This is a genomic window from Arminella tubonensis (assembly GCF_003240585.1).
GTDB classification, from domain to species: Bacteria; Pseudomonadota; Alphaproteobacteria; order Rhizobiales; family Rhizobiaceae; genus Rhizobium; species Rhizobium tubonense.
Genome location: NZ_PCDP01000080.1, coordinates 1 through 56689, shown reverse-complemented (window position 1 = coordinate 56689; position 56689 = coordinate 1). Strand labels below are relative to the sequence as shown.

The window sequence follows — 56689 nt, the reverse complement described above, 5'->3', positions numbered from 1 at the left end:
TACCGCTTGAAGAGAGCAAAAATAAATTGGCGTCCATCAAGCCGTTGGTGGATTTGACCAAGGCGGACATGGAACGCGCCAACCAGTTGATCCTTTCCAAGGCCGGCTCCGACGTGCAGATGATTCCCGAAGTCGCGGAGCATCTGATCTCTTCCGGCGGCAAGCGCCTGCGGCCGATGCTGACGATCGCCTCCTCGCTGCTGTTCGGTTACAAGGGCGACAATCATATCAAGCTGGCGACCAGTGTCGAATTTCTCCACACCGCTACGCTGCTGCACGACGACGTGGTCGACGAAAGCGATCTGCGCCGCGGTCGTTCGACGGCCCGGATGATCTGGGGCAACCAGGCAAGCGTGCTGGTCGGCGACTTCCTGCTCGGCCAGGCATTCCGCATGATGGTGGAAGTCGGCTCGCTGGAAGCGCTCGACGTGCTGTCGTCGGCCGCCTGCGTCATCGCCGAGGGCGAAGTGCTGCAGCTGTCCGTCTCGAAGAACATGGAAACGACCGAGGACGATTACCTCTCCGTCATCCGCGCCAAGACGGCAGCGCTGTTTGCAGCCGCCGCGGAAGTCGGGCCGATCGTCGCCAATGCAAGCAAGTCGGATCGCAACGCGCTCAAATCCTACGGCACCAATCTCGGCCTCGCCTTCCAGCTGGTCGACGACGCGCTCGACTATGGCGGCAAGGCGGCCGATCTCGGCAAGAATGTCGGCGACGATTTCCGCGAGGGCAAGATCACGCTTCCGGTCATCCTGTCCTATCGACGCGGCACCGAGGACGAGCGTGCTTTCTGGCGCGACGCCATCGAAGGCGGCAACAGCAGCGACGCCAATCTGGAAAAAGCTCTCGGCCTGATCACCAAATACGGCGCGCTCAGCGACACCATAAGTCGCGCTGTGCACTACGGTACCATCGCCCGCGATGCGCTGGCGCCGCTGCCCGATACGCCGTGGAAATCGGCACTGCTGGAAGTGATCGATTTCTGTATCGAACGCGTTAACTAATTCACGGCAGGCTGATTTTCTTGCGAGGATGCTTCAAAAAAGCCATCCTGTTATGAATCAGTGGTCACAATTGCATTGTGCGTCCGGACTGCTCCTCGGCGGTCCTTGAAGAAAGGTTTCCCATGCGGCAAAGACTTGCCATCCGTTTTCTCTCGGGCGCAGCGTTGGCAGCGGTCCTTTCCCTGTCCGCCATCAACGCCGCACGGGCTGAGGATGCAGCAAAGCCGGCGACCGCAGCGACTGGCGATACGGTCACCTTCGATCCTGACAGTGTCGACAATTTTGCGGGCGCCTTCCTTGCGGCCCGCACCGCCGATGTCGATCACGACTACGATACGGCCATCGCGCTCTATAAGAAATCGCTGCTGATCGAACCCGGAAATCCGGAGATCCGCCAACGGCTGATGATCTCGCTTCTCCTCAACGGCAATATCGAGGAAGGCGTGAAATACGCCAACGATTTGAAGGGCGACCCCACCGTCGAGCGCGTCACCACGATCGTGCGTGGCATGGATGCGATCCGCCGGCATGACTACAAGACGGCCCAGAACGTGCTGAAATATGACGGCCCGAACGATCTGGACCGGATGATGAACAACCTCCTTCTCGCCTGGGCGCAGGTCGGCGCCGGCCACGGCAAGGAGGCGCTTGCCATGGTCGACAAGATGCGCGGGCCGGACTGGTTCAACATCTTCAAGAACTACCAGGCGGGCGCGATCGCCATCGTCATCGGTGACGGCAAGTCGGCCCGGTCGCACCTGAACGACGCCGTACTCGACAAGGAAGGCGGCGCCACCGCGCCCGACACCTACATGCGCGCAGTCATGGCGTTGGCAGTGCTCGAAGCAAAGGACGGCAACCAGCAGAAGGCGCTGGACGCCATTTCCGTCGGCGACAACCTGATCAACAACTACGCGCCGCTGAACGCGCTTCGCGAAGACATCAAGAACGGCAAGCCGCCCGAACAGGCGGTGACCAATGCCTCGCAAGGCGTCGCCTCCGTACTGTTTTCAGTCGGTGCCGCGCTGAACCGGGATGGCGCCGAGGATGTGGTTTCGCTGTACCTCGAGATCGCCAATACTCTTGACCCGAAGAGCGCCGACACGCTGATCATGCTCGGCGGCATCGCCGAGAAGCAGAGCCAGACCGACCGGGCAATCGCCTTCTACAAGCAGGTGTCGGATGATTCGCCGATGTCGCGAATTTCCGAGCTGCAACTCGGCCTCGCGCTTGCCCAGGGAGGCAAGACGGACGATGCCAAGAAGCATCTGAAGGCGCTGATCGATGCCGACCCGAAAGACGTTCACAACTATATCGCCTATGGCGGTGTGCTGTCGCAGGCCAAAGACTACCAGACGATGGCCGACAACTACGACAAGGCCGTGCAGATTCTCGGCTCCGTGCCGAACCGCGGCGACTGGGTCGTCTACTTCCAGCGGGCGATCGCCTATGAGCGGCTGAAAAAGTGGGATCTGGCGGAACCGAACTTCAAGAAGGCGCTGGAGCTCAATCCGGATCAGCCGCAGGTCTTGAACTATCTCGGCTATTCCTGGGTCGACATGAACAAGAACCTCGATGACGGGCTGGCGATGATCAAGAAGGCCGTCGATCTGAAGCCTGACGACGGCTACATCGTCGATTCGCTCGGCTGGGCGTATTTCCGGCTCAACCGGTTTGACGACGCAGTCAACGCGCTCGAGCGCGCTGTTCAGCTCGAGGCCGGCGATGCGACTGTCAACGACCATCTGGGCGACGCCTACTGGCGTGTCGGGCGCAAGCTCGAATCCGTCTACCAATGGAATCGCGCACTGGTCTACAAGCCGGATGAAGCTGACATCCCCCGGATCAAGGACAAGGTAGCCAACGGCTTGCCTGCCATCGACGACCCGAAGGCCGCTGAAAAGGCCAAGCAGGATACGACGCCCACCGAGCCGACCGTGGCACCGGCGGACAAGAAGTCCTAAGGCGTCATGTTGCCAAATTTTGACGCGGGCGCGTTCGACCTTGCGGAAGATGCGCCCGCGAAAATAAACCTGGCCCTGCACGTGACGGGCCAGCGGGCCGATGGCTATCATCTGCTCGACATGCTCGTCACTTTTGCAGGGCATGGTGATCGTCTTGGTTTCCGCAAGGCCGATGGCGACAGCTTCTCGCTTTCCGGCCCTTTTGCGCCAGGTCTGGCGGCTGAGGCGAGTGGTGGAAGCAATCTCGTTCTGAAAGCCCGCGATCTATTGCGCGATGCCGCCTCAGTGCAGGGATTTGAAACCTTCCCCATTCACATCCACCTTGAAAAGAACCTGCCGATCGCTTCCGGTATCGGCGGTGGATCGGCGGATGCGGCAGCCACGCTGCGCGGCCTGCAGCGCATCTGGGGCATCGCGTTGCCTCTGGAGACGATCGCGGCGATCGCGCTGCGGATCGGCGCCGACGTGCCTATGTGTCTGGCAAGCCGTCCGCTGATTGCGCGGGGGATCGGCGAGGACATCGAGCCCCTTCCCCGCTTTCCCTCCTTCGCCATGGTGCTCGGCAATCCGCTGGTCGGCGTTTCGACACCTGATGTCTTCCGTCACCTTCCGAGTCGCGACAATCCGCCTTTCGCATTTGCGGCGCAGGAGCGCCGCGACCACGCTGGATGGATCTCGCTGATCGAGGGGCTTCGCAACGATCTCGAACCGCCCGCGCGAGGGCTTTGCGGCGAGATTGGCGAGCTATCAAGGCTCATGAAGGCGCAGGGTGCGCTGCTTGTGCGGATGTCGGGCTCCGGGGCCACCTGCTTCGGGCTGTTCAATACGCTGGGTCAAGCCGAGGCAGCCGCAGCATCGCTTCACAGCGCCACGCCGGGCTGGTATTTTCAGGCGACCGAAACGATCGCAGGAGGCGAATGATGGCGGACTCAGGCAGTTCACGACCTTTCATTCCGCTCGGGATCGCGGTTCTGACCGTCTCGGATACGCGCACGCTTGCGGATGACAAATCCGGTGACACGCTGGCCGCAAGGATCACTGACGCGGGCCATCGGCTTGCGGCCCGCGCGATCGCCCCCGACGACAAGGAACGCATCCGCGCAGAGGTCGAGGCGTGGACGCGCGACGCGGAGATCGACGTGGTCATCACGACAGGAGGCACCGGCTTTACCGGCCGCGATGTCACGCCGGAAGCGCTGGAGCCGCTGTTCGAGAAGCGCATGGATGGCTTTTCAGCGGTCTTCCACCGCATTTCCTATGAGAAGATCGGCACGGCGACGATCCAGTCGCGGGCGACGGGCGGCGTTGCCAATGCCACGTTCATCTTCGTGCTGCCCGGCTCTCCGGGCGCCTGCAAGGATGCATGGGACGGCATTCTCAAGGCGCAACTCGACTATCGCCACATGCCGTGCAATTTCGTGGAAATCATGCCCAGGCTCGACGAGCATCTGAAGCGCGGCTCAACGCGCGGCGCGGGCGACCCATGACGGAATGAGTTCGCTCGAAAGCCTGCGGATCTTGTGGCCCTTGGTGAACTCGGATAGTCGCATGCCCGTTTTCGCGGACGCGATCGCCTGACGCTTCGAGACCAGAAAGCCCAGTTCGAGAGGCGGCTTCGTCCGGCCGAAGCGCTTCAGGAACGGACGGCGATATCCCCTTGAAGCGGTGAAGCGGGCCGGAACCTTGTTCAGCGACATATATTCAGCGATCTCGTCGATCCAGCCAGCCTGCGGCCGCGCGCCCGGCTCCACGAGAAGCAGCCATTCGCCGCGGGCAGAGCGCAATATGTCATTGATATCCCACTGAGAATAAAAGCGGCAGCCGGCAGCGTCCGCTACCTGAGAGGTACCGTCACGCGAGCCGTGGTCGAGTACCACGACATCGCACACCAAACCTTCCACCGCGCCCGAAACCAAGGCTGCCAATGTCTGCGCCAGCTCGGGTTCCTGATCCTGGCATTCTATTATGACTGTCAACATTGCTCATTTATAGAGCGCTGCACAAATGAATGCCAGTGACAGTTTGTGCATTTTGTTCTTGCATTGTTCTCATTGCTACGATAGGAATTTAATCACTGATGACGCGGGGCAGCATTGTTGTCCCTGCCGCTGGAGTTACCGATGAGACAGCAATCCCTTGCAGGTCAGGCCGCATTTGCGCCTGCCAATACGGCAGATATTGCCGATGCGATGATTACGGCCTCGGGTCTCAGGATCGAGATCGATCGGAGGCGCGGACGCGGCGCCGGCCTCAACCCCGGCGGTCGCTTCGAGCCTTCGCGGCATGAAAGCTTTGATGACGGATGGCAGACGCTGGAAGACCTGCCACCGTTCAAGACGGAAGTGCAGATCGAAAAGCCGCGCACCGCGATCACCCGCAATACCTCACCGGATATTCCCTTCGATCGTTCGATCAACCCTTATCGGGGCTGCGAGCATGGCTGCATCTACTGCTTCGCGCGACCAACTCACGCCTATATGGGCCTTTCGGCCGGGCTCGATTTCGAGTCCAAGCTGTTTGCCAAGCCGGATGTCGCCAAGCTTTTACAGCGCGAGCTGGCAAAGCCCGGCTATGCACCGAAAGTCATCGCCATCGGCACCAATACCGACCCCTACCAGCCGATCGAAAAGGAATGGCGGATCATGCGCCAGATTCTCGAGGTGCTGAACAAGGCCAATCATCCGGTATCGATCGTGACAAAATCGGCGCTGGTTTTGCGGGACATCGATATCCTTAGCGAACTGGCAGCGAAGAACCTCGTGCGCGTATCGTTGTCGGTGACGACGCTCGACCGCAAGCTTGCGCGGACGATGGAGCCGCGTGCCTCGACCCCGACGCGGCGGCTGGAGGCGGTTCGCGCCCTTTCCGATGCCGGGATACCGACCTCGGTATTGGTTGCGCCGATCATCCCTGCCCTCAACGACCACGAGCTGGAGCGGATACTCGAGGGGGCGAAGGCCGCCGGCGCGCGGGAGGCCGGCTACGTGATGCTGCGGCTGCCGCTTGAGGTGAGCCCGTTGTTTCGCGATTGGCTGCTGCAGAACTATCCGGATCGCTATCGGCATGTGATGTCGCTGGTGCGCGAGATGCGCGGCGGCAAGGACTACGACGCCGAATTCGGCAAGCGGATGAAGGGTGCCGGGCCTTACGCCTGGCAGGTCAGCAGGCGCTTCGAGATGGCGACCAAGCGGCTCGGCCTCGTCCGCCGCAGCATCCAGCTTCGCGACGACCTGTTCGTGCCGCCCGACGGCAGCGGCGTGCAGCTGTCGTTGCTTTAAATATCTCAGTTCCCGCGGGTGGCTCGCCCCAGCCATCTGCAGGACTGCCCCCGGACCGCCGCCCTGTTCCCGGGGGCTTGCAGGAAATCGGTGTGGCGTGCAAGGGTCAGCCGCATGGCCCGTCGCACGTCACCCGATTCTCCTCTGCTTTTCGACGAAGATCCGATCGTACCGGATTTCGCGCTTGAGCTTTCTGCGCGCAAGGCCGGGCATTGGCCTGTAGCAGGCGCCGACGAAGCGGGGCGTGGGCCTTTGGCCGGGCCGGTCGTTGCGGCCGCCGTCATTCTCGATCCCGATCGCATTCCTGACGGACTGAACGATTCGAAGCTGCTGTCGGCTGCGAGGCGAGAGCAGTTGTTCGAGATCATCATTGCAACGGCGACTGTCGCCATTGCCTCGTCAAGCGCTACCCGGATCGACGAGACCGATATTCGCAAGGCAAGCCTCGACGCCATGCGTCGTGCCGTGCTCGGGCTTGCCATTCCAGCAAGCTACGTGCTGACGGATGGGCTTGACGTTCCTCCCGGGCTCGCCTGCCCAGGCAAGGCGGTGGTCAAGGGGGACGCGCGCTCGTTCTCGATCGCCGCAGCCTCGATCGTCGCCAAGGTAACGCGGGATCGGATGATGACACGGGCGCACCTGGTCTTTCCCGCCTACGGTTTTCAGATGCATGCGGGATACGGCACCGCCGTCCACCGCAGCAGCATCGAGCGCGTCGGCCCCTGCCGCCTCCACCGCATGAGCTTCCGACCGCTGCGCAAGGAAGAGGCATAAAGAGCCTGGCCTTCACCTCCCCCTTGATGAGGGAGGTCGCGCGAATGCGCGGGTGGGGGTGACCTTTGGGTGTCACAACGGATCACCCCACCCCGGACCTGCGGTCCGACCCTCCCCCTCAAGGGGAGGGTGTAAACGATGCCGCCCACCGCAGTAGTATAGAGCGAGTCGGCCCTTGTCGCCTCTACCGCATGAGCTTCAGGCTGTGGTGTGACGAAGAGATTGCGGCATCTCCCCTTCTCCCCGGCGGGGAGAACGGGAAACCAGCTCTCAGCCCCCCAGAATAACGAAAAAGGCCGGGACTATGCCCGGCCTCTCGAATGTCGTGGGGATTTCTTGCCTAGTTGAGGCGGGACTTCACGTCGCCGACGGCGGTCTTGAAGAGGTCCGACTGGACCTTGGCTGTTGCCTTCTTGGCGAGCACTGTCTCGGCAGCGGCGATTGCCAGGTCGACGGCGGCGGAGCGGACAGCCTTGATCGCGTCGGTTTCCGCCAGCTTGATCTTCTGCTCGGAGACAGCTGTGCGATTGGCGACGAATTCTTCCGTCTTTGCCTTGGCTTCCGCGGTCAGCATTTCGGCTTCGCGTCCTGCCGTGGCAACGATGTGCGCCGCCTCGGCTTCTGCTTCCTTGCGCTTGCGCTGGTATTCAGCAAGCAGGTGCTGGGCTTCCTCGCGCAGGCGCTTGGCTTCCGCCAACTCGTTGCGGATCTGGTCGGCGCGGTCGTCAAGCGACTTTGCCATCATGCCCGGAACCTTGAGATAGACGACCAGCGCCAGAAACAGCAGCAGGCCGACAAAGGCGAAGAATGTCTGGTCCAATGCGAATTCCATGGATCAACCCTCCCGCTTCACGTTTACGGCCGCAACCGCTGCGGCGATGTCGGTCTTGGTGACCGTTCCGCCTATCAGCTGTTCGACAACCGCTGACGCCGTCTCCTCGGCGATCGCACCGACGTCGGCGAATGCCTTGGTCTTGACATCGGCGATGCGAGCCTCGGCCGCCTTGATTGTTTCCGCAAGACTTGCCTCGATGGCACGTCGATCGGCCTCGGCCTTCGCCTTGGCGGCGTCGCGGGCAGTATTGCCGATGGCATTTGCCTTGGCGCGTGCAGCTGCGAGTTCGGCCTCATAGGTCTCGACGGCATTGTCTGCCTCGGCCTTCAACCGTGCAGCCTCGTCGATATCCTGTGCCAGGCGGGCATGCCGCGTCTCCAGGATGCCGCCGATGCGGGGCACCAGGACCTTCTGCATGAGCACGTAGAAAATGCCGAATGTGATTGCCAGCCAAAGAAGCTGGGAGGCAAAAGTCGTATGGTCGAATGGCGGGAATACGCGACCGTGGTGACCTTCCGAAGGCACACCCGTTTCGGTATTCGTTCCGCCGGTCGCGGGCGCGGCCGCCTGACCTGTCTCGGTCGTCGCCGCGGCGTCTTCCGCATAAGCCGGGGTCACAAACATGCTCACCTCCAGGTGTCCTGCAAATACGAAAGATCACGGCCTGCGCCTTGCAGACCGTGATCCATCAAGTCGCCGTTATCAGACGGCGAAGAGCAGAAGGAGAGCGATGAGCAGCGAGAAGATGCCCAAGGCTTCCGTAACGGCGAAGCCGAATACCAGACGGCCGAACTGGCTGTCAGCGGCAGACGGATTGCGCAGTGCGCCGGAGAGGTAGCTGCCGAAGATGTTGCCGAGGCCGAGAGCCGTGCCGGCCATACCAAAGCAAGCTAGGCCTGCACCGATGTACTTTGCTGCTTCCGCGTCCATGTTGAACTCCTTTGAAATGGTTGTTGCGGCGAATGACTGACGCCCTGGAGACGTCAATGTCTGTATCCTTAGTGGCCACCCGGATGGATCGCGTCGTTGAGGTACATGCAAGTCAGCACCGCAAAGACGTAAGCCTGGAGGAAGGCAACGAGGAACTCGAGACCAGTCAGGGCGACGGTCATGATGAGAGGAAGGATGGCACCACCGATGCCGAGCGCGCCAAGGGCTCCGAGCGAGGCGACGAAGCCTGCGAACACCTTGAGCGTGATATGGCCAGCCAGCATGTTGGCGAAGAGACGAACGGAGAGAGAAATCGGCCGGGACAGGAAGGAGATGATCTCGATGATCACCACCAGCGGCAACAGGGCCACCGGAACGCCGTGCGGCACGAACAGCTTGAAGAAGCCGAAACCATGCTTGAAGAAGCCATAGATAATGACGGTGAGGATAACGAACAGCGCCAGCGCGAAAGTGACGATGATCTGGCTGGTCACGGTATAGAAATAGGGGACCATGCCGAGCAGGTTCGCGGTCAGGACGAACATGAACAGCGAGAACACCATCGGGAAGAACTTCATTCCCTGCTTGCCCGCGCCTTCCTTCAGCATATTGGCGATGAACTCATAGGACATCTCGGCCAAGGACTGCGAACGGCTCGGGATCAGGCCGCGATTGGTGGTGGAGAAATAAAGGAAGCCGGCGGCGATGGCGACCGAAGCGACCATGAAAAGCGATGCATTGGTGAACGAGAAATCAATTCCGCCGACCTCGATCGGCACAATCTTATGGATCAGGAACTGATGGGTCGGATCGTTAGCCACCGCTTGTCTCTCTTCTTTACCCGTCCGGAGACGGAGATCATTTCTCTGGTTACAACGTCCGGGCGGACGATGCTTCCCCTGTCAGTCTTTGCCCGCGTTGGGCCCTTTGTCGGAGCCTGCGGAAGGCGGTTCGGAAACCATCCCCGCCGAACGCAAGACATTCAGCACGCCGGCGCAGAATCCGAGAAGTAGCAAAACGATCATGCCCCACGGCGCTGTACCGACAAAACGGTCGAAGAGATAGCCCAAAACAGCGCCGGCAATGATGGCAGCGATAAACTCGCTCGAAAGCTTCATCGCCTCGGCATAGCCTCTGCGGCTAGTTTCGGCGCGAACCTCCCGGGGTCCATCCTCTCCCACCTCCGTGCGCAGGGTTTCCAATTCGGCCCCCAGCTGCGCCCGTCGCTTTTCCAGACTTTCGTCCCGGTCATCCGTCATGGTAATCCCCCTCGCCTTTTTATTGCCCGCAATCCCGTACCCCGGCGAACGCGCAACAAACGGCAGGTTTTTCACCTTTCGGCCCGTTTTGAAGTCGCGCGCAACATAGTTTTCGAGAAAAGCATAGTCAAGGCGTAGAAGTCAGATGTCCAGCCATTAATTATCCAAGGCAAATCATAGACTTATCTCAAATAGGCCGGGTTGCCCAAAAACGGGCCGAAATAATCCGCTTTGGCTGATGCATTCCCGCAGCGCTTTAGCCGAAATAACATGCTGACGTAAAGGACTTTGCCCGGTTGGGCATGCCCGCGGGGATCAGCTCCAGCCGCCGCCGTAGGTTCTATAGAAGATGTGCATGCCGATGCGGCCGACCTTGACCATTTCCGCGGCCCATCGGGGGCGGACATAGACGGCGTGATAATGCGTGGCGGAGCCGACTTCGGGCAGCCAGATCTTGCCGGCGGTAACCGCCATCGCCACCTGGCGGGCGACCTGCCAGTGGTAAGGCGAATTCACCTTGTCCTTTATCTTGTCGCAGGCGAAGGAAAACTGGCAGGCGTTTGTCCAGTCCTCGTTCTGGTAGACGACGCCGCAGATGGTCTTCGGGTAGGCGGGATTCCTGACGCGATTGAGGATGACCTGCGCGACGGCGGCCTGTCCCTTCACCGATTCGCCGCGCGATTCGAAATAGATGCCGGTGGCAAGGCACTGCTGCTCGTCCGGCGAGAAGACTTCGGCCGGCAGGACACTGGCCGCCCAGGCGTGATCCTTTGGCCCGATCTTCGGCACGAAGCGACCGCCATCATCGGGCTCCTTGGTGAGAATCGAGTCGAAGGGGGATGTGGTGGCGTAGTCCGGAGCCGGCGACGCATAGGCGGCAGCCAGTGAATCGGCGCCGTCATTGGTAACAAGGCTTGCAAGGATCGGCGGAACGCCGCCATCCGGCGCCCTCGGCTTCTCCTTGGAGAAGGCGGATGCCATCTGAATCCGATTGTCCCCTGCCTCAGCCGGGTCCTTCACAAATGCGGTCTTGTTCTTCAGGTCGGATTGCGGAACGGCAAACTCGGGCCGGAAGATCAGGGTGGTGCGCTGCAGGATCGACCCGGCGGTGAAATCCTTCGGCGGCTGCATCTGCTCGACGCTGACGATCCGGCCCTTCTTGTCGCGGCGGTTGACCCTGTCCTCGTCGGTCCTCGGGTCGCTGCCCTTCTCCTTCGACTGAAACGCCACGCGGTGACCATTGGGCAATACCATGCCGCCGCTATAGGTGTTCCCTTCGCTGCTGCCGGCATTGCCGAAGGCAAGCTCCGCTTCATGGATGGACCCGGCCGGCGAATTTGTCAGCACCATGCGCCAGCTTCCGGCGCCTTCGTCCAGACCGGCGAGCATTCCGGCAAGATCGGCATGGGCTGCAACCGTCGGGAGGACCAGCCAGGCGCAAAGGCCGAAGACCGCGGGCGAGACCCAGTTTTCAGGCAGCAAGGGGAACTTGCGGGAGGGACGTTTCATGCGACGCAACACCGGACTCCACGGCACGGGAACATGGGAGTCGATAATGTCCCATTAACCTTGATGGATGGTTAATTCCGGCCGTCGCAAGGTGATGAGAAGAGTACCGGCAATCATTGAAAAGGCCCGGCGCCATGCGCCAGGCCTCCGAATATTGTGCGAAGCAGCAGGATGCCTCAAATAATGACGTGCGACCCGAGTTCGACGACGCGGTTGGCGGGCAAGCGGAAATAATCCGACGGGTCGGTCGCGGCGTTGGCAAGCGCGATGAAAAGGCGGTCCTGCCAATGCGGCATGCCGGACTTGGCGTCAGGTACCAGCTTGCGGCGCCCGAGATAGAAGGACGTCGACATGATGTCGAACTTCAGGCCGGTCTTGCGCAATGCCGCCAGCGCCTGCGAGACGTTCTGCGATTCCATGAAGCCGAAACGGAGCTCGACCTTGGAAAAACGTTCGGAGATTTTCTCGACCGTATAGCGATCATCATGGGCGACGCGCGGCTTGTTGATGGTGCGGATCGTCAAGATGACGTTCTTGTCGTGCAGGACGTGATTGTGCTTCAGATTGTGCAGCAGCGCGGCGGGAGCCGATTCCGGATCGCTGGTGAGGAAGATCGCGGTGCCGGGGACGGCGGCCGGCGAATGCTCGCTCTTGCGCTCGATCGAGCTCACAAAGGACGGCAGCGGAATATCCGTGTGGCGGGTCTTTTCCATCAGGATCGCGGTGCCTCGGCGCCATGTCCACATGACGATCATGAAGGCGGAGGCGATCATGACCGGAATATAGCCACCGTCGTGGATCTTCAGCAGATTGGCTCCGAGGAAGATCAGTTCGAGCAGGACCAGCGGCAGCAGAACGGTGATTGCCACCGGCAGCGACCAGTTCCAGCGGACACGGACGAATTCGAAGGCCATGATCGAGGTCACCACCATCGCGCCGGTGACCGAGATGCCATAGGCGGTTGCCAGCGAATCCGATGAGCGGAAGCTGAGCACCAGGAAGATGACGCCGAAGAACAGCAGCGTGTTGACCGACGGCAGGAATATCTGCCCCGTGTTCGTCTCCGAAGTGAACAGGATTTCCATGCGCGGCAGGAAGCCGAGGTGGATGGCCTGTCGCGTCAGCGAGAAAGCGCCTGTGATGACCGCCTGGCTGGCAATGATCGTCGCAGCCGTGGCCAGGATGACCACCGGCAGCAGCGCCCAGTGCGGGTACATCAGGAAAAACGGATCGGACATCGCCAGCGGCTCGCGCAGTACAAGCGCGCCCTGGCCGAGATAATTGAGCGTCAGCGAAGGGAATACGATGGCAAACCAGGCCCACTGGATCGGCCGGCGTCCGAAATGGCCGAGATCGGCATAGAGTGCCTCCGCGCCCGTGACGGTCAGGAAGACGGCGCCGAGGACGACGATGCCGAAGAAGCCTTCGTGCAGCAGGAAATTGACGGCGTACCAGGGATTGAAGGCGACGAGGATGCCGTAGTCGTCAGGAATATGCATCAGGCCGGCAAAACCGATGACGAGAAACCAGAGCGCAGTGATCGGGCCGAAGAACTTGGCGACGGCGCCCGTCCCGCGTGACTGGATGGCGAAGAGAAACGCCAGGATCGCCACGGAAATCGGCACGATATAAGGTGACAGTTGCGGCGTGACCAGCTTCAGGCCCTCGACGGCGGACAGGACGGACAGAGCGGGCGTGATCATGGCGTCGCCGAGGAACAGCGCCGCTCCGGTCAATCCCATCACCATCAGCATGGCGGTGTGGCCATTGGCCGTCTTCATCAAAAGCGCCAGCAGCGACAGTGTGCCGCCTTCGCCGTCATTGTCGGCGCGCAGCAGAAAAAGGACATATTTCAACGTGACGATAATCGTCAGCGCCCAGAGCATCAGCGATACTAGGCTGATGACCTCGCCGCGCGTCAGGCCGTCTGCGGCCACCGGCTTCAGCGCCTCGCGAAAGGCATAGAGCGGGCTCGTTCCGATATCGCCGTATACGACGCCAACGGACCCGAGGGCCAGGTAGAAGAGCTTGCGCGTGCTCATTTTCCCATGGGGAGAATGATGGGTTAGGTGGGCCATTCAGGATCACTAGGCTCTCAGAGCCAGCCTTTCCATCGGAAAAAGAAAAAGGGAACGACGGCGGAAATCACCATGACGAGCAGCGATAGCGGATAGCCGAACGGGGAATGCAACTCAGGCATGAACTGGAAGTTCATGCCATAGACCGAGGCGACGAGCGTCGGCGGCAGGAAGACAACAGATGCGATCGAGAATATCTTGATGATCGAGTTCTGCTCGATGTTGATCAGGCCGAGCGAAGCATCGAGCAGGAAGGTGATGTTGCCCGATATGAAGGACGCATGTTCGGACAGTGACTGGATGTCGCGCGAAACATTTCGGCAGAGATCCTTGGTATCGTGGTCCTGCTGGACGGCCGGAACCGTGTGCAGAAAGGTCAGAAGCCGTGACAGGGACATGAGGCTGTCGCGCACCTTGCTGATCAGGCGGTGATAGCCGGCGACGTCCCGAAGCTTTTCCTCGAGAAAGTTCGATGGACGGCGCACCTTCTTCGCCCTCTCGCCAAAGACGTGCGTGGAAAGAATATCGATGCGCACGACGGCCTGCTCCAGCACCTCCGCGGTCCGGTCGATGATCGTTTCCAGCAGCTTGGCGAGTAGCGCTGCGCCGCTTCGCATATCGGCCGGGATCCGGTGCAATGCAGCCACGAACAGCGCAAATGATGTCGGATTGGCGTAACGGATAGTCACCAGACGATTGCCGACAAGAATGAGGCCGACGTCGGTGAGCGTCGGAATGTCGGTAGCAACTTTCCAGACGAGCGATGCCGTCATGTAGACGGCATCCTTTTCAACGTAGAAGCGGCTGGAGGGCTCGATGTCCTTCAGGTCGTCGCGGGTCGGAACGTCTATACCGAGGAGCTTCTCGATATGATCCTCCTCCTCGCGCGTCGGCTCGACCATGTCGATCCAGATGACGTCGGAGGGCAAGTCGCTCGCAGCAGTAACAGCTGACAATTCGAGCGACGTGCAGTTGGAACGATAGGCGGTGATCACTTGATCACTCTCCAAATTGTTTCGATCGTGCCTGGCAGGTGGCTTAGCGCATAGCGATAGTTGTGGCGCGTCATGCGCATTGCTTGCGATCCCGATTTCAGCGACTGAGAAAAGCTCATAAAACTCCGGCGCGCTTCCCGCTGATGCCTAGGGTTTGCGTGTCCATGCTGTGCTGCACTGCAATATCAATCCGCCAGCCGATAAGACGCCTCACGTGCTGGAGCAACCTAAGGTTATCATCAGACGGCGGTCATCATCAAGCATGTCCGACTAAAAACAACGCCGGCGGGGCATATGCAGCAAAGCCCGCAAAGAATCAAGCCATACCCTCTCAATGCGCGCTTTGATCGCAGCCCTGCAATGCAGCAAAGTCATAGCACACGCTGCGGCCAAGGCAATCCAGGCGGCATCGCAGGTAACGTCATGGCAGTTCAGTCAAACACGATTGCCGGCGCCGCGCGTTGTGGCGAACCCTGGACCTGCTCCCAGACCCTGGTGGCGATGTCCTTGTAGATCGCGGCCATGGCCCCGTCAGGATCCGAGACGACAACGGGCGTTCCGGCGTCGGAGGTCTCGCGGATATTGATTGTCAGCGGCACTTCGCCGAGGAACGGCACGCCGATGCGCTCGGCCTCGGTGCGGGCGCCGCCATGGCCGAAGATATCGTAGCGGGCACCGGTGTCCGGGGCGATGAAATAGCTCATGTTCTCGACGATGCCGAGGACAGGCACTTCGACCTTGCGGAACATGTTGAGCCCCTTGCGGGCGTCGATCAGCGCCAGGTCCTGCGGCGTCGAGACGATGACGGCGCCAGCGAGCGGCACCTGCTGGGCCATGGTCAGCTGCGCGTCGCCGGTGCCCGGAGGCATATCGACCACCAGCACGTCGAGCTCGCCCCAGGCAACCTCGCGCAGCATCTGCAGCAGCGCAGACTGCACCATCGGACCACGCCAGATCATTGCGGTCTCCTCATCGACGAGGAAGCCCATCGACATGACCTTCAGGCCGTAATTTTCCATCGGCACGATGATCCGGCCTTCGATCTGCTTCGGCTTGCCGGAGATCTTCAAGAGGCGCGGCATGGATGGGCCGTAGATGTCGGCATCGAGGATTCCGACCCTGAGGCCGTTGGCGAGCATGCCGAGCGCAAGATTGACAGCAGTCGTCGACTTGCCGACGCCGCCCTTGCCGGAGGCGACGGCGATGATGGCGCCGATACCGGGCACGCCGATCTTCGCGGCACGAGGAGGCTGCGCCGGCGCATGCGGGTGGGGATGAGGATGCGAATGAGAATGCGACGGCTGTGCTGCCGGGCTCGGGACAGGCTGGGCGCCCGCACTCGCCTTCTTGTCGGCAGTGAGCGTCACCAATGCACCTTTGACACCAGGCATTTCCTTGACGACGCGTTCGGCGGCCTGACGCAAAGGCTCGAGCTGCTTGGCTCGCTCGGCGGGCACCGTGATCGAAAAATAGACCTTGGCATCCGATATGAAAACATCCGAGACCATGCCGAGTTCGACGATATTATGTTCCAGGTCGGGACCCCGAACGGTCTTCAGAGTGTCCAGAACCTGTTCCTTGGTGACGTCGGTCATCGCGCGAAATCTCCCTTACTGACTTCCTGCAGTCATAGACCTTCATTCGCGCCTGCCAAGGCCCGCCGCCAATTTTTGGATAGGTTTTTGATCGGCTGCTTGCGAACAAGGGAGATGATGGGGATCGCCGAGGCCATGTTTCATAGCGAAATCGCGACGATGCCGAAGACACAATCGCCGCCGCCGATGATCCTGCCGGGAGAAGACAGAGACACAAGTCGGCGACGGCGTTGCGTTTTCGCGTCATTTAAGTTGACGCTGTTTTAAGTTCCCTCTGGACCTCTGCAAATTAAAATGCAGAAAACGTGCCAGCTTGACGCGGTTTTGAAATGTTGAATGTTTACAATTGCTTAATTTAGAGGCCGGCGCGAGCGCGATAAAGACCTGTTGCACAGCTTGTGACCAGCGCACAAATTCCAGGCACTCGACTGGCGACGTTTTAGGCGCCGCCTACTTGATCAACCCGACGCGCAGGGCCTTCGCAACCGCTTGCGTACGGTTGACCGTATCGAGCTTTTTAGTCGCCTTGTTCAGGTAGTGATTGACGGTGTGCTCGGACAATCCGAGAATCTCGGCAATTTCCGAACTGGTCTTGCCGGCCGCCGTCCAGGTCAGGCAATCGATCTCTCGGTCATTGAGCGTTTCGGCAATACGAGCGTCCAAATTGCGGATTTCAGCCAGCCGATCGAACACGTGGATCGAGATGTAGGAAAGATCCCTCATCTCTTCAGATGTAAATGGCTGGCGGTCCCCGGAAAATAGCACCACGCCACGATTTCCGGATGCATCATGGGTCGGGAAGAACGCTGACCGGAACATATGGAAACGCTGGAACAGTGTGGTGAGCACCTGGCTCTTACCGTCGTCCCGTCGCACATCCAGCTGCATCTCGTCGCGGAAAAACGGCACCGTCGAACTGCGAATGCGCCGGATGACGGCGTCGTTCGGCAGCAGGCCCTCCTGATCGTAAGCCGAGAGCAGTTCGGTCGGCCAGTTGTTTATGATGGAATTGCTCTGCAAATCGAGAGAGGTGCGAGGGGGCAGGTTCATCACCATGAACGCGCGGCAGCCATAGGCTTCCGTCAACCGTTTCATGACGCGGAAGACGTCGAACTGCGTCTTGAAGGTGGCAATTTCCGCGATCCAACTCTCGGCAGGGGGCGCCTTTGCAGTCTGATCCAACAAAACCATCGTTCGTCTTCTTCACTCTCAGGAGTCGCTTCTATTCGCCTTGCTGCCCGGACATTGAAGCGCCACGTTGCATGCCGCGAAATACGGCCTTCCGGTTGTATCTTAACCTTACGGCAAACGTTAGGAAAGAATGTCAATTCTGCCGAGATTCTCAAGTCCAGAAAGACGCTTAAAATACGACCGCGCAAAGCGACAGTCGTCATCTCAAGTGAAATCCTGATGACGGTCGGCCGAACTTAACCTCGTGGTCCCAAACGGGCGCGCAAATCGACGGTGATGGCTGCGGCTGCCGCGCGCACCAGCGGCGCGCATTCCTCAAGCCTTTCGGCCGTCAGCCTGTAGGCGGGACCTGTGACCGAGACTCCCGCAAGCACGTCATGGTCGGCCGAGCGGATCGGCGCGGCGACGCAGCATATTCCGCGCTCATGCTCCTCGTGATCGAAGGTGTGGCCGCGCAGCCTCGTGGCAGCGATATCGGCCAGCAGAGAGGCGGCGGACAGGTGCGTGTGTTCGGTGAAGGGATGGAAATCCAGGGTGTCGACGAGACGTTGCAGGCTCAGGTCGTCCAAGGTCGACAGCGCCGCCTTGCCGACGCCGGTGCAATAGGCTGGTGAGGCATTGCCGATCTGCGAATACATCCGCACGGACTGGCGTCCCTCGACCTTGTCGAGATAGATGACTTCCGCTCCGCGCAGCACGCCAAGATGCACTGTTTCGCCGGTCTGCTCCTGCAGCCTGCGCAGATGCGGCTCGGCGAGGTTTCGAAACTGATTGCGCGCCCAGCTATGCGAAGCCAGGTGCAGGAGACGGATACCCGTGAGATAGCGGCCCTCGCGGTCGGTCTCGAGCAGGCCTTCCTCGACCAGATGCGTCAGTTGCCGGTGCAGGGTTCCCCGCGGCTGATCCGAACGTGCCAATATGTCGGTAAATCGCATCGCGTCATCCGACAAGGCTACCATATCCAGCAGCGTCATCAGCTTGCCGAGCGTTCCGGTGTCCCGGGTCCGGCCCGCGCCTGCCATGATCTTGCCTTGCCCTTCGTTCAACTGAATGCTCCACTGTGGGCTTGCCGGATGCCGGCCTGCGCTTGACAGACATTCAGCCTAACCCGATAATTCCACATAGTCAAATTCAGTTCCAGATAATGGAACTTTGAGATCGAATCCTCGGTCGCGAAAAGGGAGATCGACGTGGCCCAGCCCTCAGCACAGTTTTCAGACTTGAAAGATCGTGCCGTCCTCGTAACGGGTGGTAGCTCAGGCATCGGCGCGGCGCTGGTCGAAGGGTTCGCGCAACAGGGTGCGAAGGTTGCCTTCTGCGATATCGCCGAGACGGAAGGTCGTGCGCTTGCCAAGCGGCTTTCGGAAACATCGGCGCATCCGGTATCCTTCTACCACACCGATCTTCGCGATGTCGCCTCGGTTCGCAGCACCGTCGCAGCGATCGAATCGGATTTCGACGCGATCCGCGTGCTGGTCAACAATGCCGGTTGGGACGACAGGCACGATTTCGACACCATCACCGAGAGCTACTGGGACAACAGCCAGGCGATCAATCTCAAGCAGATGTTCTTCGTATCGCAAGGGATCGCGCCGCTGATGCGTGCTGCCGGCGGTGGCTCGATCATCAACATGTCTTCGGTCATCTTCATGATGAACAAGCCTGATGTCACGGTTTACGCAACCGCCAAGGCCGGCATCATCGGGCTTACCAAGAGCATGGCCGGACGGCTGGGACCGGAGAATATCCGCGTCAACACCGTCCTTCCCGGCATGATCGTCACGGATCGGCAAAAAGAGCTCTGGCTGACGGATGAAAGCATCGCGAAGACCGTCGAGAGACAATGCCTCAAGCGCGTCCTGAAAGCCGAGGACCTTGTCGGCCCGGTATTATTTCTGGCGTCCGACAGTTCAGCCAGCATCACAGCACAATCAATTATCGTGGACGGAGGCATTTTCTGATGGGAATACCCGCATATGCAGCGGTGGACTGGGGCACGAGCAGCTTCAGGCTGTGGCTGATCGGCGAGGATGGCAGCGTTCTCGACGAACGGCGAAGCGGCGAAGGCATGACGACGGCGGCGAGCACCGGCTTTCCCGAGGTACTGCAGTCGCATCTGGCCGCCCTCTCCGCTCCGGATGATATTCCGGTCATCATCTGCGGCATGGCCGGCGCCCGGCAGGGCTGGGTCGAGGCCGGCTACATAGACACGCCGACCTCGTTGTCAGCGATCCTGACAGGCGCGGTCTCGGTGCCGGGACAGAAACGCGACGTTCGCATTCTTCCGGGTCTGGCGCAGCGATCCAAGGAGGCTCCCGATGTCATGCGGGGCGAGGAGACGCAGCTTCTGGGCGCGATCGCTGCCGATGCGAAGGGCGAGCAGATCGTCTGCATGCCGGGGACCCACTCGAAATGGGTTCGCGTCGTCGACGGTGCGGTCACAGGCTTTTCGACCTTCATGACCGGCGAACTCTTCGACGTCATCACCAGGCACAGCATCCTGTCGCATGCTGTCGCCGGCGCCGACGCGATGTCTGCCGACCCCGATGCGTTCGACGCGGCGGTGAAGGCCGCATTCGGGCAGCCGGCGCTTGCCACCAGCCTGATATTCGGCGCACGCGCCGGGCAGCTGCTGCACGGCCTGACCGCCGCCGGCGCGCAGGCGCGCATTTCCGGAACGTTGATCGGCGCCGAGATCGCAGGCGCGCTTTCCAGCGCCGGCAAGGAAGCCGCGATCACGCTGGTCGCTTCCGGCCGCCTGCAGGCTCTTTACGAAACAGCATTCCGCACCTTGTCCCTATCCTATCAAACCATCGACGCCGACGCGGCCGTCCGCCGCGGACTTTCTGCCGCGGCCAAGGCCATCTGGCAGAACGACGAAAGAAAAAGCGCATGACCCGCACTCCCTTCCCACAGATGAAGCGCCCGCTGATCGCCATCCTGCGCGGCATCAAGCCCGAGGAAACCGAAGGCGTTGTCGCAGCGCTGATCGAAAGCGGCCTGACCGCGATCGAAATTCCGCTGAACTCGCCCGACGCGTTCCGTTCGATCGGGATGGCAGTGAAGATGGCACCGGCCGACTGCCTGATCGGTGCCGGCACCGTGCTGACCGTCGAGGACGTCGATCGGCTCGACGCCGCAGGCGGCAAGCTGCTGGTGACACCGAACGTCGAGCCTGATGTGATCAGCCGTGGCCGGGACCTCGGCATGGTGACGATGCCCGGCGTCTTCACGGCGACGGAAGCGTTGTCCGCCGCCCGCGCCGGCGCCACAGGCCTCAAGTTTTTCCCAGCAGGTGCGCTTGGCGCGTCCGGCATCACCGCCATCCGCGCCATCCTGCCGCCGGAGCTGGTGATCGCTGCCGTCGGTGGCGTTTCGGACAAGAATTTTGCCGACTACACCAAAGCCGGCATCCTCGCCTTCGGTCTTGGAACCAGCCTCTATAAGCCCGGAATGACGGCGGCAGAGGTTGCCGAGCGCGCCAAGGTGACCATCTACGCCTATGACGCGGCGATAGGAGCCTGAGGCGAATGACCGACATCCACGACTTCCAGGGCAAGATTCTTTGCAACACTGCATCCGTGCTCGGCGAAGGGCCAACCTACGATCCGGACACGGACACGGTCTGGTGGTTCAACATCCTCGGAAGAGAATTGCACGAGCTCAATCTCGAAACGGGAAAGAAGGACGTTCATAACCTGCCGATGATGGCAAGCGTGCTGGCGCGCGTCGACGCCGAGCGCCAGCTGCTGGCGACGGAGGAAGGGCTCTTCATCCGCGACATCGCCACCGGCGCCCTCACCTTCTATGCAGCGCTCGAGGCAGACAAGCCGGAAAACCGTTCCAACGACGGACGCACGCATATTTCGGGCGCACTATGGATCAGCACCATGGGCAAGCGCGCCGAAATGCAGGCTGGCGCGATCTATCACGTCGCCAGCGGCCGCGTGACCAAGATCTTCGACGGTATCAGCATTCCGAATTCGATCTGCTTCTCTCCCGATGGCTCGTTCGGCTATTTCACCGACACGAGGATCAGCCGCCTGATGCGGGTGCTGGTCGATCCCGCGACGGGGCTCCCGGCCGGGGAACCGACGGTTCTCGTGGACAGCATGGAGGATGCCGGCGGGATAGATGGTTCCGTCTGCGATGCCGATGGCTATATCTGGAATGCGCGCTGGGGCTCCGGCTTCGTCGATCGCTACAGCCCGGACGGTTTGCGCATCGAGCGCTATCGCGTGCCGGCAATGCAGCCCTCCTGCCCTGCCTTCATCGGCCGGAATGCCGACCGGCTCGTGGTCACCACGGCATGGGAAGGTCTCGACGAAAGCGCCCGCTCGATGCAACCGCAAGCAGGTGCACTGATGGAACTGGGCATCACGGTCAAGGGGTTGTTCGATCCCGCGTTTGCAATCTGAAGCTTTCCAATTGATGGCAGCGAAACCTTGATTCCGCTGCCATCCCGGTTTTTTCCAGCACGAGCTTCCGCCCTCGATTCATATCTTTCCGGATGCGAATCAATCGAAATCCGTTCACTTTTCCGCGATTTTATTCGGAACCAATTGCACCGCCGGTCATTTCCTCTTCGAACCGGCACGACGATGGTCAGTCTGAAAGAGGCGCCGCACGTGTCGGGGATAAGCCGATCGAATGAAAGGTAGGTTCATTATGACCGCTAAAATGTTCACCACAGCCGCTGCGGGTGCAATCTTTGCGACAGCATCCGTTTTCGCTCCGGCAGCTTTTGCGCAGAGTGCGACACAGCCGGCGGACAACAGCGCTCCGGCCATGAAGACGGCACCGGCCACGTCGGCAACCGCTCCGGCAGCAACCACCAACGCTGCTGCATCAGGCTCGTATCTGACCCAGCAATCCCCGGATCAGATCAGCGCCAACACCTATATCGGCCAGTCGGTCTATAACGGCAACAACGAGAGCATCGGCGAGGTCAACGACCTGATCATGGAAAAGCAGGGCGGCATCGTCGCCGCAGTCATCGGCGTCGGTGGCTTCCTCGGCATCGGCCAGAAGAACGTCGCCGTTCCGATCAGCAGTGTGACGCTCGCCCAGAACACGCAGGACGGCAGCGTCAAGCTGACGACTTCGGAGACGGTCGACACGCTGAAGGCAGCGCCTGAATTCAAGACGCTCGCCATGCAGTCGGCGGAGAAGGCTCCCACCAACTCGGGTGCGGGCGTGGCACCGGCGACGGATAATACGTCGACGGGTTCCACGACCAACAACTAAAAAGCATCCGATTGCCTGAGAAGGCAGAAACGGCGGCGTCCCACACGCCGCCGTTTTGCTTTGTCCGATTTTCAGAGCAGCGAGCAGTAACGCAGAGCGTCATAGATTGCCGCATGGACGTTGCGGCTCGAGACGGCATCGCCAATCCGGAAGAGGTCGAAGCGTCCGTCCGGATTTCTTTCGCTTATTGGAGACTGCCGGCGGATGAGTGCTGCGTAATCGACGGCACCAAGATTGCGCGAAGAGGGCTTGAGTTCGAGATAGAGATCGGCGTTGGCCATCGTGCCGTGTTCGACCACGACCTGCGACACCCGCCTCTCGGCTTCGGTCTTCTCGGAGAAATCCGAGCCGAGAACGGCGACCAGGCCATTGCCTTCGCGGCGAACCGACTTCAGGCGTGTGTTGATGGTGACGCGCACATTCCTTTCGGCGAAGGTGCGCGCATACGGAACATGGTTCATGCCGCCCATTTCGGGCGCGAAGAAGCGCTCGGGTGAGACGACTTCGAGTTCAGCGCCTGTATTGGCGATGACCTCGGCGGCGGACATGCCGGGATGGCCGCCGTTGTCGTCGAACAGCAGCACCGAGCCTTCCGGCTTGACCGCGCCGGCCAGAATATCCCAGCTGGAGGTCACGAGTTCTTCTCCGGCATCGAGTTCCGGCGACTGCGCGATGCCTCCGGTGGCGACGACGACCAGATCCGGCTCAAAGGCGAGCACATCGTCTGCGCCGGCGTAGACGTCGTAGTGGATCGTGACGCCCAGGCGCTCCAACTCGGCCAACCGCCAGTCGACGATGCCGATCATCTCCTTGCGGCGGGGATTGCGTATCAGCAGATTGATCTGACCGCCGGCCTGGCTGGTCGCCTCCAGTACATCGACATGATGGCCGCGCTCAGCAAGGACCCGTGCTGCCTCCAGCCCTGCCGGGCCGGCGCCGACAACGACAGCCTTTCGCGCTCGTTCGGCCTTCTCGATATCATGCGGCAATTCCGCCTCGCGGCTGGTGGCCGCATTGTGAATACAGAGAGCCTCGCCGCCTTCGTAGATGCGATCGAGACAGTAGGTCGCGCCGACGCAGGGGCGGATGCGCGCTTCCTGCCCGGCGATGATCTTCCGTACGATGTGCGGATCGGCGATATGGGCCCTGGTCATGCCGACCATGTCGAGCTTGCCTTCGGCAATCGCATGGCGTGCGGTTGCGACGTCGGCGATGCGGGCCGCATGGAAGACCGGAAATTTCGTGGCGGCGCGAACCTCGCCGGCAAAGTCGAGATGCGGCGATGCCGGCATGCCCTGGATCGGTATGACCTCGTTCAAGGAGGCATCGTGGTCGATGTGGCCGCGGATGACGTTGAGGAAATCGATCTGGCCGGACGAGGCCAGCCGTCTTGCAATTTCGACGCCCTCCTCGCGCGATAGGCCCTTTTCCCAGTCTTCGTCGGCAACGAGGCGGATGCCGACGATGAAGTCCGGGCCGACGGCCTTGCGAACGGCCTCGGTGACCATGGTGGAGAAGCGCATGCGGTTTTCCAGCGAGCCGCCGAATTCGTCCTCGCGGTGGTTGGTGGCGGGCGACCAGAAGCCATCCATCAGGTGGCCGTAGGCTTCGAACTCGATGCCGTCGAGACCGGCGGCCTGCATGCGCTCGGCAGCGCTGACGTAATCGCCGACGATGCGCTCGATGTCCCAGTCTTCCGCTTCCTTCGGGAAGGCCCGATGAGCCGGTTCCCGAATGGGCGACGCCGACAGAACCGGCAGCCACGCCCCCTTGTTCCAGCCGGTCCGCCGGCCGAGATGGGTCAGCTGGATCATCACCGCCGCACCGTATTCGTGACAGTCCTCGGTGAGTGCCTTCAGCCAGGGGACGATCGCATCGTCATAGGCATGCAGATTGCCGAAGGATGGCGGGCTATCCGGCGATACGACCGCCGATCCGGCGGTCATGGTCAGCGCGATGCCGCCCTTGGCCTTTTCGCGGTGATAGAGCCTGTAGCGATCGGTCGGCATGCCGTTTTCCGAATAGGCCGGTTCGTGCGCCGTCGACATGATGCGGTTTTTCAGCGTCAGGTGCTTCAGCTGATAGGGCTGCAGCAGCGGGTCTCTTGAATTGGCCATGAGATCGGTCTTCCGTTCGGTGCGGGCGCGTCACGATGCGCAGCATCATCGCCAAGCAACTAGCCCGAGGCGAGGTCCGCTTGCGTCGCGGAGTGGCCATCATGCGCCGTATTGGGAAGATTCTGCAATTGCCGCAAACCGGTCAGGCTGAGATCCGCTCGCCCTGCTCGTAGTAGTTTTCCTGGAGAAAACGCAGCGTCGCCAGGCCGTCGACGGGTCGGCCGTAAAAATAGCCCTGCCCCATGCCACAGCCGAGCGCGCGAAGCTTGGCCGCCTGGGTGCTCTCCTCGATGCCTTCGGCGACGACCTGCAGATCCAACCCTTCGCACATGGCAAGGATTGCCTTGATGATGTGCTCCGACGCACGGTCGGAATTGATCCGAGAGACGAAGGCCTGGTCGATCTTCACCTTGTCGAAAATGAATTCGCGCAGACGCCCGAGGCTCGACTGGCCTGTGCCGAAGTCGTCGAGCGAGATGCGAACGCCCGCAGCACGCAGGTCGCCGATGATGCGATGGGCGGTGTCGGCCGAACTCATGACCGCCGTCTCGGTGATCTCGAGTTCGAGACGGTGCGGATCGAAGCCGACACGGCTGAGAATGGCGAGAATGCTGCCGCTGGTGCCGGGATCCATCAGCTGTGCCGACGACAGGTTGAAGGAGAGGAAGAGCTCGCGCGGCCAGGACAGTGCGGCCTCGGCCGCCTTGCGCAGGAGTGTCTCCGACAGAGCGTCGATGAAGCCGCGCTCTTCCGCCAGCGGCACGAAGACTGCCGGCGAGACGAAACCAAGGTCGGAATCATTCCAGCGGGCGAGCGCCTCGAAGCCGACGGCCATGTTCGTCGCGAGCGAAACGATCGGCTGAAAATGCACGTCGATGGCATCGGAGATGATTGCATTGCGCAGCGCCTGTTCGAGCTGCGTGGCGCGCTTCATTTCCTGGGCGATCTCTTTCGAATAGACGGTGATCTGCCCGCGGCCGCGGCGCTTCGAGCGATAAAGCGCGGTCTCGGCGCTCTTCAGCAGGTTGTCGAATTCATCGCCGGCAAAGGGGTAGATCGAAAAGCCGAACGAAGCCGAGAGCCGCACATTGCGGTCGCCGAGATCGTAGGGCGCCGACAGGACCTCGCGGATCATCTGGCCGAATTTCTCGGCGCCGACGCGCTCGAAGACCAGCGGCAGCACGAAGGCGAACTCATCGCCCTCGTGACGCGTGACGATGGCGCCGTCGGGAATGCAGGCCTTGAGGCGGTGGGCGACCTGGCAGAGGATTTCGTCGCCCGCCTCGGCGCCGAACAGATCGTTGATTGGCTTGAAGGCGTCGAGATTGGCGATGCCGATCGTGAACGGTGCAGGATCGCTGGCGCGCTCGGCAGAGAGGAGCCGCACCTTGTCGCGCATTCGATAGCGATTGCCCAGTCCGGTCAGCGGATCTGTATAAGCCATCGCCTGCAGCTCGTTCTGACTGACTTGCGTAAGCGGTACTTCCGGCAATTTCATTATCAGTCCCGACATTGTCTCCCACCTTGCGGAAAGAATGGCGGTCAAGTCTTAAAAAAGGGATAGCAGGGATGACGTTAGAGACCCCAAATATTGCACTAAAATTAGGGGGTTGACCGGCTAAACGGCGCGTTTATCCAGCTCGCTGCGATTGTCGCCCATGTATTTTTGAAAGACCGTTTCCAGTATGTCGGGGCTGACGGGTTTCAGAATGACCCCATTCATGCCGGCGGCCATGCATTCGCTGCGATCCCGCTCGAAAGCCTGGGTCAAAACCCCGATGATCGGCGTCTTCGTTCCGCTTCCCTCTTCCATCCCGCGGATCAGCCTTGCTGCCTCGAAGCCGTTGATCCCGGGCAGCGAGATATCCATGAGGACGATCTCGGGGCGATGCTCAGCCCACATCTGCACCGCCTCGTCGCCGCTGGCGGCAATCTTGTAGCGGTATCCCAATCCCTCCAGGATCTGCGAAAACACGATCTGGTTTATGTCGTTGTCTTCGGCGACCAGGACCTGGATATTGCCCGCTTCGCTTCTTTCGGCGATCGGCCAGTCAGTTTGATCGCCATGGGCGCCGGCATCCGTTCCCTCATCGCTGCCGCGCAGGCTGCGATTGAAGTGGCGGGCTATCCGGAAGGTGAGCTCGTTTGCCAATTGAAAACCGTCGAGCAGCAAGGCGGGGACATTCTTGCGTTCGGCCAGTTCGATACAGCGTTTTCCAATCTGGTTATCGGCGACAACAAGGTCGATCTTTATGCCGTGAGCGCTGGCGATGTCCAGAAAGGCAGCCTGCTCGTTCTCGTCGCGTACGGAGCACGCCTCGAAACCGTATTTGGCGAGCATCTTCATCGCGGCGGACTCAGCAGCCAGATCGGCGGTTACCACCAATATCTTGCGACCGGAGAAATTCTCGGGGACGAACGTCTCCATCGGCGTCGGCTTGCGGGCTGCGGCCTGCAATGCAGAGACGGGAACATAGGCGCGCTTATAGGACAGGTCGCCAGATGTCTTGATCTCTGATGCCAGGGCGAACTCGTCGATATCCATGCCGTCCTTCGGCAGGTCCTGCGTGCTGGCGACGAGGAAATAGCGGCCCGGCTTGCCGATACGGAGCTTGCGGGTGACGATGTCGCGCTCGACGCCATTGCGGGAAATCTGCCGCTGACGGGAGATCGACATTTCGCCGGTCTCGATCACATGGCGATCGCTCTCCTCAAAGCGGCTGGCGACATCTGATGAAAAGAGGTCCGCACCCTTGCGCCCGAGTATCTCGTCGGGGGCCGTCTGGTACTTGTCGCAGAACGCCTTGTTGACCGCGACATAGGTCATGTTCCGATCCTTGACGAAGAGCGGAAACGGCAGGTGGTCGAGAATATCCTCGGTCAATTGCACTCGTTCGAGGTCGATGCGCCATTGCTCCTCGCGCTTCTTCTCCTCTGATATGTCGGAGATGATGCAGACGCCAAAGCCGGTCGGGAGACGGCGCTTGACGAACCGGACCCAGCGATCAACGCCGTATCGCTCGCTGCTATCAAAACGTTCGCGCCAGTGCGTGGCGATCTTCTGCGAGACCCAGTCCTCGCGAGTGACCGATCCGGCGGCCTGCGCCTGCGCGTCGCTCTGGCGGATACCGGTGTCGAAGATGGCGCCGAGAAAATCCCGCAGACGCGTCGATGGGCGGAGGAATTGTGGTGGGATCGGAAAGAAATTCAGGACCTGGCGGCTGGCGAACAGCACGAGATCATTCTTGTCATAGACGACGACGGCAGTGGAAAGCCCATCGCAAACCGCGTCGAACAGGGCCGCCTGCAGATTCTCGTCGGGAGACATGTCTCCATGCATCAATGACAGAGTTGCCTCCTCAATACCGGCGGTCATTCGTTGGATTTCCACATCTATCCGGTATCACATGCGTAGGCCCCAGGGCGCTATTGCCCGGGACAGAATTATGAGGCGCATGCTGGGACGGAGACTTGAAACAGGCTAGTACCGGCCGTGGATGTGGCGGCATCCAGCTTTCCGCCACGGGCCGTAAGCGTGCGAGCGCACTGCCTGCGATCATTCCAAGTAGATAGTGATGCAAAGTGCCATTTTTGTCTTAAAGCGAGATTAATCAACGGCAACAGCAATAATCGGGTGGTATCCGGCCAGGCAGCCCGGTTTGCTCTTCCCTCAGCTCCGCGAATCCTCGAAAATGCACCATGGCCATCAGACAGCTCTCCGAGACACTCATCAACCAGATCGCCGCCGGTGAAGTCATCGAGCGGCCGGCGAGTGCTGCCAAGGAGCTGATCGAGAACGCCATCGACGCCGGCGCGACCCGAATCGAGATCGCGACGGCGGGAGGCGGCAAGGCGCTGCTCAGGGTCAGCGACAATGGCGCCGGCATGAACCACGCCGATCTCGAACTGGCTGTCCGCCGCCACTGCACGTCGAAAATCTCCGACACCCTCGACGACATCCGCACGCTCGGTTTTCGCGGCGAGGCGCTCCCCTCGATCGGGTCCGTTGCACGCTTGTCGATCTCCAGCAGGCGGGCGGATGGCGACGGCGGGGCCGAGATTGCGGTTGCCGGCGGCAAGGTGCTGCATTTTCGCCCCGCGGCGGCCAATGCCGGCACGATCGTCGAGGTGCGCGACCTGTTCTTCGCGACACCGGCGCGGCTGAAATTCCTCAAGACCGAAAAGGCCGAGGCGGCAGCAATCACCGAAGTCGTCAAGCGCATGGCGATCGCCTTTCCGTATGTGCGCTTCGTGCTGTCCGGCAGCGACCGCTCGACCCTCGAATTCGCCTCTACCGGCGACGATCATCTCGCCCGGATGGCGCAGGTGCTCGGGCGGGACTTCAAGGACAATGCCATCGCGCTCGACGCGACGCGCGAAGATGTGCGGCTGACCGGTTTTGCCGGCGTTCCGACCTTCAACCGAGGTAACTCGGCGCATCAATATGCTTTCGTCAACGGACGGCCGGTGCAGGACAAGCAGGTGCTTTCGGCGATCCGGGGCGCCTATGCGGAGACAATCCCATCAGGACGCTATCCCGTCGCGGTGCTGTCGATCACGCTCGATCCGGCGCTGGTCGACGTCAATGTCCACCCCGCAAAATCCGACGTGCGCTTTCGCGATCCCGGCCTGGTGCGTGGACTGATCGTCGGCGCCATCCGCGAGGCGCTCGCCCGGGACGGCGACCGTGCGTCGACGACCGGTGCCGACGGCATGATGCGAGCATTTCGGCCAGGTTTCCAGCCGGGCTATCGCACGTCATCGGCGGGCGGCATCTGGACGGCGGAAACCTCGCCTTCGCGGCCCTATCAATATGAGGCAGCAACGTCAGGCGGTTTCGGCATGGCCGAGCGGCCGCAGGCGTCGTTCGACGGATTGACGATGCCGACGGCGCGGGCAGATACCGTCTTTGAGCGCCAGCAGCAACCCCAGCCCGAACCGGCGCAGTTTCCGCTGGGTGCTGCCCGTGCACAGATCCACGAGAACTATATCATCGCCCAGACCGAGAACGGGCTTGTCATCGTCGACCAGCACGCGGCGCATGAGCGGCTGGTGTTCGAGGAGATGCGCAAGGCGCTGCATGCCAAACGCATGCCGTCGCAGGTGTTGCTCATCCCGGAAATCATCGACTTGCCCGAGGAGGACTGCGACCGGCTGATGATGCATGCGGACGGATTGTCCGATCTCGGGCTGGCGATCGAGCGCTTTGGCCCGGGGGCGATCGCCGTGCGAGAGACGCCGGCGATGCTCGGCGAGGTCGATGCGCAGGGACTGGTCCGCCAGCTTGCCGACGAAATTGCCGAATGGGACACGGCGTCGGGACTTGGCGCCAAGCTCGAACATGTCGCGGCGACAATGGCTTGCCACGGATCGGTGCGCTCCGGCCGGCGGCTGAGGCCCGAGGAGATGAACGCCCTGCTCCGGCAAATGGAGGCGACGCCCGGCTCCGGCCAGTGCAACCACGGCCGGCCGACCTATATCGAATTGAAGCTGTCCGATATCGAACGGCTGTTCGGCAGGAGCTGAAAAAACTGGAAATGTGCCGTCCGCCGGAGTATGGCAGGTTGGTGACTGCAGCGCCGCGACTTTTATGCGAGCAGCACATATGCGATAGGCGTCAGGAGAGCGACTGCGATGAATCTTTTCGAGGGACATGGGAACCGGGAGGCGAAGGTCCGCTATCTCGACGGCGATTTCCAGATCCTCGCTCCGGGCTCCTACGTGATCTGCGCGATCAGCGGCAAGCACATACCGCTTGATGAACTGCGCTACTGGAGCGTTGCCCGGCAGGAAGCCTATGCCGACGTCATCCTGTCGCTCGAGGCCGACAAGCGCGCCGGCGCTCTGCCCAACCAGAAGCGCTGAGAGCGCTTCAACCTTTTGTTTTGCGCCATCATTCAGGCTGTAGAACAGCATCGCTGCTGCGCCGCGTTCGGCGCTCGGCGAGACGCTGCAGCACGACGTAGAAGGACGGCACGAACAGCACGGCAAGGCAGGTCGAGGCGATCATGCCGCTGAATACCGAGATGCCGATCGACTTGCGCGCCGATGCGCCGGCGCCCGAAGCGAGAACCAGCGGCAGGACACCCAGGATGAAGGCGAATGACGTCATCAGGATCGGCCTCAAGCGCAGACGGGCCGCCTCTACGGCGGCCTCCAATATCTCCATGCCCCCCGCTCGCTTCTCCCTCGCATATTCGACAATCAGGATGGCATTCTTCGAGGCGAGCGCGATCAGCAGGATGAGACCGATCTGGGTGTAGAGATTGTTCGCGACGCCAAGTGCCGTGAGCGCACCGACCGTTCCGAGAAGGGCAAGCGGCACGGCGAGGATGACCGCGAGCGGCAGCAGCCAGCTCTCATACTGGCCGGCAAGCACGAAGTAGACCAGTAGCATGGCCAGCGCGAAGACAAAGTAGATCTGCCCGCCCACCACCTTTTCCTGATAGGACAGCGCCGTCCATTCGAAACCCGTACCCGGCGGCAGGGTCTGGCTGGCGAGCTGCTCCATGACGTCGAGAGACTGGCCCGAACTGAAGCCGGTGGCCGCTCCCCCGACGATGGTCGCCGTGGGATAGAGGTTGTAGAGGCTGATGAGGGACGGGCCTTGGACGCTGGTGATATCCGTCACTGTTCCGAGCGGCACCATCGTGCCGTTGCCGGCCTTGACCTTGAGATTGCGGATGTCGTCGGGCCCGACCCGAAAGCCGGACGATGCCTGGACATAGACCTGGAAAGTCCGCCCGAATTTGTTAAACTGGGTGACGTAGCTGGATCCGACATATCCCGACAGCGCCGAGAAGACCTGCCCGACGGTGATACCCAGCGTCTCGGCCTTGACGCGATCGACCGCGACCGAAAGCTGCGGGACATCGGCCCGGAAGGTCGTGTTCAGCCTCTGAAGCGAAGACTGGGCGTTGCCGTTCTTGACCAGTGTGTCGGCAAGGCTCTGCAGCAGCGGATAGTCGAAATTGCCGCTTTTGATTTCCACCTGCATGGTGAAGCCGTTGGCATTGCCGATGCCCTGGATCGGCGGCGGGACGATCACCTGGGTTCTCGCCTGCAGCACGTTTGTCAGGGCGCCATTGAGGTGCTCGTAGATCGACAGCAGATCCTGGCCCTTCGCCTTGCCGCGCACGCCCCAATCCTTGAGGACGACGTAGGCGACACCGGCATTCGGCAGGCTGGCGCTATTGTCGAGGACCGAAATGCCGCTGATGGTCAGCACCTGGTCGACGCCCGGCGTTTGCTCGGCGATCTTGCTGATCTGCTGCATGACCGCATCCGTTCGCTCCTTGGAGGCCGCGTCCGGCAGCTGCGCGGCAATCAGGACATAACCCTGATCCTCGACGGGGAGAAAGGCGGTCGGCAGTCGTGTCAGGCCCCACACGGCAACCGCGATCAGGGCCAGCGCCACGACGACGGCAATGGCGCTGTGGTGAACCATTCCTGCGATGACGCCTGCGTATCGGCGCTCGGCGGAATCGTAGATCCTGTTGAAGCCACGATAGAAGAAATTGCGTTTCTCCAGCGGCACGGGCTTGCGCAGCCACAGCGCGCATTGCGTCGGCTTCAACGTCATCGCATTGATCGCGCTGATCAATGCGGTTGCGGCGATGACGAGCGCGAACTGCCGGTAAAGCTGGCCCGTCAAGCCCGGAAGAAAGGCAGCCGGAACGAACACCGCCATCAGCACCAGCGTGATACCGATGACCGGGCCGAAAAGTTCGTCCATCGCCTTCTCGGCCGCCTCCCTGCCGCTCAGACCTTCCTCGATGTGGCGCGCGACACCCTCGACGATGACGATCGCGTCGTCGACGACGATGCCGATTGCCAGAACGATGGCAAACAGCGTCGAGAGATTGACGGTAAAGTCGAGCGCCGCCATGGCGGCGAAGGCACCGATGATCGTGACAGGCACTGTCGTCGCCGGCACCAGCATGGCGCGCCAATCCTGGAGAAAGACGAGGATTACCACCAGCACCAGGACACCGGCTTCGATCAGCGTGACATAGACCTCGTCGATCGAAGCCTTGACGAATTTCGTCGTGTCGAAGGGGATCTGATAGACAAGGCCCGGCGGGAAGCTCTTCGAAAGCTCGACCATCTTGGTGGTGACCGCTTCGGCAACGGAGATCGCATTCGCCTCGGGCAGCTGAGAAATGCCGATACCGGCGGCCGGATGGCCATTTTGCATGAAGGACTGGCTGTAGGTCTGGGCGCCGAGCTCGACGTGGCCGATATCACGGACCCGCGTCACCCGTCCGCCGTTCTGCTGGTCGACCTTGACGATGATATCCTCATAGTCAGGTGCGTCGTTGAGACGGCCGTTGACGTTGAGCGTGTACTGAAAATTCTGGCCCTTGGGCGCCGGCGGAATTCCCAGCTGACCGGCCGGAACCTCCTGGCTCTGCTGCTGGACAACATTGATGACGTCCTGAGGCGTCAGCCCGCGGGCCTGCAACAGATCCGGGTCCATCCAGATGCGCATTGCGTACTGACCGGCCCCGAACACGTTGACATTGCCGACGCCCGGGAGGCGCGCCAGCTCGTTCTGCAGATTGATGACTGCGTAATTCGACAAGAACAGACTGTCGTACCGGCCATCTGGCGAGCTCAGGCTGACAAACCCGAGAATCGCCGTCGATTTCTTCTGCGTGGTGACGCCCTGGACCTGCACGGCTTCCGGCAGCGAAGACATGGCGATGGCAACGCGGTTCTGCACCAGGACCTGCGCCTGGTCGGCATCGGTGCCGATCGCAAAGGTCACAATCAGCGAATAAGTCCCGTCGCTGGCGCTGGTCGACTGCATGTAGAGCATGTCCTGCACGCCGTTGACCTGCTGCTCGATCAGCAGGGCGACTGTATCGATCAGGGTCTTGGCGCTGGCACCGGGATAGCGGGTCGTCACCTGTACGGTCGGCGGGACCACGTTCGGATATTGCGCGACGGGCAACTGGAACAGCGCCACGGCGCCGATCAGGACGATGACGAGTGCAAGAACATTGGCCAGCACCGGCCGCTCGATGAAGAAGCGCGAGATCATGGCGTGCTCGATTTTGGCGCGGCATCTCCCGTTGCGGTCGCGCCGGAGGCATCCATCGCCACCTTTTCGGGCTCGACCTTACTGCCGGGGATCGCCTGCTGGATGCCCTCGGTGACGACCCAGTCACCCGCGTCCAGCCCGGATTCGATGACGCGGAGCTGGCCCTGGCGCTGGCCTGTCTTCACCACTTTCTGCTCGACAACATCGTCCTTGCCGAGGACCAGCACGTAGCTGCCCAGCTGATTGGAGCCGATCGCATCGTCACGGACGAGCAATGCCTTGTCCAGATGCCCGACAGGCACGCGGACCCTGACGAACAGGCCCGGCAGCATGGCGCGATCCTTGTTGTCGAATATGCCGCGCACCGAGAGCGTTCCGGTCGCCGCGTCTATCTGCGGCGAGACATAGTCGAGGTGGCCCTTGTGCGGATAGCCGTCCTCGCCCTGCAGCCCGATCTCGACCGGGATGTTAGGAAGGTCGGTCTGCTTCATCGTCCGTCCCTGCTTCGCCAGCCCCTCCTTGATCGTCAGCACCTGCGCTTCGCTGACGCTGAAATTGGCGTAGAGCGGATCCATCTGAACGATGGTTGCAAGCATCGTCGGGCCTGAGACACCCACCAGCGCGCCGACATCGACGAGATGGCTGGTGACGATGCCGTCGAATGGCGCGAGCACCTTGGTATAGCCGAGGTTGATGGCCGCAAGATCGACGCTCGCCTTTGCGTTCAGGATCGCCGCGTTGGCCTGGTCCAGCGTCGCCTTGGCGCTGTCCAGCGCGGTCTGTGTCGAGACCTGCTGCTTGTTGAGGTTGAGCTGTCGCAGGTATTCCTGCTGCGCGCCGACCTGGGAGGCCTGTTGTGACGCGAGGGTTGCCTTGGCCTGGTCGAGCTGCGCCTGATAGGTGTCGCTCTGAATGCCGAAAAGCTGGGTGCCCTTGGTGACAGGCATGCCGTCCTGATAATCGATCGTTTCCAGGAAGCCCTGGACGCGGGCTTCGATATCGACCGAATTGATGGCAGCGGTGTTGCCGGTCAGCTCGAAATATTTCGTCACCGGTTGCTGCAGAGGCAGGGCGACATGAACCTTCGGTGGGGGCGGGGGCACGTAGGCATTGTTCTTGCCATCGCATGCCGAAACGACTGCCGCGCAAATAACAAATAAAGAAAAGTGCAGCCGTCGATAGGAATTATTCCGCATTCGCTGCCCCCCGACGACGTTACGAAACCCGGTTTTTCCCGCACCTCGCTCCGGCAAGAGAGTGCTGGATGAATCCTGTCGACACTATGAGCCAGCTTTACCTTGGATTGCAATAGGGATTTCAACAACGTCCATCGTCAACCGGGCGTTCGCTGCAGCAAGACCTCAGCTCGTCTTTCGACCCTCTTTGAGCCGCCGTTCGCGGCACGTGGCGATGGCGCGGTCTATGATCAGGTACGGGGCACGATGATCTGTGAAGGTCATGTCTACCTCGATGACGCGGCAGCGGCGCAACAGCTCCTCGGCCCGGCCGTGGTGGCCGACCAGTCGGACGAAATCCTTCGATGTCGTGGCGATTTCGAGCCCGTCGCGGTCGGCGGCCTCAAGCATCTCGACGATCTCGTCTTCGCTCAGGTGCTGGTGGTCGCCGAAGGGCCGGTGAACGGCGATGGTGGCGCCGAGCTGCTCTACTGTGCGAAAGAATTTCTGCGGATCGGCAATGCCGGCGAAGGCGAGGACTTTCTGGCCGGCCAGATCCGCCTGCCCCCGGACTTTCAGCGAAGACGTGAAGAACGGTTTGCCGGCCCTTGCCGCGAGACGGACGATGGCGTCTGCGGCGTTGCCGTTGCCGACCTTCAGCAGCGCCGAGGCCTGGCGCAGCTGTTCGCGGATCGGCGCACGAACAGGGCCGCCGGGCACCATATGGCCATTTCCCGTGCCGCGCATCGTGTCGATGACAACCAGCGCATAGTCGAGCTCCAGTCGCGCGCTCTGGAAACCATCGTCCATGATAATGAGGTCGGCACCCTCCTTGACGAGCCGTCGTGCACCCTCGACGCGGCGGCGCGAGATCACCGTCAGTGCCTCGCGGGCCAGCAGCAGCGGTTCGTCGCCGACGGCCGTCGCGTGATGATGGGCCGGGTCGACCACAGTCGTGACATCGAGGGAACCGCCGTAGCCGCGACTGAGGAAGCCGGGCTTCAGGCCTTTTTGCTTTGCGGCGCGGGCAATTGTCAGGGCTGTCGGCGTCTTGCCAGCGCCGCCGACGGTGAAGTTGCCGATGCATATCACCGGTACCGGCACGGAGGCCCGGCGCGCATGCGCCATGCGGTAGCCGGCAATGCGGCCGTAGACGAAGGAAAAAGGCCAGAGACCCCAGGCGCGCCAATCGGGCCTTGTCCACCAGAAAGGCGGTGCTTCCGATACCATCAGTTATTGTTCCCGCCCGATCGTCAGTCTGCTGCAGACGAGACCCCTTCCGCGTCAGCCAGCGCGGACAGACAAGGACATATCGGCAGAAAAAGCAAGAGTTTAGCGGATCAGGCCGGCTGAAGCGAAGGCAACAGGCCTTCGAGCTCGGTGATGTCGTTGAGGCAATAGTCGGAAGCCGCCATCAAGGACTCGCGCGAGCCTGTTCCTGTCAGCACCGCGACCTTCAACCCGACGCCGGCATTGTGGCCCATGTGCAAGTCGTGATTGTTGTCGCCGACCACCGCGACCTGCTCCGGGCGCAGACCGGTCGCCTCGCAGAAACCCAGCACCATGCCCGGCTCCGGCTTGGTGCCGAAGCCACTGTCGTAGCCGGCGATATAATCGACATAATCGATGAAGCCGAAGCGCGCGGCGATATGGCGGATCGAGCGCTCGTTGTCGCTGGAGGCGACGCCGAGCTTGTATCCTCTTTCGTGCAGGCGGCGGAAGAAGCCGGCAAGGTCGGTCACCGGTACCGAGAGGTCGGCAGCATGAGAGAAAAGCGCATCGAGCCGCGTCGTCAGTTCGCCGAGGTCCATGGTCGAGCCGGCGGCGATCAGGCCTTGCGAAATCTGGCGGGTGTTGCCGGCGGCGAGCAGGCTGTCGGGCACGATATGACCCGTAGCGGGATCCATCCCGCAGGCCGCAAGCAGCCGATCGGCAAGCGCCTCGTCGCCACGGGCTGCAATGCTGGCAAGCTCGCGGTTCACTGGCAGCCAGCTGGCATCATAGTCGAGCAGGGTTCCGTCCTTGTCGAACAGGATGCCCGCTATCTTGTCCAGCTTATCCGCCGCCATTGCATGTACCTTCTTGTCCGTGTTCGCCTATCAGGCCTGGGCGGCCGTTTTCGGCAAGAGCCGCGCCTTCACCGTCAGCGGATTGATATAGGGCTCGAGGCCCTTGATCGTCGTCGCCAATGCGCCACGCATTTCGTGCACGGCGGCAAAGCCTGCCTCGATCGTCTTGCTACGAACGTCGTCGTTCGTCAGCAGATAATAGACGCCCTTGGCTAGCATCTCGGTGTCGCGGACCAGCCGGGCGCTACCGCCCCGCGCCAGGCGCTGATAGGCATCGCGGAAATTCTGCACGTGGGCACCGGAAAGGATCGCGCATCCGAGCATGGCCGGCTCGAGCGGATTCTGGCCGCCCTTGTGCTCGAACAGCGAACGACCGACGAAGGCGACTTCCGTCATCCGGAGATAGAGGCCCATTTCGCCGATCGTATCGCCGAGGAATATATCGACGTCTGGTGTCAATACGTCATCGCGGGTGCGGCGCGCGACCTTCAGCCCCTGCGCCACGAGCTTCGCCTCGATCTCGTCGCAGCGCTCGGGATGGCGCGGGACGATGATGGTGAGCTGGCTGCTGCGTTCCTTCAGCATCTTGTGGACAACCGCGGCGGCATCTTCTTCGCCGTCGAACGTCGAGATGGCTGCCCAGGTCTTCCGATCGCCGATCTCTTTCATGTAGCGGGCAAAAACGGCGGCGTCATAGGGCGGCGCGTCGGTATCGACCTTGAGATTGCCTGATTTCACCACCTGCAGGGCGCCAAGGTCGCGGAACCGCTCGGCATCGAGATCGGACTGGGCGACAACCAATGCCAGGCTCCCGAACAGTGCTTCCGAAAGCGAGGGGCGGCGCTGCCAGCGGGCGAAGGACCGGTCGGACATGCGGGCATTGACCAGGATCTGCGGGATATGCCGTTGCCGGAGTTCGAGGATCGTCACCGGCCAGATTTCGGATTCTGCTACGATGGCGCAATCCGGCTGCCAATATTCGAGGAAGCGGCCGATGGCCGGCTTGAGGTCGAGCGGAACGTATTGATGGATCGCCTCGTCGCCGAGGCGGGTGTATGCCAGCTTGGCCGAGGTGGTCGTTCCCGTCGTCAATAACACATGGATGTCGCGGCGGCGAATTTCGCGGATCAGCGGAATGACCGCCGTGGTCTCGCCGACGCTTGCGGCATGGATCCAGACTAGCGGTCCCTGCGGGCGGTTGGCGCTGGCGTAACCGAAGCGTTCCATACGCCGGGCGCGATCTTCCTTGCCCTTGGCCGCACGAAAGGTCAGATAGGGGCTGATCAACGGATAGATCGCAATGCCACCCAACCGGTAGGCACTCAAAGCGAAGCGGGCCCTCAGGCTGCTCATCTCGATTGCCTCCGATCCCTAGTGATCGTCATCTAAGCCAAGTCCCAATTTTTGTTGCGATCAGAAGCCCGAATTCTTCGCTCAAGCATGCGTTTGAAACAGCACGGAACAGAACGGGCGGACGGCGAAGAGTGACGCCTGTCCCGATGGCTATTTCTGACATCAATGAGGCAAAAGTCAGCCTTTTAGGGCCGATTTGTTCTGCGGGTCGAGCAAGCGATGCATGTGCACGATGAAATAACGCATATGGGCGTTGTCAACGGTCTGCTGCGCCTTGGCTTTCCAGACCGTGAGCGCGCTCGCATAATCGGGATAGATGCCGACGATATCGAGGTCCTTCAGGTCGCGAAATTCGATTTCGTCGAGGCTCTCGAGCTCACCGCCGAATACGAGGTGCAAAAGCTGCTTGTTACCGCTGGGATCAGTCATATCAGTCTCTTTCTCAAGTCTCTCCCCTCGGGCTTTCATCTGAGGGATTTTGACCAAAAGGTCAACTGTCTCGTCGGTGGGAGAGCTGGTGCAAAAACGTCGGCATATGCGCCACGGCGGCACCGCAGAGCTCGCCGTGGCTGACGCTGGCCTTGTTGTAAACCAGGAGATCGCCGGAGAGATCGACGAGGGCGCCGCCGGCTTGGCTCAGGATGAGGTCGGCGGCTGCCAGATCCCAGTCGTGGCTGTCGCGCTTGACCAACGTCCCTTCCAGGCGCCCGTCAGCGACCATGGCCAGCCGATAGGCAAGCGACGGCACATGCTTGACCCTCTCGACGGTCTTGCGGAAACCGGGCTCGAAGCCGGTCAGCATGTCTTCCCCTGTGGCCAGTCGCTGGACAGCATGTTCGCCAGCGTTGGAAACCGCGATCTCCTTGCCGTTCTTCAGCGCCGGGCCTTCCGCTCCCGCCAGGAACAATTCCTCCAGCGCCGGCGCATAGAGCACGCCTGCAACCGGGCGCCCGTTCGTCACCACCGCGACGCTGACGCACCAGGTTTCCATGCCGGCGAGAAATCCACGCGTGCCATCGATCGGGTCGACCACGAATACCGTCTCGCAGTCGAGTCGCGCCGGATCGTCGTCGGTTTCCTCGGAAAGCCAGCCGTAGTCGGGTCGCGCGGACATGAGGATCGACGCCAGCTTCTCGTTGGCCGCGAAGTCGGCTGCGCTGACGGGTGAGCGGCCTTCGTTCTTCCACCAGACTTCGGGCGACTGGCGAAAGAAGCTGAGGGCAACCGTGCCGGCCTGCTGCGCCGCATCGGCGATCAGGTCGAGATCGCTCTGCCAGCGGGCCTTTTCGATGTCGCTCATAGTCAAATCCAGTCTCCGGATCAGAGCCCGGCCAGGGTCATTCCCTCGATGGCGATCGTCGGTGCGGCCGTTCCGAATGTGCGGTCGATGTCGTTTGCCGGGGTGACGCGCATGAACATGTCCTTGAGGTTGGACGCGATCGTCACTTCCGAAACGGCAAAGGTGAGCTCGCCGTTTTCAATCCAGAAACCGGTGGCACCGCGGCTGTATTCGCCGGTGATCATATTGACGCCCTGCCCGATCACCTCCGTGACGTAAAAGCCGTTGCCGACATCGCGGATCAGGTCCTCGGGCGAAATATCTCCCGGCTCCAGTGCCAGATTGGTCGAGCCCGGTGTTACGGTCGTGCCGCCACGCACGCCGCGGCCGTTGGTCGGCATGCCGATCTCGCGACCGGTCGAGGTGGACAGGAACCAGTGCTTCAACACGCCGTCCTCGATCATCACCAGCCGTTCTCCGGCAACGCCTTCGCCATCGAACGGGCGCGAGGCGGAGCCGCGGACGATCAGCGGATCGTCGGTGATCGACAGGCCGGATTTGAGCACCTGCTGGCCCATCTTGTCGCGCAGGAAGCTGGACTTGCGGGCGACCGAAGCACCGTTGATGGCGCCGGCGATATGACCGGCAAAGCCCCTGGAAACACGCGGATCGAAAACGACCGTCAGGTCCCGGCCGGTTGGAACCTGGCGCGGATTGACGCGTTTGACGACGCGCTCGCCGGCCCGGCGGCCGATATCTTCCGATGCGTCGAGATCGGCGAAATAGAGGCGGCTGTCGAAATCATAGTCGCGCTCCATGCCCGTACCCTCGCCAGCGATGACGCTGACCGAGCGGCCGAAACGCGAGCCCATATAGCTGCCCTCGAACCCGTGCGAGGTGACGAGCACGAGACCGCCCATGCCGGCGGACGCTCCGGACCCGGACGAATTGCTGACGCCAGGCACTGCAAGTGCCGCCTCTTCCATGGCCAGGGCGGCTTCGCGCAATTGATCGGCGGAGACTTCGGTCGGGTCGAAAAGGTCGAGATCGGGATGACTGCGCGCCAGATTGGCCTCGTCGGCGAGGCACGCATAGGGATCTTCCGGCGAGACCTTGGCCATCGCCACAGCCCGTTCGGCCAGAACGGTCAGGTCGAAACCCGGATTGGCCGAGACGCTCGCCACCCTGTTTCCGACAAAGACGCGGAGGGAAAAATCATCGCTCTCGGAAGACTCCGTGCCTTCCACCTTGCCGAGGCGAACGCTGACCGATTGCGAGCGGGAGCGCACGACGACGGCGTCGGCCGCATCGGCGCCAGCCTTGCGCGCAAGATCGATCAATTGGGAGGCACGGGAAAGAAGCGTCGCGGAATCGATTTCAGAGGACATGATTTGGCCTTTCCTTCGCGTTCCATTTATTGTGCACTATCGAAAGCATCAAGGCCGAGGATGTCGATTCTTGACCTATGCCCATATGCACTGCCTTCCCATGGAAAGAAACAGACGATGTCAGCGCCCAACGCCTTCTTCACGGAAACGCTGCTGCTTCTTGGCGGCGCGGTCGTCACCGCCCCGATCTTCAAGAAGCTGGGGCTCGGGACCGTGCTCGGATATCTGGCCGCCGGCGTGGTGATCGGCCCGGTTCTGCACGGCATCGGCGACGGCGAAGCCGTGCTCGGCGTCGCGGAGCTTGGCGTCGTTTTCCTGCTGTTCATCATCGGGCTGGAATTGAAACCCTCGCGACTTTGGCAGATGCGGCGCGATATTTTCGGGCTGGGCTCGGCCCAGGTGGTCCTGAGCGGGCTGGCTCTTACGGCCGTTGCCTATCTCAGCGGGGTCACCGACTGGCGCGGCAGCATCGTTGCCGGCTTTGGCCTGGCATTGTCTTCCACCGCCTTCTCGATGCAGATTCTCGAGGAACAGGGCGACGTCAACACGCGCTATGGCCAGCGCGCATTCTCGATGCTGCTGTTCCAGGACCTGGCGATCGTGCCTCTGCTGGCGCTGCTCACCGTGCTGAACGGGCCGAAGGAAACGGCAAACCCGCTGCCGGACCTTGCCATCGCCGTGGGTGCCGTCGCGGCGATGATCGTTGCCGGCCGCTATCTGCTGACGCCGCTTTTCCAGGTCATCGCTCGTACAGGCGCCCGCGAAGCGATGATCGCGGCGGCACTTTTCGTCGTGTTGGGGTCGGCGACGCTGATGCAGATGGCCGGGCTCTCGATGGCGATGGGCGCCTTTCTATCCGGCGTCATGCTGGCGGAATCCTCCTACCGCCATGAACTGGAGGCCGATATCGAGCCTTTCCGCGGGATATTGCTCGCGATCTTCTTCATCGCGGTCGGCCTGTCGCTGCAGCTGGAAGTGATCTACCAGAACGTATTGTTCATCATCCTTGCCGTTCCCGTCGTCATGGTGGTCAAGGGGCTGATCATATTCGGCATCTGCCGCATCTCGGGCTCCTCGCACAATGATGCCGTCCGCATCGCCTTCCTGTTGCCGCAGGGCGGTGAATTCGGCTTCGTGCTGTTCAGCACGGCGAGTGCGACCGGCGGGCTTCTCTCAAACAGCACCGCGTCGCTGCTGATCGCAATCGTCACGCTGTCGATGGCGCTGACGCCGCTCGGTGTCGCGCTCTCGAAGCGCTTTCTGACGGCCGAGAAGCATGAGGAGCTGGACGAGGATTTCGAGGGTGCGGGCGCCGATGTCCTGATGGTCGGCTTTTCACGTTTCGGCCAGATCGCGGCGCAGATCCTGCTCGCCGGGGGTCGCGAGGTGACCGTCATCGACTATTCCGCCGACCGCATCCGCCAGGCGTCGAACTTCGGTTTCCGGATCTATTTCGGCGACGGCACCCGCAAGGACGTGCTGCGATCCGCCGGCATCGACCGGGCAAAGATCGTCGTTGTCTGCACGCACAAGCAGGAGATCACCGACCATGTGGTGGAACTGGTGCAGACGGACTATCCGCATGCCCGCATCTTCGTTCGCAGCTACGACCGCATCCACTCGATCGCGCTTCGAAACCGCGGCGTCGACTACGAGCTCCGCGAAACGCTGGAATCCGGCCTGCTCTTCGGTCGCATGACGCTGGAAGCGCTCGGTGTCGGCGAGGCCGATGCCTTTGCGATCCAGGAAGACATCCGCAGGCGCGACGAGCAACGGCTGGTACTGCAGGCGACGGAGGGCATCACTGCCGGGCGGGACATGCTGTTTTCCAAGCCCGTCAGGCCCGAGCCTTTGGTCAAGCCGAAGCGCCAGATGGAGACGTTCGACGCCAGCGACGGACTTTCGGCGCCCGCGCAGGAGGAGCCGGCGCGGGTTTAGCTACGTGCGGAAATGGCGGCGTCCAGGGCGAATTTCAGCTCGTCCTTGACGCCGGCGGACATTGCGAGGATGTCGCGGGCCTTCAGGAAATCCATGACACCGATGCGCCCGACCGGCGGGCAGAGGAAGATATGCGGCGCCTGAAGCCTGAGTTTCAGGGCGATCGCCGTCTGCATCATCAGCTGGCCGGAGCCGAACAGGCTCTCCATCCGGTTCGGCATATGGGTGCCGTCGCCATCGGGCGCGCCAACGACATCGACGCCGATGACGATGTCGGCAAGGTCCATCAGATGTTCGTAGGGAACGGGATTGATGATGCCGCCGTCGATCATGACCCGGCCGTGCATTCTGACCGGCATGAACACCGCGGGGATGGCCGAGGAGGCCGCAAGCGCCTCGACGAGATCGCCGTCCTCGATGACCACTTCCGACTGTCCGTAATAATCGGTGGTCGTCACCTTCAGCGGTATCTGCAGGCCGGAGAAGTCCTCCGGTATCTCAGGCGGCAGGAAGGTTCGAAGCACGCGCTCGAGATTGAACTGGCCGAGCTTGAAGCCGCGCATCGAGGCTGGCCTCAGGCTCCAGATCATGTTGGCGACGGCGGTCTTGTTTCCGACGCTTGCCAGTGCGTAATCGCGGATCTCGGCTCCGGTCATTCCGGCGGCCATTCCGGCACCCATGATCGCGCCAATCGACGAGCCTCCGATCGCGACAGGCCGGATGCCGAGTTCGTCCAGCGCCTCGATGATGTGGATATGCGACAGGCCGCGAGCCCCGCCGCCGCCGAACGCGACCGCCACGGACGGGCCGCTTGCGGTCGCTTCAGGGATAACTTCAGCCGGTTCCACGCCATCGACCATTCTATCCCCTCCCGGCCATCATCGGCTCAAACCGGCTGATAGCGATAGAAGTGCATCTTGCTGTCGCCGAATGTCCGAACTTCGAGGAATAGATAGGCCGGAGGCAGGTCGACGACCACGTCGGCGCGCTCCTCGAGGATTGCCAGTGCACCCGGCACCAGCCATCCACCATCGGCCGCGGCCGCGAACGCCTTTTCTCCCAGTCCCTCGCCATAGGGCGGATCGGCGAAAAGGAGCTGGAACGGCTCGAGATTGCCGACACTGCCAAGATCGGTCGCGTCGCGCCGGAGAATCCGCGCGCGGCCGTGCAGGCCGAGAGCATCGATATTTTCCCAAAGCAGGCCACGGCCTTCGACGCTGCTTTCGATGAAGAGCACATGACGGCAACCGCGCGAGGCACCCTCAAGACCAACAGCGCCGGTGCCGGCGAAGATATCCATCATCCGGGTGCCGTCGATCGCCTCTGGATAGGCGTGGCTCAGAATATTGAACAAGCTCTCGCGCGTCCGGTCCGCCGTCGGCCGGATGGCGTTGGACTTGGGCACGGCTAGAGACCGACCGCGAAACTCACCGCCGACTATTCGCACTGCGCGCTAACCCCTTTTGCCCCTCGGACCGCCGCGTGGCGCACCACCGGTCGGGCGTCCGCCACCACCGCTGCGTGGGGCGCCTTCGCCCCGTGGCTTGCCGGAAAAGCCCTTGCCGGCAGGCTTGCCGCCGAAGGATTTGCCAGCAGGCCTGCCGCCGGGCTTGGCGCCAGCCGGCTTGTCGCCGTAGGACCGTTCACCCGATGGTTTCGCGCCTCTCGGACGCTCGGAACGCTGCTCGCCGTCGAATGCTCTTGCGCGCGGACGATCTTCGCCCTCGGCACGAGGCCTCCGCTCCCCGCCGAAAGGCTTATCGCCTTGGGGGCGTGCGGAGTATGGACGGGCCGGACGATCGCTCTGTGGGCGCTCGCCGCGCGGACGATCTCCCTGCGGGCGTTCGCCTCGGGGACGATCACCAAAGGTGCGTTCGCCACGCGGAGCGTCGGCGGAACGGCTTTCGGCTCTGAATGGCTTGGCGCGGGGACGATCTTCGCCCTCGGCGCGAGGCCTGCCAGCACCGCGTGGTTTGTCACCGTAGGGACGATCGCCTTGCGGGCGTTCGCCTCGAGGACGGTCGCCCTGGGGGCGATCACTGCGTGGACGATCCGAGAACGAACGAGCCGGACGGTCACCCGCGGGCTTATCGCCGCGCGGACGGTCGCCTCGGGGACGATCCCCCTGCGGGCGTTCACCCCGGGGACGATCGCCTTCGGAGCGCTTGCGGCCGAAGCCCTGTGGCTTTTCGTCGGAAACGTCGCTGGCGCGGATCCATTCGCCCTCGGCATCGTCGACACGATTGACGCGGACGCGCGGGCCGGTGTCGGGTCGATCCGAACCCGGACGTTCGCGCGGGCCTCTTGTCGAAGGACCGTATTTTTCGAGGGTCTTGGCAGCCTTGATGGCGGCTTTCTCACCGAGCGGACGGGCGCCGGGCGCCATCCAGACGTTGGCGCTGCGGCGCGGCGTGCTCAAGGGAGCCCGCTTCGGCCGGTCGTCGTCCTTGCGGCCACCTTCCTTGCGTGGGCCATCCTTACGACCGTCACTGCGCTCTTCGCGCTTTGTATCGAGGCGGCCGAGCGCACGCTCGCGCTTGTCGCCGGGCTTTTCGCGCTTGGCCCACTCGTCGCGCTGCGGAGCGCGCTCTGGCCTGACATCATCGTCATCGTCCTCACCGGCCAAGGCCGGTGCGTTGTAGATCGGCGCATCGAAATTCGCCTTGGCATCTTCGACGAGGCGCGGGCCGAGCTGGTCGCGGAGCGTGCGGCCCCGGACTTCGACAACGTCGCTCTCCGGCAATTCACCGAGCTGGAACGGGCCGTAGGAAATGCGGATCAGGCGGTTGACCTCGAGGCCCATGGCGCCGAGCACGTTCTTGATCTCGCGGTTCTTGCCTTCGCGCAGGCCCATGGTGATCCAGACGTTGGACCCCTGGGTGCGGTCGAGCGTCGCTTCGATGGAGCCGTAAAGCACGCCTTCGACGGCGATGCCTTCCTTCAGCTTGTCCAGCGCTTCCTGCGTGATCTCGCCGTGGGCGCGGACGCGGTAGCGGCGCAGCCAGCCGGTGGTCGGCAATTCGAGCACGCGGGCAAGACCGCCGTCATTGGTCAAAAGCAGCAGGCCTTCGGTGTTGATATCCAGCCGGCCGATCGACATGACACGCGGCAACTCGTCCGGCAGGTTGTCGAAGACGGTCGCGCGGCCTTCCGGATCGGAATTCGTCGTCACCAGGCCGGCGGGCTTGTGATAGAGCCAGAGGCGGGTGCGCTCGATGCCGCGGATCGGCACGCCATCGACTTCGATCTTGTCGGTCAGCATGACGTTGACGACGGGACTGTCGAGGATGACACCGTTGAGCTTGACGCGGCCTTCGGTAATCATCCGCTCGATGTCGCGACGGGAGGCAACACCTGCGCGTGCCATCACCTTGGAGATGCGCTCCGCACCCTCTGCGAATGTGGCGGCTGGCCTTTCGGAGGCGGCTCTTACCGGCTTGGCTTCCGCGCTTTTCGCCCGCGGTTTCGTTTGCTTGTCGCGAACAAAGGGCTTGGACCCAGGTCGCCTGGGCTTGTCATTGAATGTCATTTGCTGTTTGCCTGAATTTTTAGACCAAAATGGCCTTTGGCGTGTCCTATCAGGTCACGCCGCTGCGGTTAAGTGGAAAAATCTTGGATGACGAAGACAAAACACTTCATGGAGCTGGCGCTGGCCGAGGCGCAGGCAGCCGGAGCCCGGGATGAGGTGCCGATCGGCGCTGTCGTCGTGCTCGACAATGTGGTTGTCGGAAAGGCGGGCAATCGCACCCGCGAGCTCAACGACGTCACGGCCCATGCCGAAATCGCCGCGATCCGTATGGCTTGCGAAGCACTTGGACAGGAGCGGCTTACCGGCGCCGATCTCTACGTGACGCTCGAACCGTGCACCATGTGTGCGGCGGCGATCTCGTTTGCTCGTATCCGGAGGCTCTATTATGGCGCGGAAGATCCGAAAGGCGGCGCGGTCGACAACGGCGTCCGGTTCTACGGCCAGCCGACCTGTCATCATGCGCCGGAAGTCTATTCAGGGATTGCGGAGAAAGACGCCGCCAATCTCTTGACGACGTTCTTTCAGATGAAACGAACGGAAGGCTGAGGGACTACCCGCTTACTGCCAGGGCTTCCACCAGGTGCTGGACTGCTGAGCGGCCTCCGCATCCTTCTTCCGCTTCTTTTCCTTCTTCGATTCCGGGGTACCGAGATCGTTCAGGGCTGCGGGGTCGGAAACCTGGCGGTAGGCCTGCGGCGGATCGACCAGGTAGCGACGCTCGTTATAGGTGCCTTGCTGATCCTGGCGGGCCGCACGATAGGCGGCGGTCTGCTCGGCGTCCGATACGCGGTTCCGGCCACTGTCGGCGGCGGCCAAGGGCGACCGGTAATTGACGTTGTGCTTGTTTTCCTCAGCCTCGTCAGCGAGACGCTTGCGCGCATCCTCGGGAGACTCGACCCACTGCGGATTGTCCTTGCTGGCGAGCGACTGCTGCGGCTGCGCCAGATTTTCGCGGTCGTTGGCGCCGGGCACGACAAGACCCGGACGTGCCGGATAGGTTACGCCCTTATCCTTCGGTGTCATGGCCGAGATCGAGGCGATGTCGGTGATATCGTCGAACAGCTGTTCGCCCGACGTCTTGCCGGTGCCGTAGGTCGGGCTGCTCATGCAGCCGGACATGATCCCGCAGCATGCCACCAGCGCAGCCAAGCTGACGCCTACACGAACCTTATGCATCGCTATCATGAAAACCCTTCCCAGCCATGCCGGAGCGCTCGATCCCATCGCCGAGGTTACGCCAGTGGCGCAAAAATCCGGCCAATTTCAGGCAGCTTTTACCGGATGAACTGATTTAACGCAATTCATCCGGCAATTTTCTTCAGCGAATAGCCGCAAGTTCACGCAACGCCTGGGCATCTCGGGCCGAAACATCGGGATAGGCGGGATCGGAACCGACGTCGGTCGTGATCCGCCAGGAACGGGCGCATTTGGTGCCCTCCGCAAGCTTCGGAACGACGCTGACGCTCGCCACCTCTGGCAGACGGAACGCATCCGCGGGGCCTTCGCTCGCCTCGATCGTGATTGCCGAGGTGATGCAGATTTCCGAGAAATCCTCGCCTTCCAGCGCCTTCAGCAATTCGGGATCGGCGACATATACCACGGGTGCTGCCTCGAGCGACGAACCGATGCGCTTGTCCTTGCGCTCGATTTCAAGCGCGCCGGTCACCACCTTGCGGACTTCGCGAATCTTCCGCCATTTCTCGGCCAGTGCCTCGTTTTTCCACTCTGCCGAGACGGCGGGGAACTGTTCGAGATGCACCGAGATGGCGGATGGATTGCGCGACAGCCAGGCTTCCTCCGATGTGAAAGGCAGCATCGGCGCCAGCCAGGTCACCATGCAATCGAAGATCTGGCGGATGACGGCAAGGCTTGCGCGGCGGCGCAGGCTCGAAGGCGCATCGCAATAGAGCGCGTCCTTGCGCACATCGAAATAGAACGCCGAAAGCTCGACATTGGAGAAATCGATGAGCGCACGGGCGATCTTCTTGAATTCAAAGGCGTCATAGCCTTCGCGCACGATCTGGTCGAGTTCGGACAGCCGGTGCAGCATCAGCTGCTCCATCTCCGGCATGTCGGCAAGGGCGATGACCTCGCCGGTGTCGTGTGCCAGCGTGCCCAGCATCCAGCGGATGGTGTTGCGGAGCTTGCGGTAGGCATCGATATTGGTCTGGATGATCGCCTTGCCAAGCCGCTGGTCTTCCCAATAGTCCGTGGTCATGACCCAGAGGCGCAGGATATCGGCGCCGGCATCCTTCATGACGTCCTGTGGAGCGACGACGTTGCCCTTCGACTTCGACATCTTCTCGCCCTTCTCATCCATGGTGAAGCCATGGGTGACGACGGCGTTGTAGGGCGCACGGCCGCGCGTCGCGCAGCTTTCGAGCAGCGACGAGTGGAACCAGCCGCGATGCTGGTCGGAGCCTTCAAGATAGACGTCGGCAGGCCATTTCAGGTCCGGCCGGTCTTCCAGCGTGAAGGTATGGGTCGAGCCCGAGTCGAACCAGACGTCGAGGATGTCCATGACCTGCTTCCACTTGGCATGGTCGTGGTCATTGCCGAGGAAGCGCTGCTTGGCGCCTTCGGCAAACCAGGCGTCGGCGCCTTCCTTTTCGAAGGCTTCCAGGATGCGGGCGTTGACGGCGTCGTCGATCAGCACCTTGCCGTGCTCGTCGGCAAAGATGGCGATCGGCACGCCCCAGGCGCGCTGGCGCGAGAGTACCCAGTCCGGGCGCTGCTCGATCATGGCGCGCAGGCGGTTCTGCCCGGCGGCGGGGACGAAGCGGGTTTCGTCGATGGCGCTCAGGGCGCGATTGCGGAGGGTGTCTGGACGCCCCGGGTTGATCTCCCCACCTGTGGGGGAGATGTCGGCCCGGCCGACAGAGGGGGGCATCGCGGGCACGGAATTTGCGGAGGGATTACCCCCCTCTGTCACCTTCGGTGACATCTCCCCCACAAGGGGGGAGATCGCCGCAACCCCGAGGTCCTTGTCCATATAGACGAACCATTGCGGCGTGTTGCGGAAGATGACCGGCTTCTTCGAGCGCCAGGAATGCGGATAGGAATGCTTCAGCCTGCCGCGGGCGAAGAGCGTGTTGGTCGCGATCAGCGCCTTGATGACGAGGTCATTGGCGTTGCCCTTCTTGCCGTTGTCGTCCATGACGCGGCCAGCGCCTTCGGCGCGATCCGGGCCGAAGCCGGGGGCGTCAAGGGTGTAGAAACCGGCGTCGTCGACGGTGAAGGGGATTTTCGAAGAGATGCCGCGGGCTTCGAGATTGCGGGCCTCCGCTGTCCACGCGTCAAAGTCCTCGCGGCCGTGGCCGGGAGCCGTGTGGACAAAACCGGTGCCGGCATCGTCGGTGACGTGGTCGCCGTCGAGGAGCGGAACTTTGAAGTCATAGCCGAGCGAGGCCAGCGGGTGGGCGCAGGTGATGGCTGCGAGCTGCTCCTCCGTGACGTCGCGACGGCGCTTGAATTCCAGCTTGGCCTTGGCAAAGCATTCCTCGGCAAGCTTGTCGGCAAAGATCAATTTTTCGCCGGGGCGCGGGCCGAAATCATTTTCAGCCGCGGTGACTTCGTAGAGGCCATAGGACACACGCGACGAATAGGCGATCGCGCGGTTGCCCGGGATGGTCCAGGGGGTGGTCGTCCAGATGACGACGGAGGCGCCGACTAGTGCTTGGCCGGCCACGTCCTCATCAACACGACGGCGGACATCGCCTTCACTGATTTCGTCATAGTTGAAGGTTTGCTCGGGAAGCGGATATCGGTCGTATTTGACCTCAACAACCGGAAACTTCACCCAGATCGCGTCGCTCTCGACATCATGATACTCGACCTCAGCCTCCGCCAGCGCCGTGCGTTCGACGACGGACCACATGATGGGCTTGGAGCCACGGTAGAGCTGGCCGGATTTGGCGATCTTCAGGAGTTCGCCGGCGATGCGAGCTTCGGCGTGGAAGGCCATCGTCGTGTATGGGTTGTCGAAGTCGCCCTCGATGCCCAGGCGCTTGAACTCCTCGGACTGGATCTTGATCCAGGAGGCGGCGAAATCGCGGCATTCCCTACGGAATTCGTTGACCGGGACCTCGTCCTTGTTCTTGCCTTTCTCGCGGTATTTTTCCTCGATCTTCCATTCGATCGGAAGGCCGTGGCAATCCCAGCCGGGAACGTAGTTGGCGTCGAAGCCTCGCATCTGGAACGAACGGTTGATGACGTCCTTGAGGATCTTATTGAGCGCGTGGCCGATATGGATGTTGCCGTTGGCATAGGGAGGGCCGTCATGCAGCACGAATTTCTCGCGCCCGGCGGCGGAAGCGCGGAGCTTCTTGTAGAGGCCCATCTGCTGCCAGCGGGCAACCATTTCCGGTTCCTTCTGCGGCAAGCCGGCGCGCATCGGAAATTCGGTTTCGGGCAGGTAAAGCGTCTTCGAATAGTCGATCTTTTCGGCAGTGTCGGTCATTGTGCTGACAATCGTCTCTTGCGGCCCAGGCGGGCGCATCCAATCGGGAATTTTCGGTGGCGGAGCGGCGCTTCATGCAAGCGCCAAAAACCCGGACCTTCCAGCAGCTCACTGCGCTCAGAAGGCCGGGCCAATAATTCGTATCGCTATAGACAGCCGAAATTGGGTCATCGCCGGCGGTTCATAAGCGTTTTTTGGGTGAAAAGGAAGGGGAATTTGGCAGCACTCAGTCTCGTACTCGGACATTGTGAAGCGGTCCCGATGATATATATTGGTGGGGGCGTCTTTCGAGCGCCGGGTTTTGCAACGGAACTTTGAACATGGTCAAACGCACCTTTTACGTCCGAGCGCTTTGGGACGACGACGCGAAGGTCTTTTACTCCGAGAGCGACATTAAAGGTCTGCACATCGAGACCAGCAATATCGAGGAATTCGAGGAGATCATATTTGATAGCGCAATCGAACTTATCGTTGCGAACCATATATCTCTCCCGGACCTGGCAGAAACACCACTAAAGAATCTCATTCCAGCAATACTTTGGCAGAGGCCCTCCCTTGCAGCGGTGGCGGCGTAGGTGGCCTAAGGTTATAAGCTGGTCTGTGAAAAGTTATCGGAACTCGGGTTTGAATATCTCAAGAACGCAAAGGGTTCTCACGAGAAATGGCAATCGCCATCGACCAAAAAAATGCTGCTGGTGCCGCGCAACCTGCAAAGTCGGCATACCGCTAACGCGATTTTGAAAGACGCCGGCTTCGACGGCAAGCTCTGAAAAACTGCTGGTGCCGCGGGACTAACCCGCGGCTCCAGCATTGAAGCCTCAAGCCAGCGCCGCCTCGCGGGACCGTGTCACCAGGTTCACCGCCGCCGCCACCGCGATATTGGCGAGCAAAGCCAGGATGCCGATGTAGACGGTGAACGGCGCGCCGCCGAGGCTGATGGCGATGAGCGGCTTCAGGCCCTGCAGCCAGACAAGGTATGTTCCTCCGAAGAAGCCGACGAACCAGCCGGCAAGCAGGCCGGGAGCACGGAACCAGTTGGTGAACAGCCCGAAGACCAGAGCCGGAAGCGTCTGGAGTATCCAGATGCCGCCAAGGAGCTGCAGGTCGAGGGCGAACTGCGTCGGCAGGAAGAGGATGACGAGCAGGGCGCCGATCTTGACGATCAGGGACGTGATCTTTGCCACCTTCGCCTCGCCCGCGTCCGTCACCTGAGGGTTGACGTAAGCCTTCCAGAAATTACGCGTGAAAAGATTGGCGGCACCGATGCTCATGACGGCTGCCGGCACCAGTGCACCGATGGCGATCGCCGCGAATGCGAAACCGACGAACCAGCTCGGAAACAGCGACTGGAAGAGCGCCGGCACCACGTCGTTCGGGCTTTCTACCGTCAACTTGGCGGCATGTGCCATGTAGCCGAGCAGAGCCAGGAGACCGAGGAGCAGGGTATAGGCCGGGAGCAGCACCGCGTTCTTGCGGATCGTCGTGCCGCTGTTTGCGGCAAAGATACCGGTCAGCGTGTGGGGATACATGAAGGCTGCGAGAGCCGAGCCGAGCGCGAGGCTTGCATAGGCGACGTATTGGTTGCCTCCGAGCAGGAGATTGCCGGCGCCCTTTGCCTGGAAATCGGCGTCAGCCGCGGCAAAGACGTTGGCGTAGCCGCCGAGCTTCATCGGGATTGCCGCCACCGCGACGATCACCACGATGTAGATCATGATGTCCTTGACGAAGGCGATGAGCGCGGGAGCCCTGAGGCCGGAGGAGTATGTGTAGACTGCGAGAACGATGAAGGCGATGGCGAGCGGCAGTTCGCCGTGGAGGCCGAGCGCCTTCAGAACGACGGTCATGCCGACGAGCTGCAGGGCGATGTAGGGCATGGTGGCGAGGACGCCGGTGACGGCGACGGCAAGCTCGAGGCCGCGCGAACCGTATTGGCCATGGACGACGTCCCCCGCGGTCACATAGCCATTGTCTCTCGCGCGTTTCCAGAGAACCGGCATGACCATGAAGACGAAGGGATAGACGACGATCGTATAGGGCAACGCGAAGAACCCGTATGCGCCGACGGCATAGACCAGCGCCGGGACTGCGATGACTGTGTAGGCGGTGTAGAAGTCGCCGCCGACCAGGAACCAGGTGATCCAGGTGCCGAAGCTGCGGCCGCCGAGGCCCCATTCGTCGATGTGGGCAAGCGTTGCCGGCTTGCGCCAGCGTGCGGCGATGAAGCCCAAGACGGTTACGAGCGCGAAGAAGAATATGAAGACGGCGAGCGCCGTGCCGTTGATCTCAGTCGTCATTTTTCATGCTCCGATAGGCGATCCAGGTGAGGACTGCGGTGATCGGTACCCATAGGAGCTGATACCAGTAGAAGAACGGAAATCCGAGAAGTACGGGGTCGTGCCTGTTGTAGAAGGGCACCCAGAGGAGCCCGATATATGGAATGATCAGCAGCCAGCAAGCCGCCGTCCCAAAGCGTTTATCCATGATGAGCATGCCTTTCGATAAGTTTCGACGCAGCGGTCGCGCGTCTTACTCTACGTCAGGCTTAAAGCCTCAGCCCGGCTGCGCAAGCGCTTTTGCCGACAAGTCACACAATTCGATTGTGCACCGCCGCATTACGCGCAGAGGATGCGGTCGAGTTCGCTAATAGGCTGCACGCCCGACAGAAGCGCCCTCGCCTCCGCCTCGTCGTTGCGCATCTGGGCGATCAGTGGTTCCAGGCCGTCGAATTTCAACTCCGGCCGGAGATAACTAAAAAACGAGACCGAGCAGGTCTGGCCATAGAGATTGCCATTGAAATCAAACAAATAGGTCTCGAGCAGAGGCGCACCGTTCTCGGTCACGGTTGGCCTGCGGCCGTAGCTGGCGACTGCGTCGTAGATTTTTCCGTCGGCGGTGCGGAAGCGGACCGCATAGATGCCGGCCTTTAGTTCCGCTTCCGGCGGCAGTTGCATGTTGGCGGTCGGAAAACCGAGCGACCGGCCGAGCTTCTCGCCGTCGATGACTTCAGCCTCGACCGTGTAGCGATAGCCGAGGAGACCGGCAGCCTCGGCCACCTCGCCGTCGACGAGAAGACTGCGGATGCGGCTGGAGGAGACGACCTCGGTATTCTCATCGCGATAGGCGTCGATCAGGGTCACGCCGAAGCCGTTGTGGCTGCCGGCGTTCATCAGGAATGCCGGGCCGCCTTCGCGACCGTGGCCGAAATGGAAATCGAAACCAGTCACGACCTCGGAGGCGCCAAGCCAGTCGATCAGGATCGAATGCACGAATTCATCGGCGGAACGCTGCGAGAATTCACGGTCGAAGGGATATTCGATGACGGCATTGAAGCCGATGGCTTCGAGGATACGCGCCTTCAACGGCGCGGGCGTCAGGCGGAAGACAGGCGTATCGGGCCGGAACACCGTGCGCGGATGTGGCTCGAAGGTCAGCACGAGTGCCGGTACGCCGCGGCTTTCCGCGATTTCCAGCGCCCGTCTCAGGACGGACTGATGGCCGCGATGGACGCCGTCGAAATTGCCGATGGCGATGACGCCGCCCTTCAATGTCTCGGGCAGCGGTTCTCGGGTTTCGTTGCGGTGGAAAACAGTCATCTATCAGCAATCTCCTCAGACAAGGCGCGGCATCCACCACTTGGGCGAGGCCTGTTCGCGCTGGAGAAATGCGCTCAGCGCCGTCTCGTCGGTGTTGCCGTCGACGACATATTCGCCGGCGTGGATGCCGTGGCTGATATAAAGCAGGTCGAGGCCGTAATCGAGAGCGCCTCGCACGTCGGTCGGCATGCCGTCGCCGATGGCAATGACGCGATCAAGGGCGACTTCGCCGCGCTGCTTGCGAGCGGCCGCGATAGCAGCGTCATAAATCGGTGTATGCGGCTTGCCGGCGATCGAAGTCTCGCCGCCGAGGCGCCGGTAAAGCGCGGCCATGGCGCCGGCGCAAGGGATCATGCGGTGACCACGCTCGACCACGAGATCCGGATTGGCGCAGATCATCGGGATCTTACGGGCGGAAAATGCAGTGAGCATGTCGCGGTAGTCGTCAGGCGTCTCGGTCTCGTCGTCGAAAAAGCCGGTGCAGACGATGACCTCCGCCTCGTTCTCCCCCACACGCTCGGTGCCGAGGCCGTCGAAGAGCGTCATGTCACGATCCGGGCCGAGCAGAAAGATTTTCTTCGGTCCCACCGCGATCAGGTCGCGCGTGACGTCGCCCGAGGTGACGATACGGTCGTAGGCGGCGTCCGAAACCCCGATCGTGCGCAGCTGATCGATGACGGCTGGCGATGGACGAGGCGAATTGGTGATAAGAACGACGGTCAGGCCGTCGCCGCGCGCCTGTTCCAGGGCGGAGGCGGCTTCATCGTAGGCGACGACGCCGTTGTGCACCACGCCCCAGACATCGCAGAGCACGACGTCGTAGTCCTTGCTGATCTCGCGAAAACTGTCGATGCGCTTGCCCATTCATACCCCGTTCCGGTCAAAAGACGTTGTGGGTCACATCGCAAACCGGCCGCCATATTACAAGAGCGGCGATGGAGGTTTTTGCTGATCCGGGGGTGTGCCACATCAGGTTATTTCCACGCTCGGGCCCCGGCGAAATGCCGTATACCCGCAACCTTCATAATTCCGGCACAAAATTTCGCGATAGGTTTCTTGACTCAGCCCTTGCCCATCCCTAAATGCAGGCCGCTAGCACTCGCCGAGGCTGAGTGCTAACATCACCCCATACGGATCCGCGTCGATCCGTGAATGTCATTTGATCGAGGGATTAGACAATGGCAAGCACCAACTTCCGTCCGCTCCACGACCGCGTCGTCGTACGTCGCGTCGAGTCTGAAGCAAAGACCAAGGGTGGCATCATCATTCCTGATACCGCCAAGGAAAAGCCGCAGGAAGGCGAAATCGTTGCTGTCGGCACCGGCGCTCGCGACGATAGCGGCAAGGTTATTCCGCTGGATGTCAAGGCTGGCGACCGTATTCTGTTCGGCAAGTGGTCGGGCACCGAAGTCAAGCTCGACGGCGAAGACCTTCTCATCATGAAGGAAGCCGACATCATGGGCGTTATCGGCTGATCCAGCCGTACACCCTCACCCAAATTCATGACAACCAATGGGCAATGAGCCCGGGAGTTTTCTCACATGGCTGCTAAAGAGATTAAATTTGGCCGTACCGCGCGCGAAAAGATGCTGCGCGGCGTCGACATCCTCGCCGATGCTGTCAAGGTAACGCTTGGTCCTAAGGGCCGTAACGTCATCATCGACAAGTCCTTCGGCGCTCCGCGCATCACCAAGGACGGCGTTTCCGTCGCCAAGGAAATCGAACTCGAAGACAAGTTCGAAAACATGGGCGCGCAGATGGTCCGCGAAGTTGCTTCGAAGACCAACGACATCGCCGGCGACGGCACCACGACTGCTACGGTTCTCGCCCAGGCGATCGTTCGCGAAGGCGCCAAGGCAGTTGCCGCCGGCATGAACCCGATGGACCTGAAGCGCGGCATCGACCTCGCTGTTGCCGAAGTCGTCAAGGACCTCGTCAGCAAGGCCAAGAAGATCAACACGTCTGAAGAAGTTGCCCAGGTCGGCACGATCTCTGCAAACGGCGAAAAAGAAATCGGCGCTTATATCGCTGAAGCCATGCAGAAAGTCGGCAACGAAGGCGTCATCACCGTTGAAGAAGCCAAG

The 56689-nt window shown here is 61.6% G+C and carries 51 protein-coding genes (1 of these 51 cut by a window edge); 19 read left to right on the top strand and 32 right to left on the bottom strand.

Features of this window, described 5'->3' with window-relative positions; genetic code table 11:
- The 4 genes from CPY51_RS30985 to moaB form a co-directional block, all read left to right on the top strand.
- Positions 1-1004, top strand: the 3' portion of a protein-coding gene (locus tag CPY51_RS30985; protein ID WP_111164199.1) for a polyprenyl synthetase family protein. Its footprint begins 13 nt before the window's first position; only the last 1004 of its 1017 coding nucleotides appear in the window; its start codon lies off the left edge, out of view; it ends in the stop codon at positions 1002-1004.
- 122 nt (positions 1005-1126) lie between these two features.
- Positions 1127-2968 (top strand): tetratricopeptide repeat protein, encoded by a 1842-nt coding sequence (locus CPY51_RS30980; protein WP_111164198.1) that lies wholly within the window; start codon positions 1127-1129, stop codon positions 2966-2968.
- Between the two features lie 6 nt (positions 2969-2974).
- Positions 2975-3889, top strand: a complete 915-nt coding sequence (locus CPY51_RS30975) for a 4-(cytidine 5'-diphospho)-2-C-methyl-D-erythritol kinase (RefSeq protein ID WP_111164197.1) — start codon at positions 2975-2977, stop codon at positions 3887-3889.
- Complete coding sequence (gene moaB / locus CPY51_RS30970) at positions 3889-4455, top strand: molybdenum cofactor biosynthesis protein B (RefSeq protein ID WP_111164196.1); 567 nt, start codon at positions 3889-3891, stop codon at positions 4453-4455. The genes CPY51_RS30975 and moaB overlap by 1 nt, the downstream gene beginning before the upstream one ends.
- Here moaB and CPY51_RS30965 read toward each other — a convergent pair.
- A complete protein-coding gene (locus CPY51_RS30965; RefSeq protein WP_111164195.1) occupies positions 4429-4947 on the bottom strand; it encodes a glycosyltransferase family 2 protein in 519 nt (172 codons plus the stop codon). The two genes, moaB and CPY51_RS30965, sit on opposite strands and share 27 nt — an antisense overlap.
- 141 nt (positions 4948-5088) lie before the next feature.
- Here CPY51_RS30965 and CPY51_RS30960 point away from each other — a divergent pair, with 141 nt between their 5' ends.
- Positions 5089-6246, top strand: coding sequence for a PA0069 family radical SAM protein (locus tag CPY51_RS30960; protein ID WP_111164194.1), 1158 nt, complete (start codon positions 5089-5091; stop codon positions 6244-6246).
- 114 nt (positions 6247-6360) lie between these two features.
- A complete protein-coding gene (locus CPY51_RS30955; protein ID WP_111164193.1) occupies positions 6361-7020 on the top strand; it encodes a ribonuclease HII in 660 nt (219 codons plus the stop codon).
- Between the two features lie 340 nt (positions 7021-7360).
- Here CPY51_RS30955 and CPY51_RS30950 read toward each other — a convergent pair whose 3' ends face one another.
- The 11 genes from CPY51_RS30950 to CPY51_RS30900 form a co-directional block, all read right to left on the bottom strand.
- On the bottom strand, positions 7361-7852 hold the full coding sequence (locus tag CPY51_RS30950) for a F0F1 ATP synthase subunit B (RefSeq protein ID WP_111164192.1): 492 nt from the start codon (positions 7850-7852) through the stop codon (positions 7361-7363).
- Positions 7853-7855: 3 nt separating this feature from the next.
- A complete protein-coding gene (locus tag CPY51_RS30945; protein WP_111164191.1) occupies positions 7856-8479 on the bottom strand; it encodes a F0F1 ATP synthase subunit B in 624 nt (207 codons plus the stop codon).
- Between the two features lie 78 nt (positions 8480-8557).
- Positions 8558-8785 (bottom strand): F0F1 ATP synthase subunit C, encoded by a 228-nt coding sequence (locus CPY51_RS30940; protein WP_111164190.1) that lies wholly within the window; start codon positions 8783-8785, stop codon positions 8558-8560.
- Positions 8786-8853: 68 nt separating this feature from the next.
- Complete coding sequence (locus CPY51_RS30935) at positions 8854-9606, bottom strand: F0F1 ATP synthase subunit A (RefSeq protein ID WP_111164189.1); 753 nt, start codon at positions 9604-9606, stop codon at positions 8854-8856.
- Between the two features lie 81 nt (positions 9607-9687).
- Positions 9688-10044: an AtpZ/AtpI family protein gene (locus CPY51_RS30930; RefSeq protein WP_111164188.1), complete on the bottom strand. Its 357-nt coding sequence runs from the start codon at positions 10042-10044 to the stop codon at positions 9688-9690.
- 315 nt (positions 10045-10359) lie between these two features.
- Entirely contained in the window at positions 10360-11553 is a 1194-nt protein-coding gene (locus CPY51_RS30925; protein WP_195909666.1) for a cell wall hydrolase, read from the bottom strand.
- A 176-nt stretch (positions 11554-11729) separates the two neighbouring features.
- Complete coding sequence (locus tag CPY51_RS30920) at positions 11730-13595, bottom strand: potassium transporter Kup (RefSeq protein WP_111164186.1); 1866 nt, start codon at positions 13593-13595, stop codon at positions 11730-11732.
- 53 nt (positions 13596-13648) lie between these two features.
- Positions 13649-14626: a magnesium transporter CorA family protein gene (locus CPY51_RS30915; protein ID WP_111164185.1), complete on the bottom strand. Its 978-nt coding sequence runs from the start codon at positions 14624-14626 to the stop codon at positions 13649-13651.
- Between the two features lie 431 nt (positions 14627-15057).
- Positions 15058-16221 carry an Mrp/NBP35 family ATP-binding protein gene (locus CPY51_RS30910; RefSeq protein ID WP_111164184.1) on the bottom strand — a complete coding sequence of 388 codons (1164 nt, stop codon included), beginning with the start codon at positions 16219-16221 and terminating at the stop codon, positions 15058-15060.
- A 450-nt stretch (positions 16222-16671) separates the two neighbouring features.
- Entirely contained in the window at positions 16672-17412 is a 741-nt protein-coding gene (locus CPY51_RS30905) for a LuxR family transcriptional regulator (RefSeq protein WP_111164183.1), read from the bottom strand.
- 236 nt (positions 17413-17648) lie between these two features.
- A complete protein-coding gene (locus CPY51_RS30900) occupies positions 17649-18434 on the bottom strand; it encodes an IclR family transcriptional regulator (RefSeq protein WP_195909667.1) in 786 nt (261 codons plus the stop codon).
- A 168-nt stretch (positions 18435-18602) separates the two neighbouring features.
- Between CPY51_RS30900 and CPY51_RS30895 the strand changes: the two genes are divergently transcribed.
- The 5 genes from CPY51_RS30895 (at position 18603) to CPY51_RS30875 (ending at position 22659) form a co-directional block, all read left to right on the top strand.
- The gene (locus tag CPY51_RS30895; protein ID WP_111164182.1) at positions 18603-19373 is read left to right on the top strand and encodes an SDR family NAD(P)-dependent oxidoreductase; all 771 of its coding nucleotides are present in this window, start codon (positions 18603-18605) and stop codon (positions 19371-19373) included.
- On the top strand, positions 19373-20308 hold the full coding sequence (locus CPY51_RS30890) for a 2-dehydro-3-deoxygalactonokinase (RefSeq protein ID WP_111164181.1): 936 nt from the start codon (positions 19373-19375) through the stop codon (positions 20306-20308). Before CPY51_RS30895 ends, CPY51_RS30890 begins: the two co-directional genes overlap by 1 nt.
- The gene (locus CPY51_RS30885; RefSeq protein WP_111164180.1) at positions 20305-20937 is read left to right on the top strand and encodes a 2-dehydro-3-deoxy-6-phosphogalactonate aldolase; all 633 of its coding nucleotides are present in this window, start codon (positions 20305-20307) and stop codon (positions 20935-20937) included. Before CPY51_RS30890 ends, CPY51_RS30885 begins: the two co-directional genes overlap by 4 nt.
- 5 nt (positions 20938-20942) lie before the next feature.
- Positions 20943-21830 (top strand): SMP-30/gluconolactonase/LRE family protein, encoded by an 888-nt coding sequence (locus CPY51_RS30880; RefSeq protein WP_111164179.1) that lies wholly within the window; start codon positions 20943-20945, stop codon positions 21828-21830.
- A gap of 250 nt (positions 21831-22080) precedes the next feature.
- On the top strand, positions 22081-22659 hold the full coding sequence (locus CPY51_RS30875; protein ID WP_111164178.1) for a PRC-barrel domain-containing protein: 579 nt from the start codon (positions 22081-22083) through the stop codon (positions 22657-22659).
- Between the two features lie 71 nt (positions 22660-22730).
- On the opposite strand, the gene CPY51_RS30870 is transcribed toward CPY51_RS30875, so the two are convergent.
- The 3 genes from CPY51_RS30870 to CPY51_RS30860 form a co-directional block, all read right to left on the bottom strand.
- Positions 22731-24776 (bottom strand): NADH:flavin oxidoreductase, encoded by a 2046-nt coding sequence (locus CPY51_RS30870; protein WP_111164177.1) that lies wholly within the window; start codon positions 24774-24776, stop codon positions 22731-22733.
- A 142-nt stretch (positions 24777-24918) separates the two neighbouring features.
- Positions 24919-26274 carry a putative bifunctional diguanylate cyclase/phosphodiesterase gene (locus tag CPY51_RS30865; RefSeq protein ID WP_111164176.1) on the bottom strand — a complete coding sequence of 452 codons (1356 nt, stop codon included), beginning with the start codon at positions 26272-26274 and terminating at the stop codon, positions 24919-24921.
- Positions 26275-26394: 120 nt separating this feature from the next.
- Positions 26395-28152, bottom strand: coding sequence for a response regulator (locus CPY51_RS30860; protein WP_111164175.1), 1758 nt, complete (start codon positions 28150-28152; stop codon positions 26395-26397).
- A 323-nt stretch (positions 28153-28475) separates the two neighbouring features.
- On the opposite strand from CPY51_RS30860, the gene mutL reads away from it, so the two are divergent.
- Together mutL and CPY51_RS30850 are read left to right on the top strand one after the other, a co-directional pair.
- Positions 28476-30302: a DNA mismatch repair endonuclease MutL gene (mutL, locus tag CPY51_RS30855; RefSeq protein ID WP_111164174.1), complete on the top strand. Its 1827-nt coding sequence runs from the start codon at positions 28476-28478 to the stop codon at positions 30300-30302.
- A 108-nt stretch (positions 30303-30410) separates the two neighbouring features.
- Positions 30411-30641, top strand: a complete 231-nt coding sequence (locus CPY51_RS30850; RefSeq protein WP_111164173.1) for a DUF2093 domain-containing protein — start codon at positions 30411-30413, stop codon at positions 30639-30641.
- Between the two features lie 28 nt (positions 30642-30669).
- On the opposite strand, the gene CPY51_RS30845 is transcribed toward CPY51_RS30850, so the two are convergent.
- The 8 genes from CPY51_RS30845 to CPY51_RS30810 form a co-directional block, all read right to left on the bottom strand.
- Complete coding sequence (locus tag CPY51_RS30845) at positions 30670-33822, bottom strand: efflux RND transporter permease subunit (protein ID WP_111164172.1); 3153 nt, start codon at positions 33820-33822, stop codon at positions 30670-30672.
- Positions 33819-35018, bottom strand: a complete 1200-nt coding sequence (locus CPY51_RS30840; RefSeq protein ID WP_111164171.1) for an efflux RND transporter periplasmic adaptor subunit — start codon at positions 35016-35018, stop codon at positions 33819-33821. The genes CPY51_RS30845 and CPY51_RS30840 overlap by 4 nt, the downstream gene beginning before the upstream one ends.
- Positions 35019-35183: 165 nt before the next feature.
- Entirely contained in the window at positions 35184-36227 is a 1044-nt protein-coding gene (gene lpxK / locus CPY51_RS30835; protein ID WP_111164170.1) for a tetraacyldisaccharide 4'-kinase, read from the bottom strand.
- Between the two features lie 110 nt (positions 36228-36337).
- Positions 36338-37066 carry an HAD family hydrolase gene (locus CPY51_RS30830; protein WP_111164169.1) on the bottom strand — a complete coding sequence of 243 codons (729 nt, stop codon included), beginning with the start codon at positions 37064-37066 and terminating at the stop codon, positions 36338-36340.
- A 30-nt stretch (positions 37067-37096) separates the two neighbouring features.
- Positions 37097-38419: a lipid IV(A) 3-deoxy-D-manno-octulosonic acid transferase gene (waaA, locus tag CPY51_RS30825; protein ID WP_111164168.1), complete on the bottom strand. Its 1323-nt coding sequence runs from the start codon at positions 38417-38419 to the stop codon at positions 37097-37099.
- A 177-nt stretch (positions 38420-38596) separates the two neighbouring features.
- On the bottom strand, positions 38597-38848 hold the full coding sequence (locus CPY51_RS30820) for a DUF4170 domain-containing protein (protein WP_111164167.1): 252 nt from the start codon (positions 38846-38848) through the stop codon (positions 38597-38599).
- 61 nt (positions 38849-38909) lie between these two features.
- Positions 38910-39719, bottom strand: coding sequence for a 3'(2'),5'-bisphosphate nucleotidase CysQ (locus CPY51_RS30815; RefSeq protein WP_111164166.1), 810 nt, complete (start codon positions 39717-39719; stop codon positions 38910-38912).
- A gap of 20 nt (positions 39720-39739) precedes the next feature.
- Positions 39740-41086 (bottom strand): TldD/PmbA family protein, encoded by a 1347-nt coding sequence (locus CPY51_RS30810; RefSeq protein ID WP_111164165.1) that lies wholly within the window; start codon positions 41084-41086, stop codon positions 39740-39742.
- Between the two features lie 117 nt (positions 41087-41203).
- On the opposite strand from CPY51_RS30810, the gene CPY51_RS30805 reads away from it, so the two are divergent.
- Entirely contained in the window at positions 41204-43024 is a 1821-nt protein-coding gene (locus tag CPY51_RS30805) for a monovalent cation:proton antiporter-2 (CPA2) family protein (RefSeq protein WP_111164164.1), read from the top strand.
- Here the strand turns inward: CPY51_RS30805 and CPY51_RS30800 are convergent.
- From CPY51_RS30800 to CPY51_RS30790, 3 genes are read right to left on the bottom strand one after another with little or no spacing between them, the layout of a single operon-like run.
- Positions 43021-43872, bottom strand: coding sequence for a patatin-like phospholipase family protein (locus CPY51_RS30800; protein WP_420820771.1), 852 nt, complete (start codon positions 43870-43872; stop codon positions 43021-43023). The genes CPY51_RS30805 and CPY51_RS30800 overlap by 4 nt on opposite strands.
- Before the next feature lie 38 nt (positions 43873-43910).
- Entirely contained in the window at positions 43911-44471 is a 561-nt protein-coding gene (gene rsmD / locus CPY51_RS30795; RefSeq protein ID WP_111164162.1) for a 16S rRNA (guanine(966)-N(2))-methyltransferase RsmD, read from the bottom strand.
- Between the two features lie 6 nt (positions 44472-44477).
- On the bottom strand, positions 44478-46553 hold the full coding sequence (locus tag CPY51_RS30790; RefSeq protein WP_111164161.1) for a pseudouridine synthase: 2076 nt from the start codon (positions 46551-46553) through the stop codon (positions 44478-44480).
- An 87-nt stretch (positions 46554-46640) separates the two neighbouring features.
- Here CPY51_RS30790 and CPY51_RS30785 point away from each other — a divergent pair, with 87 nt between their 5' ends.
- A complete protein-coding gene (locus tag CPY51_RS30785) occupies positions 46641-47099 on the top strand; it encodes a nucleoside deaminase (RefSeq protein ID WP_111164160.1) in 459 nt (152 codons plus the stop codon).
- A 12-nt stretch (positions 47100-47111) separates the two neighbouring features.
- Here CPY51_RS30785 and CPY51_RS30780 read toward each other — a convergent pair whose 3' ends face one another.
- Both CPY51_RS30780 and ileS read right to left on the bottom strand, forming a co-directional pair.
- Positions 47112-47738, bottom strand: coding sequence for a hypothetical protein (locus tag CPY51_RS30780; RefSeq protein WP_111164159.1), 627 nt, complete (start codon positions 47736-47738; stop codon positions 47112-47114).
- Positions 47739-47871: 133 nt separating this feature from the next.
- A complete protein-coding gene (ileS, locus tag CPY51_RS30775) occupies positions 47872-50913 on the bottom strand; it encodes an isoleucine--tRNA ligase (RefSeq protein WP_420820770.1) in 3042 nt (1013 codons plus the stop codon).
- Between the two features lie 419 nt (positions 50914-51332).
- Between ileS and CPY51_RS30770 the strand changes: the two genes are divergently transcribed.
- Complete coding sequence (locus CPY51_RS30770; protein WP_111164158.1) at positions 51333-51587, top strand: DUF1902 domain-containing protein; 255 nt, start codon at positions 51333-51335, stop codon at positions 51585-51587.
- 18 nt (positions 51588-51605) lie between these two features.
- Positions 51606-51782 carry a type II toxin-antitoxin system HicA family toxin gene (locus tag CPY51_RS30765; RefSeq protein ID WP_111164157.1) on the top strand — a complete coding sequence of 59 codons (177 nt, stop codon included), beginning with the start codon at positions 51606-51608 and terminating at the stop codon, positions 51780-51782.
- A gap of 48 nt (positions 51783-51830) precedes the next feature.
- Here the strand turns inward: CPY51_RS30765 and mctP are convergent, their stop codons facing one another.
- From mctP to CPY51_RS30745, 4 genes are all read right to left on the bottom strand, one after another.
- Positions 51831-53306 (bottom strand): monocarboxylate uptake permease MctP, encoded by a 1476-nt coding sequence (gene mctP / locus CPY51_RS30760; RefSeq protein ID WP_111164156.1) that lies wholly within the window; start codon positions 53304-53306, stop codon positions 51831-51833.
- Entirely contained in the window at positions 53296-53493 is a 198-nt protein-coding gene (locus CPY51_RS30755) for a DUF3311 domain-containing protein (protein WP_111164211.1), read from the bottom strand. The genes mctP and CPY51_RS30755 overlap by 11 nt, the downstream gene beginning before the upstream one ends.
- 131 nt (positions 53494-53624) lie before the next feature.
- The gene (locus tag CPY51_RS30750) at positions 53625-54605 is read right to left on the bottom strand and encodes a bifunctional riboflavin kinase/FAD synthetase (protein ID WP_111164155.1); all 981 of its coding nucleotides are present in this window, start codon (positions 54603-54605) and stop codon (positions 53625-53627) included.
- 15 nt (positions 54606-54620) lie between these two features.
- Positions 54621-55469: a TIGR01459 family HAD-type hydrolase gene (locus CPY51_RS30745; RefSeq protein WP_111164154.1), complete on the bottom strand. Its 849-nt coding sequence runs from the start codon at positions 55467-55469 to the stop codon at positions 54621-54623.
- A gap of 314 nt (positions 55470-55783) precedes the next feature.
- On the opposite strand from CPY51_RS30745, the gene groES reads away from it, so the two are divergent.
- Positions 55784-56080 carry a co-chaperone GroES gene (gene groES, locus CPY51_RS30740; protein WP_111164153.1) on the top strand — a complete coding sequence of 99 codons (297 nt, stop codon included), beginning with the start codon at positions 55784-55786 and terminating at the stop codon, positions 56078-56080.
- A gap of 66 nt (positions 56081-56146) precedes the next feature.
- On the top strand, positions 56147-56689 hold a 543-nt coding region (locus CPY51_RS30735), incomplete at its 3' end, for a TCP-1/cpn60 chaperonin family protein (RefSeq protein WP_275540506.1).

What these genes read in the sequence shown, in the direction of transcription:
- CPY51_RS30945 (WP_111164191.1), bottom strand. Translation starts at nt 8,479, where the DNA reads ATGTTTGTGACCCCGGCTTATGCGGAAGACGCCGCGGCGACGACCGAG.
- lpxK (WP_111164170.1), bottom strand. Translation starts at nt 36,227, where the DNA reads ATGGTATCGGAAGCACCGCCTTTCTGGTGGACAAGGCCCGATTGGCGC.
- CPY51_RS30880 (WP_111164179.1), top strand. Translation starts at nt 20,943, where the DNA reads ATGACCGACATCCACGACTTCCAGGGCAAGATTCTTTGCAACACTGCA.
- CPY51_RS30755 (WP_111164211.1), bottom strand. Translation starts at nt 53,493, where the DNA reads ATGGATAAACGCTTTGGGACGGCGGCTTGCTGGCTGCTGATCATTCCA.
- CPY51_RS30960 (WP_111164194.1), top strand. Translation starts at nt 5,089, where the DNA reads ATGAGACAGCAATCCCTTGCAGGTCAGGCCGCATTTGCGCCTGCCAAT.
- CPY51_RS30860 (WP_111164175.1), bottom strand. Translation starts at nt 28,152, where the DNA reads ATGACCGCCGGTATTGAGGAGGCAACTCTGTCATTGATGCATGGAGAC.
- CPY51_RS30820 (WP_111164167.1), bottom strand. Translation starts at nt 38,848, where the DNA reads ATGACTGATCCCAGCGGTAACAAGCAGCTTTTGCACCTCGTATTCGGC.
- CPY51_RS30920 (WP_111164186.1), bottom strand. Translation starts at nt 13,595, where the DNA reads ATGAGCACGCGCAAGCTCTTCTACCTGGCCCTCGGGTCCGTTGGCGTC.
- CPY51_RS30870 (WP_111164177.1), bottom strand. Translation starts at nt 24,776, where the DNA reads ATGGCCAATTCAAGAGACCCGCTGCTGCAGCCCTATCAGCTGAAGCAC.
- CPY51_RS30980 (WP_111164198.1), top strand. Translation starts at nt 1,127, where the DNA reads ATGCGGCAAAGACTTGCCATCCGTTTTCTCTCGGGCGCAGCGTTGGCA.
- CPY51_RS30780 (WP_111164159.1), bottom strand. Translation starts at nt 47,738, where the DNA reads ATGATAGCGATGCATAAGGTTCGTGTAGGCGTCAGCTTGGCTGCGCTG.
- CPY51_RS30905 (WP_111164183.1), bottom strand. Translation starts at nt 17,412, where the DNA reads ATGGTTTTGTTGGATCAGACTGCAAAGGCGCCCCCTGCCGAGAGTTGG.
- CPY51_RS30955 (WP_111164193.1), top strand. Translation starts at nt 6,361, where the DNA reads ATGGCCCGTCGCACGTCACCCGATTCTCCTCTGCTTTTCGACGAAGAT.
- CPY51_RS30950 (WP_111164192.1), bottom strand. Translation starts at nt 7,852, where the DNA reads ATGGAATTCGCATTGGACCAGACATTCTTCGCCTTTGTCGGCCTGCTG.
- CPY51_RS30900 (WP_195909667.1), bottom strand. Translation starts at nt 18,434, where the DNA reads ATGGCAGGCGCGGGCCGGACCCGGGACACCGGAACGCTCGGCAAGCTG.
- CPY51_RS30940 (WP_111164190.1), bottom strand. Translation starts at nt 8,785, where the DNA reads ATGGACGCGGAAGCAGCAAAGTACATCGGTGCAGGCCTAGCTTGCTTT.
- CPY51_RS30805 (WP_111164164.1), top strand. Translation starts at nt 41,204, where the DNA reads ATGTCAGCGCCCAACGCCTTCTTCACGGAAACGCTGCTGCTTCTTGGC.
- CPY51_RS30810 (WP_111164165.1), bottom strand. Translation starts at nt 41,086, where the DNA reads ATGTCCTCTGAAATCGATTCCGCGACGCTTCTTTCCCGTGCCTCCCAA.
- CPY51_RS30850 (WP_111164173.1), top strand. Translation starts at nt 30,411, where the DNA reads ATGAATCTTTTCGAGGGACATGGGAACCGGGAGGCGAAGGTCCGCTAT.
- CPY51_RS30910 (WP_111164184.1), bottom strand. Translation starts at nt 16,221, where the DNA reads ATGACCGACGTCACCAAGGAACAGGTTCTGGACACTCTGAAGACCGTT.
- CPY51_RS30745 (WP_111164154.1), bottom strand. Translation starts at nt 55,469, where the DNA reads ATGGGCAAGCGCATCGACAGTTTTCGCGAGATCAGCAAGGACTACGAC.
- mctP (WP_111164156.1), bottom strand. Translation starts at nt 53,306, where the DNA reads ATGACGACTGAGATCAACGGCACGGCGCTCGCCGTCTTCATATTCTTC.
- CPY51_RS30975 (WP_111164197.1), top strand. Translation starts at nt 2,975, where the DNA reads ATGTTGCCAAATTTTGACGCGGGCGCGTTCGACCTTGCGGAAGATGCG.
- CPY51_RS30875 (WP_111164178.1), top strand. Translation starts at nt 22,081, where the DNA reads ATGACCGCTAAAATGTTCACCACAGCCGCTGCGGGTGCAATCTTTGCG.
- CPY51_RS30840 (WP_111164171.1), bottom strand. Translation starts at nt 35,018, where the DNA reads ATGCGGAATAATTCCTATCGACGGCTGCACTTTTCTTTATTTGTTATT.
- CPY51_RS30930 (WP_111164188.1), bottom strand. Translation starts at nt 10,044, where the DNA reads ATGACGGATGACCGGGACGAAAGTCTGGAAAAGCGACGGGCGCAGCTG.
- CPY51_RS30925 (WP_195909666.1), bottom strand. Translation starts at nt 11,553, where the DNA reads ATGAAACGTCCCTCCCGCAAGTTCCCCTTGCTGCCTGAAAACTGGGTC.
- groES (WP_111164153.1), top strand. Translation starts at nt 55,784, where the DNA reads ATGGCAAGCACCAACTTCCGTCCGCTCCACGACCGCGTCGTCGTACGT.
- waaA (WP_111164168.1), bottom strand. Translation starts at nt 38,419, where the DNA reads ATGAGCAGCCTGAGGGCCCGCTTCGCTTTGAGTGCCTACCGGTTGGGT.
- CPY51_RS30865 (WP_111164176.1), bottom strand. Translation starts at nt 26,274, where the DNA reads ATGAAATTGCCGGAAGTACCGCTTACGCAAGTCAGTCAGAACGAGCTG.
- CPY51_RS30785 (WP_111164160.1), top strand. Translation starts at nt 46,641, where the DNA reads ATGACGAAGACAAAACACTTCATGGAGCTGGCGCTGGCCGAGGCGCAG.
- moaB (WP_111164196.1), top strand. Translation starts at nt 3,889, where the DNA reads ATGGCGGACTCAGGCAGTTCACGACCTTTCATTCCGCTCGGGATCGCG.
- CPY51_RS30815 (WP_111164166.1), bottom strand. Translation starts at nt 39,719, where the DNA reads ATGAGCGACATCGAAAAGGCCCGCTGGCAGAGCGATCTCGACCTGATC.
- CPY51_RS30890 (WP_111164181.1), top strand. Translation starts at nt 19,373, where the DNA reads ATGGGAATACCCGCATATGCAGCGGTGGACTGGGGCACGAGCAGCTTC.
- ileS (WP_420820770.1), bottom strand. Translation starts at nt 50,913, where the DNA reads ATGGTTGCCCGCTGGCAGCAGATGGGCCTCTACAAGAAGCTCCGCGCT.
- CPY51_RS30750 (WP_111164155.1), bottom strand. Translation starts at nt 54,605, where the DNA reads ATGACTGTTTTCCACCGCAACGAAACCCGAGAACCGCTGCCCGAGACA.
- CPY51_RS30885 (WP_111164180.1), top strand. Translation starts at nt 20,305, where the DNA reads ATGACCCGCACTCCCTTCCCACAGATGAAGCGCCCGCTGATCGCCATC.
- mutL (WP_111164174.1), top strand. Translation starts at nt 28,476, where the DNA reads ATGGCCATCAGACAGCTCTCCGAGACACTCATCAACCAGATCGCCGCC.
- CPY51_RS30790 (WP_111164161.1), bottom strand. Translation starts at nt 46,553, where the DNA reads ATGACATTCAATGACAAGCCCAGGCGACCTGGGTCCAAGCCCTTTGTT.
- CPY51_RS30830 (WP_111164169.1), bottom strand. Translation starts at nt 37,066, where the DNA reads ATGGCGGCGGATAAGCTGGACAAGATAGCGGGCATCCTGTTCGACAAG.
- CPY51_RS30770 (WP_111164158.1), top strand. Translation starts at nt 51,333, where the DNA reads ATGGTCAAACGCACCTTTTACGTCCGAGCGCTTTGGGACGACGACGCG.
- CPY51_RS30965 (WP_111164195.1), bottom strand. Translation starts at nt 4,947, where the DNA reads ATGTTGACAGTCATAATAGAATGCCAGGATCAGGAACCCGAGCTGGCG.
- CPY51_RS30845 (WP_111164172.1), bottom strand. Translation starts at nt 33,822, where the DNA reads ATGATCTCGCGCTTCTTCATCGAGCGGCCGGTGCTGGCCAATGTTCTT.